The 54,097-nt window shown below is 67.1% G+C and carries 60 protein-coding genes (2 of these 60 only partly in view); 16 read left to right on the top strand and 44 right to left on the bottom strand.

Annotated elements, in window-relative coordinates:
* Positions 1-670 carry the 3' portion of a CBS domain-containing protein gene (locus IEY28_RS13765; protein WP_166971620.1) on the top strand. The gene continues 473 nt to the left of window position 1, outside the view, so only the last 670 of its 1,143 coding nucleotides appear in the window; the start codon falls outside the window, past its left edge; the stop codon is at positions 668-670.
* A 364-nt stretch (positions 671-1,034) separates the two neighbouring features.
* Here IEY28_RS13765 and IEY28_RS13760 read toward each other — a convergent pair whose 3' ends face one another.
* Positions 1,035-3,260, bottom strand: coding sequence for a CDC48 family AAA ATPase (locus IEY28_RS13760; protein ID WP_166971618.1), 2,226 nt, complete (start codon positions 3,258-3,260; stop codon positions 1,035-1,037).
* Between the two features lie 107 nt (positions 3,261-3,367).
* A complete protein-coding gene (locus tag IEY28_RS13755; RefSeq protein ID WP_188998728.1) occupies positions 3,368-4,021 on the bottom strand; it encodes an L-threonylcarbamoyladenylate synthase in 654 nt (217 codons plus the stop codon).
* A 134-nt stretch (positions 4,022-4,155) separates the two neighbouring features.
* Here IEY28_RS13755 and IEY28_RS13750 point away from each other — a divergent pair, with 134 nt between their 5' ends.
* Both IEY28_RS13750 and larC read left to right on the top strand, forming a co-directional pair.
* The gene (locus IEY28_RS13750) at positions 4,156-4,572 is read left to right on the top strand and encodes a universal stress protein (RefSeq protein ID WP_188998726.1); all 417 of its coding nucleotides are present in this window, start codon (positions 4,156-4,158) and stop codon (positions 4,570-4,572) included.
* A gap of 45 nt (positions 4,573-4,617) precedes the next feature.
* Positions 4,618-5,934 (top strand): nickel pincer cofactor biosynthesis protein LarC, encoded by a 1,317-nt coding sequence (larC, locus tag IEY28_RS13745; RefSeq protein ID WP_188998724.1) that lies wholly within the window; start codon positions 4,618-4,620, stop codon positions 5,932-5,934.
* Here the strand turns inward: larC and IEY28_RS13740 are convergent.
* Positions 5,931-6,698, bottom strand: coding sequence for a hypothetical protein (locus IEY28_RS13740; protein WP_188998721.1), 768 nt, complete (start codon positions 6,696-6,698; stop codon positions 5,931-5,933). The genes larC and IEY28_RS13740 overlap by 4 nt on opposite strands.
* A gap of 25 nt (positions 6,699-6,723) precedes the next feature.
* Complete coding sequence (locus IEY28_RS20785) at positions 6,724-6,858, bottom strand: hypothetical protein (RefSeq protein ID WP_268239446.1); 135 nt, start codon at positions 6,856-6,858, stop codon at positions 6,724-6,726.
* A gap of 251 nt (positions 6,859-7,109) precedes the next feature.
* On the opposite strand from IEY28_RS20785, the gene IEY28_RS13735 reads away from it, so the two are divergent.
* Positions 7,110-7,934, top strand: a complete 825-nt coding sequence (locus IEY28_RS13735; protein WP_188998718.1) for a hypothetical protein — start codon at positions 7,110-7,112, stop codon at positions 7,932-7,934.
* A 46-nt stretch (positions 7,935-7,980) separates the two neighbouring features.
* On the top strand, positions 7,981-8,694 hold the full coding sequence (radB, locus tag IEY28_RS13730) for a DNA repair and recombination protein RadB (protein ID WP_188998715.1): 714 nt from the start codon (positions 7,981-7,983) through the stop codon (positions 8,692-8,694).
* A 253-nt stretch (positions 8,695-8,947) separates the two neighbouring features.
* Here radB and phoU (IEY28_RS13725) read toward each other — a convergent pair whose 3' ends face one another.
* The 10 genes from phoU (IEY28_RS13725) to phnG all read right to left on the bottom strand — a co-directional run bounded on the left by phoU (IEY28_RS13725) (position 8,948) and on the right by phnG (position 17,336).
* Positions 8,948-9,628 (bottom strand): phosphate signaling complex protein PhoU, encoded by a 681-nt coding sequence (gene phoU / locus IEY28_RS13725; protein WP_188998712.1) that lies wholly within the window; start codon positions 9,626-9,628, stop codon positions 8,948-8,950.
* Between the two features lie 98 nt (positions 9,629-9,726).
* Positions 9,727-10,395 carry a phosphate signaling complex protein PhoU gene (gene phoU, locus IEY28_RS13720; RefSeq protein WP_188998709.1) on the bottom strand — a complete coding sequence of 223 codons (669 nt, stop codon included), beginning with the start codon at positions 10,393-10,395 and terminating at the stop codon, positions 9,727-9,729.
* 82 nt (positions 10,396-10,477) lie between these two features.
* Complete coding sequence (locus tag IEY28_RS13715) at positions 10,478-11,296, bottom strand: sugar phosphate isomerase/epimerase family protein (protein WP_229783141.1); 819 nt, start codon at positions 11,294-11,296, stop codon at positions 10,478-10,480.
* Positions 11,293-12,477, bottom strand: a complete 1,185-nt coding sequence (locus tag IEY28_RS13710; protein WP_188998706.1) for an alpha-D-ribose 1-methylphosphonate 5-triphosphate diphosphatase — start codon at positions 12,475-12,477, stop codon at positions 11,293-11,295. The genes IEY28_RS13715 and IEY28_RS13710 overlap by 4 nt, the downstream gene beginning before the upstream one ends.
* Positions 12,474-13,232, bottom strand: a complete 759-nt coding sequence (locus IEY28_RS13705; RefSeq protein ID WP_188998703.1) for a phosphonate C-P lyase system protein PhnL — start codon at positions 13,230-13,232, stop codon at positions 12,474-12,476. Before IEY28_RS13705 ends, IEY28_RS13710 begins: the two co-directional genes overlap by 4 nt.
* Positions 13,229-14,059, bottom strand: coding sequence for an ATP-binding cassette domain-containing protein (locus tag IEY28_RS13700; protein ID WP_188998700.1), 831 nt, complete (start codon positions 14,057-14,059; stop codon positions 13,229-13,231). The genes IEY28_RS13705 and IEY28_RS13700 overlap by 4 nt, the downstream gene beginning before the upstream one ends.
* Complete coding sequence (locus IEY28_RS13695) at positions 14,056-15,144, bottom strand: alpha-D-ribose 1-methylphosphonate 5-phosphate C-P-lyase PhnJ (RefSeq protein ID WP_188998697.1); 1,089 nt, start codon at positions 15,142-15,144, stop codon at positions 14,056-14,058. Before IEY28_RS13695 ends, IEY28_RS13700 begins: the two co-directional genes overlap by 4 nt.
* Positions 15,137-16,309: a carbon-phosphorus lyase complex subunit PhnI gene (locus IEY28_RS13690; RefSeq protein ID WP_188998694.1), complete on the bottom strand. Its 1,173-nt coding sequence runs from the start codon at positions 16,307-16,309 to the stop codon at positions 15,137-15,139. Before IEY28_RS13690 ends, IEY28_RS13695 begins: the two co-directional genes overlap by 8 nt.
* Positions 16,309-16,896 (bottom strand): phosphonate C-P lyase system protein PhnH, encoded by a 588-nt coding sequence (gene phnH, locus IEY28_RS13685; RefSeq protein WP_188998691.1) that lies wholly within the window; start codon positions 16,894-16,896, stop codon positions 16,309-16,311. The genes IEY28_RS13690 and phnH overlap by 1 nt, the downstream gene beginning before the upstream one ends.
* The gene (gene phnG, locus IEY28_RS13680) at positions 16,893-17,336 is read right to left on the bottom strand and encodes a phosphonate C-P lyase system protein PhnG (protein ID WP_188998688.1); all 444 of its coding nucleotides are present in this window, start codon (positions 17,334-17,336) and stop codon (positions 16,893-16,895) included. The genes phnH and phnG overlap by 4 nt, the downstream gene beginning before the upstream one ends.
* Before the next feature lie 226 nt (positions 17,337-17,562).
* On the opposite strand from phnG, the gene IEY28_RS13675 reads away from it, so the two are divergent.
* The 4 genes from IEY28_RS13675 to IEY28_RS13660 are packed head-to-tail and all read left to right on the top strand — an operon-like array spanning position 17,563 to position 21,033.
* Positions 17,563-18,564 (top strand): substrate-binding domain-containing protein, encoded by a 1,002-nt coding sequence (locus IEY28_RS13675; RefSeq protein WP_188998685.1) that lies wholly within the window; start codon positions 17,563-17,565, stop codon positions 18,562-18,564.
* 21 nt (positions 18,565-18,585) lie between these two features.
* Positions 18,586-19,380, top strand: coding sequence for a phosphonate ABC transporter ATP-binding protein (locus tag IEY28_RS13670; protein ID WP_188998682.1), 795 nt, complete (start codon positions 18,586-18,588; stop codon positions 19,378-19,380).
* Complete coding sequence (gene phnE, locus IEY28_RS13665) at positions 19,377-20,372, top strand: phosphonate ABC transporter, permease protein PhnE (protein ID WP_229783140.1); 996 nt, start codon at positions 19,377-19,379, stop codon at positions 20,370-20,372. Before IEY28_RS13670 ends, phnE begins: the two co-directional genes overlap by 4 nt.
* A gap of 1 nt (position 20,373) precedes the next feature.
* Positions 20,374-21,033, top strand: coding sequence for an LbetaH domain-containing protein (locus IEY28_RS13660; protein ID WP_188998679.1), 660 nt, complete (start codon positions 20,374-20,376; stop codon positions 21,031-21,033).
* Positions 21,034-21,073: 40 nt separating this feature from the next.
* Here IEY28_RS13660 and IEY28_RS13655 read toward each other — a convergent pair whose 3' ends face one another.
* Both IEY28_RS13655 and IEY28_RS13650 read right to left on the bottom strand, forming a co-directional pair.
* Positions 21,074-21,241: a hypothetical protein gene (locus tag IEY28_RS13655; RefSeq protein ID WP_188998676.1), complete on the bottom strand. Its 168-nt coding sequence runs from the start codon at positions 21,239-21,241 to the stop codon at positions 21,074-21,076.
* Between the two features lie 28 nt (positions 21,242-21,269).
* The gene (locus tag IEY28_RS13650; RefSeq protein ID WP_188998674.1) at positions 21,270-22,178 is read right to left on the bottom strand and encodes a helix-turn-helix domain-containing protein; all 909 of its coding nucleotides are present in this window, start codon (positions 22,176-22,178) and stop codon (positions 21,270-21,272) included.
* Between the two features lie 192 nt (positions 22,179-22,370).
* Here IEY28_RS13650 and IEY28_RS13645 point away from each other — a divergent pair, with 192 nt between their 5' ends.
* Positions 22,371-23,384, top strand: coding sequence for a phosphate signaling complex PhoU family protein (locus tag IEY28_RS13645; protein WP_188998669.1), 1,014 nt, complete (start codon positions 22,371-22,373; stop codon positions 23,382-23,384).
* 287 nt (positions 23,385-23,671) lie between these two features.
* Positions 23,672-25,207: a TrkH family potassium uptake protein gene (locus IEY28_RS13640; protein ID WP_188998666.1), complete on the top strand. Its 1,536-nt coding sequence runs from the start codon at positions 23,672-23,674 to the stop codon at positions 25,205-25,207.
* A gap of 5 nt (positions 25,208-25,212) precedes the next feature.
* Here IEY28_RS13640 and IEY28_RS21010 read toward each other — a convergent pair whose 3' ends face one another.
* Genes IEY28_RS21010 through trkA form a run of 3 tightly spaced genes read right to left on the bottom strand, consistent with a single transcriptional unit; the run spans position 25,213 to position 28,507 of the window.
* Positions 25,213-25,557, bottom strand: a complete 345-nt coding sequence (locus tag IEY28_RS21010) for a DUF7344 domain-containing protein (protein WP_420842324.1) — start codon at positions 25,555-25,557, stop codon at positions 25,213-25,215.
* A 44-nt stretch (positions 25,558-25,601) separates the two neighbouring features.
* Positions 25,602-27,173, bottom strand: coding sequence for a TrkH family potassium uptake protein (locus IEY28_RS13630; RefSeq protein WP_188998660.1), 1,572 nt, complete (start codon positions 27,171-27,173; stop codon positions 25,602-25,604).
* Positions 27,174-27,175: 2 nt separating this feature from the next.
* On the bottom strand, positions 27,176-28,507 hold the full coding sequence (gene trkA, locus IEY28_RS13625; protein ID WP_188998658.1) for a Trk system potassium transporter TrkA: 1,332 nt from the start codon (positions 28,505-28,507) through the stop codon (positions 27,176-27,178).
* A gap of 189 nt (positions 28,508-28,696) precedes the next feature.
* Here trkA and IEY28_RS13620 point away from each other — a divergent pair, with 189 nt between their 5' ends.
* Both IEY28_RS13620 and IEY28_RS13615 read left to right on the top strand, forming a co-directional pair.
* Positions 28,697-29,131, top strand: coding sequence for a universal stress protein (locus tag IEY28_RS13620; RefSeq protein WP_188998656.1), 435 nt, complete (start codon positions 28,697-28,699; stop codon positions 29,129-29,131).
* Positions 29,128-31,377, top strand: a complete 2,250-nt coding sequence (locus IEY28_RS13615; RefSeq protein ID WP_188998652.1) for an amino acid permease — start codon at positions 29,128-29,130, stop codon at positions 31,375-31,377. The genes IEY28_RS13620 and IEY28_RS13615 overlap by 4 nt, the downstream gene beginning before the upstream one ends.
* Here the strand turns inward: IEY28_RS13615 and IEY28_RS13610 are convergent.
* On the bottom strand, positions 31,374-32,813 hold the full coding sequence (locus IEY28_RS13610) for a polysaccharide deacetylase family protein (RefSeq protein WP_188998650.1): 1,440 nt from the start codon (positions 32,811-32,813) through the stop codon (positions 31,374-31,376). The two genes, IEY28_RS13615 and IEY28_RS13610, sit on opposite strands and share 4 nt — an antisense overlap.
* A 230-nt stretch (positions 32,814-33,043) precedes the next feature.
* Here IEY28_RS13610 and IEY28_RS13605 point away from each other — a divergent pair, with 230 nt between their 5' ends.
* Genes IEY28_RS13605 through IEY28_RS13595 form a run of 3 tightly spaced genes read left to right on the top strand, consistent with a single transcriptional unit; the run spans position 33,044 to position 37,305 of the window.
* On the top strand, positions 33,044-35,275 hold the full coding sequence (locus IEY28_RS13605) for a PKD domain-containing protein (RefSeq protein ID WP_188998647.1): 2,232 nt from the start codon (positions 33,044-33,046) through the stop codon (positions 35,273-35,275).
* A 52-nt stretch (positions 35,276-35,327) separates the two neighbouring features.
* On the top strand, positions 35,328-36,272 hold the full coding sequence (locus IEY28_RS13600; RefSeq protein WP_188998643.1) for a S49 family peptidase: 945 nt from the start codon (positions 35,328-35,330) through the stop codon (positions 36,270-36,272).
* Positions 36,265-37,305 carry a DUF4350 domain-containing protein gene (locus tag IEY28_RS13595; RefSeq protein ID WP_188998640.1) on the top strand — a complete coding sequence of 347 codons (1,041 nt, stop codon included), beginning with the start codon at positions 36,265-36,267 and terminating at the stop codon, positions 37,303-37,305. Before IEY28_RS13600 ends, IEY28_RS13595 begins: the two co-directional genes overlap by 8 nt.
* Before the next feature lie 47 nt (positions 37,306-37,352).
* On the opposite strand, the gene IEY28_RS13590 is transcribed toward IEY28_RS13595, so the two are convergent.
* The 24 genes from IEY28_RS13590 to IEY28_RS13475 form a co-directional block, all read right to left on the bottom strand.
* Positions 37,353-40,862 (bottom strand): UvrD-helicase domain-containing protein, encoded by a 3,510-nt coding sequence (locus IEY28_RS13590; protein ID WP_188998636.1) that lies wholly within the window; start codon positions 40,860-40,862, stop codon positions 37,353-37,355.
* Positions 40,855-42,090, bottom strand: coding sequence for a PD-(D/E)XK nuclease family protein (locus IEY28_RS13585; RefSeq protein ID WP_188998632.1), 1,236 nt, complete (start codon positions 42,088-42,090; stop codon positions 40,855-40,857). The genes IEY28_RS13590 and IEY28_RS13585 overlap by 8 nt, the downstream gene beginning before the upstream one ends.
* The gene (locus tag IEY28_RS13580; protein WP_188998629.1) at positions 42,087-42,899 is read right to left on the bottom strand and encodes a hypothetical protein; all 813 of its coding nucleotides are present in this window, start codon (positions 42,897-42,899) and stop codon (positions 42,087-42,089) included. Before IEY28_RS13580 ends, IEY28_RS13585 begins: the two co-directional genes overlap by 4 nt.
* A 241-nt stretch (positions 42,900-43,140) precedes the next feature.
* Positions 43,141-44,607 carry a preprotein translocase subunit SecY gene (gene secY / locus IEY28_RS13575; RefSeq protein WP_188998626.1) on the bottom strand — a complete coding sequence of 489 codons (1,467 nt, stop codon included), beginning with the start codon at positions 44,605-44,607 and terminating at the stop codon, positions 43,141-43,143.
* Positions 44,608-44,613: 6 nt separating this feature from the next.
* Positions 44,614-45,114 carry an uL15m family ribosomal protein gene (locus tag IEY28_RS13570; RefSeq protein WP_188998623.1) on the bottom strand — a complete coding sequence of 167 codons (501 nt, stop codon included), beginning with the start codon at positions 45,112-45,114 and terminating at the stop codon, positions 44,614-44,616.
* Complete coding sequence (gene rpmD, locus IEY28_RS13565) at positions 45,114-45,578, bottom strand: 50S ribosomal protein L30 (protein ID WP_188998620.1); 465 nt, start codon at positions 45,576-45,578, stop codon at positions 45,114-45,116. Before rpmD ends, IEY28_RS13570 begins: the two co-directional genes overlap by 1 nt.
* The gene (locus IEY28_RS13560; protein WP_166971568.1) at positions 45,578-46,216 is read right to left on the bottom strand and encodes a 30S ribosomal protein S5; all 639 of its coding nucleotides are present in this window, start codon (positions 46,214-46,216) and stop codon (positions 45,578-45,580) included. The genes rpmD and IEY28_RS13560 overlap by 1 nt, the downstream gene beginning before the upstream one ends.
* On the bottom strand, positions 46,213-46,776 hold the full coding sequence (locus IEY28_RS13555) for a 50S ribosomal protein L18 (protein WP_188998617.1): 564 nt from the start codon (positions 46,774-46,776) through the stop codon (positions 46,213-46,215). Before IEY28_RS13555 ends, IEY28_RS13560 begins: the two co-directional genes overlap by 4 nt.
* A complete protein-coding gene (locus tag IEY28_RS13550) occupies positions 46,776-47,225 on the bottom strand; it encodes a 50S ribosomal protein L19e (protein ID WP_166971566.1) in 450 nt (149 codons plus the stop codon). The genes IEY28_RS13555 and IEY28_RS13550 overlap by 1 nt, the downstream gene beginning before the upstream one ends.
* On the bottom strand, positions 47,225-48,076 hold the full coding sequence (locus IEY28_RS13545; RefSeq protein WP_188998615.1) for a 50S ribosomal protein L32e: 852 nt from the start codon (positions 48,074-48,076) through the stop codon (positions 47,225-47,227). The genes IEY28_RS13550 and IEY28_RS13545 overlap by 1 nt, the downstream gene beginning before the upstream one ends.
* Positions 48,076-48,612 (bottom strand): 50S ribosomal protein L6, encoded by a 537-nt coding sequence (locus tag IEY28_RS13540; protein WP_188998611.1) that lies wholly within the window; start codon positions 48,610-48,612, stop codon positions 48,076-48,078. The genes IEY28_RS13545 and IEY28_RS13540 overlap by 1 nt, the downstream gene beginning before the upstream one ends.
* A 2-nt stretch (positions 48,613-48,614) precedes the next feature.
* A complete protein-coding gene (locus IEY28_RS13535; RefSeq protein ID WP_166971560.1) occupies positions 48,615-49,007 on the bottom strand; it encodes a 30S ribosomal protein S8 in 393 nt (130 codons plus the stop codon).
* Positions 49,008-49,009: 2 nt separating this feature from the next.
* Entirely contained in the window at positions 49,010-49,189 is a 180-nt protein-coding gene (locus IEY28_RS13530; RefSeq protein WP_166971557.1) for a 30S ribosomal protein S14, read from the bottom strand.
* A complete protein-coding gene (locus IEY28_RS13525) occupies positions 49,186-49,716 on the bottom strand; it encodes a 50S ribosomal protein L5 (RefSeq protein WP_188998607.1) in 531 nt (176 codons plus the stop codon). The genes IEY28_RS13530 and IEY28_RS13525 overlap by 4 nt, the downstream gene beginning before the upstream one ends.
* The gene (locus IEY28_RS13520; protein WP_188998604.1) at positions 49,713-50,453 is read right to left on the bottom strand and encodes a 30S ribosomal protein S4e; all 741 of its coding nucleotides are present in this window, start codon (positions 50,451-50,453) and stop codon (positions 49,713-49,715) included. Before IEY28_RS13520 ends, IEY28_RS13525 begins: the two co-directional genes overlap by 4 nt.
* A complete protein-coding gene (gene rplX, locus IEY28_RS13515; RefSeq protein WP_166971551.1) occupies positions 50,450-50,812 on the bottom strand; it encodes a 50S ribosomal protein L24 in 363 nt (120 codons plus the stop codon). Before rplX ends, IEY28_RS13520 begins: the two co-directional genes overlap by 4 nt.
* A 4-nt stretch (positions 50,813-50,816) precedes the next feature.
* A complete protein-coding gene (locus IEY28_RS13510; protein ID WP_188998599.1) occupies positions 50,817-51,215 on the bottom strand; it encodes a 50S ribosomal protein L14 in 399 nt (132 codons plus the stop codon).
* Positions 51,215-51,541 (bottom strand): 30S ribosomal protein S17, encoded by a 327-nt coding sequence (locus tag IEY28_RS13505; protein WP_166971548.1) that lies wholly within the window; start codon positions 51,539-51,541, stop codon positions 51,215-51,217. Before IEY28_RS13505 ends, IEY28_RS13510 begins: the two co-directional genes overlap by 1 nt.
* Complete coding sequence (locus tag IEY28_RS13500; RefSeq protein WP_166971546.1) at positions 51,532-51,819, bottom strand: ribonuclease P protein component 1; 288 nt, start codon at positions 51,817-51,819, stop codon at positions 51,532-51,534. The genes IEY28_RS13505 and IEY28_RS13500 overlap by 10 nt, the downstream gene beginning before the upstream one ends.
* On the bottom strand, positions 51,819-52,037 hold the full coding sequence (gene rpmC / locus IEY28_RS13495) for a 50S ribosomal protein L29 (protein WP_166971544.1): 219 nt from the start codon (positions 52,035-52,037) through the stop codon (positions 51,819-51,821). The genes IEY28_RS13500 and rpmC overlap by 1 nt, the downstream gene beginning before the upstream one ends.
* Positions 52,034-52,945 (bottom strand): 30S ribosomal protein S3, encoded by a 912-nt coding sequence (locus IEY28_RS13490; RefSeq protein ID WP_188998596.1) that lies wholly within the window; start codon positions 52,943-52,945, stop codon positions 52,034-52,036. The genes rpmC and IEY28_RS13490 overlap by 4 nt, the downstream gene beginning before the upstream one ends.
* Positions 52,945-53,406 (bottom strand): 50S ribosomal protein L22, encoded by a 462-nt coding sequence (locus IEY28_RS13485; RefSeq protein WP_188998591.1) that lies wholly within the window; start codon positions 53,404-53,406, stop codon positions 52,945-52,947. The genes IEY28_RS13490 and IEY28_RS13485 overlap by 1 nt, the downstream gene beginning before the upstream one ends.
* Positions 53,407-53,408: 2 nt before the next feature.
* A complete protein-coding gene (locus IEY28_RS13480) occupies positions 53,409-53,831 on the bottom strand; it encodes a 30S ribosomal protein S19 (protein WP_188998587.1) in 423 nt (140 codons plus the stop codon).
* Positions 53,828-54,097: the final stretch of a 50S ribosomal protein L2 gene (locus IEY28_RS13475; RefSeq protein ID WP_188998581.1), read on the bottom strand. Its footprint extends 453 nt past the window's final position; the window shows 270 of its 723 coding nt (coding positions 454-723); its start codon lies beyond the right edge, outside the window — the gene reads right to left on this strand; its stop codon occupies positions 53,828-53,830. The genes IEY28_RS13480 and IEY28_RS13475 overlap by 4 nt, the downstream gene beginning before the upstream one ends.

Genomic DNA, 54,097 nt, shown 5'->3' with positions numbered 1-54,097 from the left:
CCTCGACGACGCCGAGTCGCTCACGGGGATGGTCACCCGACACGACATCGTCGACGTCGTCGTCCGGGACATGAACAAAGCCACTCGGGGCGACCGCGCGGGCGAGATCGAGCGAGTCCTCGATCTACCGGTCTACGACGTGATGAACAGCCCCGTCGAGACGGCGAACCTCGACGACTCCGTCCGTGACGCTGTCGAGCGGATGCTGGAGAACGACTTCGCCGGGTTGGCGGTGACGGCGGACGACGACGACAGCCACGTCGTCGGCATCGTCACGAAGACGGACGTGCTCCGAGCGCTGACCTACACGGAGGAAGACCACATGGACGTCCAGATCACCAACATCTCCCTGCTGGATACCATCAGCCGCGAGGACATCCGCGCCGACATCAGCGACGTCGCGGACAAGTACCAGGCGATGCAGGTCCAACACGCCCACGTCCGCTTCCACGAACACAAGGAGAAACTCCGCGGCACGCCGCTCATCCAGTGTCAGATTCGCCTGCGGACCAACAAGGGGCAGGCCGCCGGCTCCGGTGAGGGCTACGGCGCAGCGACGGCGTTCAACGTCGCACTCGACAAACTCGAACGGAACGTCCTCGAACTGAAAGGCGTGCAGGCCGACGAGGAGTACCGCGGCCAGCTCCTCCGGAAACTCGGCGAACTGTAGCGGCCCTCGCCAGTCCGCCTTTTTCGTAGCCGACGGCTCGATAGCGACTGCTCCCGCGACCCCCCGCCGTGTCACTCACGGCTGAAGCCGTCGCTGGCATCTCTCTGCTGTACCGACGACCGACACGGTTGGGCGACCGCGCGTCCCTGTCGCTGTCAGCGCGTCCCGCTGGTGAGCGAGTGCTGTTGCTCGTGAATGTTAGAGAGACGGGTTAGGACAGACAGCGGTAACCGCACGTGGAATCCACGCGGGTTGAAAGGTAGCCGTCCGACCGTGCCGTCTACCTCTACCTCTCTCGGTACAGCGTAAAACCCCTCCGGTACGCCGGTCGACTGGTACTCGTCCGGAACTAAAACCGAGGTCGCTACTGGAAGCCGATGCGGCCGCCGCTGCCGGCCTGTCGCTGCGGGCTGGACCCGCCTTTGAACTCCTCTTGCATCTGCTCGTAGTACTCGCGGATGTCGTCGGTAATCGTCGGGCGGACGCTGTCCATTGCCTGCCGGAAGTGGCGCATCTCCACCTCGTCGGCGTCGTCGGCCTCGCGCAGGGCCTCGATGGCGGCCTCGCGGGCGATGGACTCGAGGTCCGAGCCGACGAACCCGTCGGAGCGTTCGGCGAGTTCACGCAGGCTGACGTCGGGGGCCAGCGGCGTGTCGTCGGTGTGAATCTTCAGTATCTGCTCGCGGCCCTCGACGTCGGGTTCGCCGATCATGACCAGTCGGTCGAAGCGACCCGAGCGGATGAGCGCCGGGTCGATCATGTCCGGGCGATTGGTCGCGCCGATGACCATCACGTCCTCCATCTCTTCGAGGCCGTCGAGCTCGGTCAGCAGTTGGTTGACGACGCGCTCTGAGACGTTCGAGCCCATGTCGCCGCCCCGCCCCGGCGCGAGCGAGTCGAGTTCGTCGAAGAAGATGACCGTCGGGGCCACCTGTCGGGCCTTCCGGAACGTCTGGCGGATGGCCTTCTCCGATTCACCGACCCACTTACTGAGCAGTTGCGGACCGCGGACGCTGATGAAGTTCGCGTCGGTCTCGTTGGCGACGGCCTTCGCCATCAGCGTCTTCCCGGTGCCGGGTGGGCCGTACAGCAACACGCCCGAGGGCGGGGTGACGCCCATGCGCTCGAACTTCTCGGGGGAGTTCATCGGCCACTCGACGGCCTCCTGTACCTGCTCTTTGGCGGATTCGAGGCCGCCGACGCTGTCCCAGGAGACCTTGGGCAATTCGACGAGGACCTCCCGCATCGCGCTGGGGCTGACCTCGTTGAGCGCCCCTTTGAAGTCCTCGCGCTTGATTATCATCCGGTCGATGAGGCTCGGCGGGATGTCCTCCTCGTCTAAGTCGATCTCGGGGAGGTACCGGCGCAGGGCCTTCATCGCGGCCTCTTTCGTGAGGCTCTCGATGTCGGCGCCGACGAAGCCGTGGGTGTCGGTCGCCATCTTCGCGAGATTGACGTCGTCAGAGAGGGGCATCCCGCGGGTGTGAATCTGGAGAATCTCCTCGCGGCCCACCTCGTCGGGGACGCCGATTTCGATTTCGCGGTCGAAGCGGCCCGGGCGGCGGAGCGCCGGGTCGACCGAGTCGACGCGGTTGGTCGCGGCGATGACGATGACCTGGCCCCGGGATTCGAGGCCGTCCATCATCGTCAGCAGCTGGGCGACGACCCGGCGCTCGACCTCGCCGGTGACGTCCTCGCGCTTGGGCGCGATAGAGTCCAGTTCGTCGATAAAGATGATAGCGGGCGACTCTTCGCTGGCGTCCTCGAATATCTCCCTGAGTTGCTGTTCGGACTCGCCGTAGTACTTCGAGATGATCTCCGGCCCGGCGATAGAGAAGAAACTGGCAGAGGTCTCGTTGGCGACGGCTTTCGCGAGCAGGGTCTTCCCCGTGCCCGGCGGGCCGTGGAGCAGGACCCCCTGCGGTGGCTCGATGCCTAGTTTCTTGAATATCTGGGGGTGTTTCATCGGCAGTTCGACCATCTCGCGGACCCGCTGAATCTCGTTCTGGAGGCCGCCGATGTCCTCGTAGGTGATGCCGCCACCGGTCTTCTCGAAGCCCGAGATGGGCTCCTCGCGGAGTTCGACCTCGGTGTCCTCGGTGATGAGACAGACGCCTTCGGGTTCCGTCTCGACGGCGATGAGCGGGATGGCCTGCCCCGGCGAGCGCATGAACGGGTGGTTCGTCGAGGACATCACGGGGACGATGTCGCGCTCGACGACCGGGCGCTTCAGAATCTGGCGCTTGACCATGCCGGCGGCGTCGGACCCGAACTGCACGGACGCCTCCTCCGGCGGCGCGAGTACCAGTTTGTCGGCCTTCTCGGCCTCGGCCTTGCGGATGGTCACGCGCTCGCCGATGCCCACGTCAGCGTTCTGCCGCGTGAACCCGTCGATGCGCACCGTGTCGGTGTTCCAGTCCTGCCGGTCGGCACGCCACACCTTCGCGGCCGTCGTGTCGCTACCCTCGATTTCGATGATGTCTCCGGGCGAGAGTTTGAGATGCAGCAACGTGTCGGGGTCGAGGCGGGCGATACCGCGTCCCGAGTCGTTCGGGTACGCCTTCGCCACTTCCAGTTGCACTTCGTTCATAGTAGAGTCGAGCTACAGAGAACTCGGGTAGCACGAGAGATATGCTTTATGCTACCGGCGGGCAGGACGCGGCAGCGACGGGTTTATATGTGAACTGCTACCACACGTCAGTCGACGCGCAACGGCGCGGCGTTCTCGACGCGTTCGACCGTCACGTCGCCCTGCCGGAGAACCGTCGCTTCGGCGGCGTCCCCGGCCGCGAGCGAGAGGATGGTCGACGCTCGCGTGGTGCCGTCCGGTTCGCCGCCGAGGACGTAGTCCGCCCCGTCACCGACGTGGGCGACGGCCGTCTCGACGTCGACCAGCTCGTCGTCCGGAACGGTCCCGGACCGGTTGGCCGAGGTCATCGCGACGGGACCGCCCACTGCGTCGGCGAACGACCGCCACACCGGGTTCGACAGGCAGCCGACACTGACGGTGCCGTTCATCCGGAGACGCTCGTGGAGCGAATCGTCGGCTACCTCGAGGACGAGGTTCAGCGGTCCCGGCCAGAACGCGTCGACGAGTGCGTCGACGACGGCGGGGTCGTCGTGGCGGCCGAACCGCCGCCAGTCGCCGGGGTCACGGACGAACAGCGTCAGCGGCTTGTGAGCCGGCCGGTCTTTGAGTTCGTAGACGCGCTCGATAGCGGCGTCGTGGTCCGGCGCAACGGTCAGCGCCATGTTCGTATCGCTCGGCGCGACGACGACGCCGCCGTTGCGGACACAGTCGGCCGCCGTCGCGACGTTCTCTGCGGACGGTTCGAGGACCGACACAGTCATAGCTTCCGTTGCTTTCGGTGTGGAAAAAGCGCTGCGGTCGCGCGACCGACGTCGAGATTCCCGCAGTCGGCAGAGACGCCGCACCGACTGCCGCCACCGCCGCGTTTGATAAGGCTGGGCGCGATAGCGCCGGTATGGTATTTCTCGTTCCCTTCGACGGATCGTCGCTCGCCGAGGCCGCACTCGACCGTGCGGTCACGTACGCCGCCGCGATGGACGTCGACGTCGTCGCCGTCAGTCTCGTCCCGACCGGGTCGGACTACGCCCAGCGCCGTCGCCGCGTCGACCCACACGAGGACTTCGCCGCCGAGACGGCCGCCGCCGACCTCCGACGGAAGATAGAGGAAGCGACCGACGACGCCGAACTCAACTACGAGGACGTCAGCGCGTACTCGGCGAACAGCCTCTCGGAGACGGTCCGGCAGGTGGCCCGAGACGTCGACGCGACGGTTGTCTTCCTCGGGAGCGCCGACACTGAGGACGTCGTCGTTCCCATCGCGGAACTGAACGAGGAGGACGCCTACGACGTACACATCGTCCGGCGCTCGTGAGACCGTTGTAGTAGGCTTTTATTCGACGGGTACGAGGGTCCGACCATGCGAACACTCGCCTTCGACGGTCGGATGGGCGCCGCCGGCGACATGGTGCTCGGTGCGTTGATCGCCGCTGGTGCCGACCGGTCCGTCCTACACCCCGTCGAAGACGCGCTCGCCGTCGACTACGCCGTCTCGACGGTCGACCGCAACGGCATCAGTGCCACGCGCGTCGAGGTACTGCTGGCCGGGGCGGACGACGACGGACACTCCGACGGTCACGACGCACACCACAGCGATGACGACGCACACGACAGTTCTGACGAACATAGCCACGACCACGGCCACACGCACGACCACGACGGCCACACGCACGCCGAAGGCCACGGCCCCACCCGAAGCTACGCCCAAGTCGTCGACGTCGTCGAGGCGATGGACCTCCCGGCGGCCGTCGAGACGGACGCGCTCGCCATCGTCGAGATTCTCGGCGCGGCCGAGGCGTCGGTCCACGGCACCGACATCGACGACACGCACTTCCACGAGGTCGGGGCCGACGACGCCATCGCGGACGTCGTCGGCGCGGCGCTGCTGCTGGACGACCTCGACGTCGACCGCGTGGTGACGACGCCGCTGGCGACCGGTGGCGGGACCGTCGAGATGAGTCACGGGACCTACCCGGTTCCGACGCCGGCCGTCGTCGAAATCGCCGAACGGGCCGACTGGTCGCTGCAGGGCGGCCCGGTCGACGCCGAACTCCTCACCCCGACCGGCGCGGCCATCCTCGCCCACGTCGCCGAGGGCGTGGACCGACTGCCGACGCTGACCGTCGACAGTGCGGGATACGGTGCGGGTGGCTGGGCGTTCGAGGACCGACCGAACGTCCTCCGGGCGATGGTCGGGCAAAGCGAAGGCCCGCTCCGTCGGGACGACATCACCGTGCTGGAGACGAATCTCGACGACGCGCCGCCCGAACTCCTCGGCGACCTCCAGCGCTCGCTCGCGGCCGTGGGCGCACGCGACGTCTCTGTGCTGCCGGCGACGATGAAGAAGTCTCGACCGGGCCACCTCGTGAAGGTCGTCTGCAAGCCCGAGGACGCCGACCGTGTCGCCCGCCGACTCGCCGAGGAGACCGGGACACTCGGGGTGCGCGAACACGGCGCGGGCCACCGCTGGGTCGCAGACCGGACCTTCGAGACGGCCACGCTGACCGTCGACGGCGAGGCGTACGAGGTGACGGTGAAAGTCGCGAGCGACAGCGACGGCGAGGTGTACGACGTGAGTGCGGAGTTCGACGACGCGGCGGCCGTCGCCGACGCCACGGACCGGCCGGTCCGCGAGATACTCCGGCGGGCAGAACAGCAGGTCCAGCAGTCGGACTAACGCTCGGTCGGGTCCGGGCCGCCGCGGTCGGTGTCCTCGCCCCGGTGTTCGGCCAGCGCGTCCTCGATAGTGAGGTCGCCGTCCGCGACCCGGCGGGCGAGTTCGGCGTCGATGGCCCGATTGGTGTCGCTCGCCTCGCGCGAGCGGTCCTTGATGCGCTGGAGTTCCCCGGGCGTCGGTTCGACGTCGCGACTGACGATTTCTTCACCCTCCAGCCGAGCGATGTTGACCGCCGCGAGGACGTCGCCCATCCCGCGGACGCCGCTACCCAGATACGGCGTCGTCCCCGTCTCGTCGACCAGTTCGACGGTCACGTCCTCGATGTCGTCGATGACGCGCGACCCGACTAGTCGTGCCCCGTCGCCGATGCGGACGAGGGGATTCACGGCGTCCTCGACCTCTCGGCGGACCACCTCGGCGGCGTCCGCGGCCGGCACCTGAAAGGCGGCGACGACCATCTCGCCGTGCAACACCGCGATGCCGGGCCTCTCGCCGGGGTCGATGCCCACGACGGTCCGTCCCGTCTCGCCGCGGAGCGTCGCGATAGCGGCCTCGACGGCCCGTCTCGGTCGGTCGGGGTCGGCCTGCACCACGTCCACGTCCTCCGGGACGTCGATGGCTTCGCCGGCGGCGACGATGGCGAGGGTCGTGTCTTCGGGCCAGTCGTCGCCGGGTTCGATGGTGGTGAACGTCACGCCGCGGTCCCGTAGCTCCGTGACCACGCCGTGGTACACCTCGAAGTCACCCGTCGCGACGACTATCACGCACCGGACTTGGGTGGGTATCCACTTACGATTGCTGGGTCGACGTCTCGCCGGGGCCGGTGGTGTCCGGTCGTGCTTCGAGGGCCACCTTTCGGAGAATCGCCACGACGCCGACGAGGTCCGCGACCGTGCACACCGCGTTCAGTACGCCTGCCAGCACCCGCGGGCCGAGGCCGTAGACCAGAGGGCGTATCCGTCCCGGCCCGACGTCCGCGCCGAGGAGGACGGCCCCGAGGAGGACGACGCCGGACAGTCGGAGAAACGTCGACCCCGTCGCGTACGAGAGCAGGCTTCGCAGTTCGCTGGAGCACAGATCTGCCGGCTTCGATCAGTACTCGAAAAAACATGTCTGCCGGCAACTACGGTCGTCGAGTGTCAATCGTTTTCAGTCCCCTCTGTGAAGCGCCAGCGATGTCACCCTCCACAGACAGCGACGCACCTCGGCGAGACGCCGACCCGCTGTTCGGCGTGGTTTCCGGGGCGTACCTCGCGCTCCTCTGCGTCCCGCCCGTCGTTCTCGTGGTCTCCCGTCTGGTCACCGGGTCGCCCGCCGCGCTGTACGGGACGGCCCTCGTCACGTTCGCCGCGGTGACCGGTGCGGGATGGTTGGGTATCGCCCGCTGGGACGGCCTCGCCGTCCGACTCGGCCGGACCGCCGTCCGATGGCTCCCGGCGGTGGTTCCCGTCGGCTACGCGCTCGGCGGGTTCGCCTCGCTCGGACAGACCGGCGTCGTCGGCGTCCTCGCCTTCTTCTTCGGCCTAGTGGCGATGCTGTTCGGCTTCGCGCTGGGCGTGATGGCTCGGACGCGGTACGCCGACGCAGTCACGGCCGACGCGACGACGGACTGTGAGTTCACCGCTGGATGGCCCGAACGGGCACGCCGGCGACTGCTCGTGGTCGCCGGGTCGCTGGTCACCGTCACCGCCGTCGGCTTCGTCGCCGGTCTACTCACGGACCGCTTCTGGCTCCAACTCGCCTCGCAGGTGCTGTTCCCGGTCGGTCTCGTCCTCGTCACCGGCAGTGAAGAGCGAACGTACACCGTCTCCGAGGCCGGCCTCGAACACCGCCTTCCCGTGGCGCGCCGCCTGTTCCCGTGGTCGGCTTTCGACGGCTACACCAGAACCGATGACGCGCTCGTCCTCCACCGTTCGTGGCGCGTCGACACCAGAATCGCACTCGCGGACCTGTCGGACCCGGACGCCGTCGACGCCGCGTTCGCTCGTTATCTCGGCTGAACCGCAGGTGCGAGCGTTTTTATCCGGACACGTCTAACCCGTTGCCGTGAGCGACCACGTCTCGACCGGCTGTGACCCGCTGGACGAGTTGTTGGGAGGGGGACTGGAGCGCGGGGCCGTCACGCAGGTCTACGGGCCGCCGGCGGCCGGCAAGACGAACCTCGCCCTCTCGGCGGCGCTCGACGTCGCCGCGGGTGGCGACGCCGCCCTCTACATCGATACCGAGGGCCTCTCGCCCGACCGGATGGAGCAGATAGCCCGCGGCCGCGCCGGGCCGAACCAGACGGTCGACGACCTCGCGGGCCGCCTCATCGTCTCGGAGGTGTTCGACTACGACGAGCAGACCGAGGCCGTCCAGGACACTGCGGAGTTCGCGGCCGAAATAGAACTCGTCGTGCTGGACAGCGCGACGGGTTTCTATCGACTCCGACGCGACGACGACGACGGCGGCGAGACGCTTCGCGACGTGGCCCGACAGATCACGCACCTCCTCTCGCTGGCCCGCAAACACGACCTCGCGGTCCTCTTTACGAATCAGGTGTTCACCGACCCGGACAGCGACCGGTCGACGGCGCTGGGCGGCCACACGCTGAACCACTGGTCGGGCGCTATCCTCAGACTCGACCGCTTTCGCGGGGGCAACCGACGGGCGACGCTGGAGAAACACCGCGCGAAGCCCGCCGGCGACACCGTCCAGTTCAGCATCACCGACGACGGACTCGTCGGTGACGACGGGCAGCAACCGCCGCGGCGCGACTGAGTTTCGGTGTGCGGTGGACGCGTCCTCGCGCTGTGAACCGCGAGAGACGAGTAGCACAACGCGAGCAACGCGGTCGGTTGGGGAGTGCTGTCGACCGTTGCTGTGCGGGAGTGCGTACCGCTCGCCGCTGGCGAGCGGTTTCACCGGACGCGCGCCGAAGATACGTCTTCCGGCCGTTTCAGCGTGGATTTTTGCACGCAGGGATGCCCGCAGGGTCGGGGGCCCGAGGACACCCGCGCCGCAAAAAGGACTCTCAGTAGATGAGGTCGTCGTCGTTCTCGACCATGTACAGCGTCCGGGCGGCGATGTTGACGGCGTGGTCGCCGACTCGCTCGATGTCCCGAATCGTCAGCAGCAGGCGCGAGACGTCGGCCATCAGTTGCTCTATCTCCGCGTCGCTGGAGTCGGCGTCTATCTCGCGCTCGATGAGGTCACGGACGACCGTCTCGGAGGCCGTCTCACAGCGACTGTCGACCTCGTCGTCGGTCTCGGCGATAGTGTAACAGAGGTCCGGGTCCTCGCGGTCGTAGGCGTCCATCGCGTTCTCGATCATCTCGATGACGACTTCGGCGACGTCCTGAATGTCGACTTCCGGATAGACGTCGCGTTCGGCCTCCAGCGAGTACTCGCCGAGATTGGTCGCGAGGTCACCGATGCGTTCGAGGTCGGTGATGATCTTGAACGACGCGGCGATAAAGCGGAGATCCGATGCGACGGGTTGTTGGAGCGCCAGCAGGTCGATACAGTCTTGTTCGAGGTCGAGATACAGCTGATTGACCTCGTCGTCGCCGTCGATGACCTGCCAGGCCATCTCTTCGTCTTTCTGTTCGAGGGCGGAAAGCCCCAGTCGCAACCGATCGAGGACGACTTCGGACATATAGAGGACGTCCTCGCGGAGCGATTCGAGAAGCTCCTGATACGATTCGCGTGGCATGGTCGGGACTCCCCCGGCCGGGCGTATCAGCCTTTCCCTTCTCCCAATATACACCGCTCTCGGTCCCTCTCACCGTAGCCGAGAGCGGCGCTCCGCGGTCAGTAGATGAGGTCGTCGCTGCTCTCGACCATGTACAGCGTGCGGGCGGCGACGTTGACGGCGTGGTCGCCCACCCGTTCGAGGTCACGTACCGTCAGGAGATATCGCTTCGTATCGGCCAACAGTGCCTCTGTGTCGTCTTCGGCGGGCGAGTGGTTCACCAGCGTCCGGACCAGGTCGTCGGTGGCGGCGCCACAGCGCTGGTCTACGTCGGTGTCGGCGGCGGCCACCTCGCGACACCGGTCGGCGTCGGCGTCCTCGTAGGCGGCCATCGCGCCGTCGAGTTGAGCCAGCACCATGTCGGCGATATCGGCGATGGGGACGTTCGGGATGGTGTCTGACTCCATCGCGTCGACGTACCCGCCGAGGTTGGCCGCGAGGTCGGCGATGCGTTCGAGGTCCGTGAGTATCTTGAACGAGGCGGCGATGAAACGGAGGTCCGAGGCCACCGGCTGCTGAAGCGCGATGAGGTCGATGCAGTCCTGCTCTAAGTCGAGGTACGACTGGTTTATCTCGTCGTCGGCCTCGGCGACGGCGCGGCCCATCCCCGGGTCGCGCCGCTCGTAGGCGGTGACCGCGCGGTCGAGGCGGTCGGTGACGTCTGCCCCCATCGCGCAGACGTCGGCCCGCAGGGCGTCGAGTTCCGACTCGAAAGTGTCACGCGTCATCCGTTCGAAGTGTGTGTCCGTTGATGTATGAGTGTGGCGGCCGCGTCAGTGGTCGTGCTCGCACGCCCGGTCGGTGGGTGTCTCAGGTATCGCTGGTGAGTCGGCTGTCTATCGGGGTCGGTTCCGCACCGACGCACCGGGCGACGTCAGCGACGGATTTCGTCTCGAAGACGAAGTAGTCGGCGGGGACGGCTTCGACGACCGGTTCGTAGTCGGTCAGCGGTTCGTGCAGGTCCGCCGTTCCGTCGTTGTCGTGGAGGTGGCAGACTCGGATGCGGTCGCCGAAGCGTTCGACGAACGCGCCCCAGTCGCAGTCGTTGACCGTCGCGTGGCCGACGTCCAGCGTGACGCCGAAGTACTCCGGGGTCACGTCTACCTCGGCGAGCACCGCTTCGAGGTCGGACGGCGTCGTCGTGTAGCGGCACTCCGACTCGTCTCTCGGCTGGTTCTCCAGGCAGAGCGGGACGCCGACGAGGTGGGCGTACTCGGCGCATTCGGCGAGCGAGTGACGCGCGTTCTCGCGGGCGGTCGAGCGGACCCACTCGGGGTAGCGGCGAGGGACGGATCCGCCGTGGACGACGACGGCCCCGGCCCCGGCGGTAGCGGCGTCGTCGATGGTCCGCTTGACCTGTCGGACCGACGCCCGCCGGGATTCCTCGTTGAAACTGCCGAGGTTCCAGTCGCGGAACGGCGCGTGATAGGTGACCGAGACGCCGTAGCGGTCGGCCAGTTCCCGTACGTCCTCGGGCGTCGGCGCGTCGGGGTGGCCGTGGAGGTACTCCCGCTTGAACTCGACGTGGTCCAATCCGAGGTCCGTGAGGTAGTCGAGGAACGCCTCGGCGGTCGCGCCGAAGCGGACGTCCATCGCCGCGCCCAGACGCGCGTCGGTCGTCGCCGTCATCGTCGCCCCTCCGCGGTCCCGTCGGCGCGATACACCCGTCTGCCGCCGACGAGCGCTCGCGTGACGGTCGGCGTCGGGTCGCGCTCTACGACGACGAGGTCGGCGCGCTTGCCCGCTTCCAGTCGCCCCCGGTCGTCGAAGCCGACGGCCTCGGCCGGGTTCGCGGTGACGCGCCGGACGCGGTCGGGCAGGGGTTCGCCGGTGTCGACGAACGCGCCGGCCAGCAGCGACGGCGGGTGGTAGTCGGCGACCAGCGTATCGACGACGCCGGCCTCGATGGCGTCGGCCGTCGAGAGGTTCCCCCACTGGCTCTCGCCCCGGACGAGGTTCGGCGCGCCCATCGCGGTAGTCATCCCGCGCTCTGTGGCGCGTTCGGCCGTTTCGAGCGTGATGGGGTACTCGGTGATGTCGACCCCGGCCGCGGCGAGGCGGTCGACTTCCGCGGGGTCCTCGTCGTCGTGGGAGGCCGTCGTCGCGCCCACCTCGTGTGCCGCCTCGACGACGCGGCCGACCCGTTCGCGGATAGTCGCCATGGAGACGCCGCTTCGCTGCTCTATCATCGCTTCGGCCTCCTCGACGGAGTGGTTCTCCGACTCCTCGTAGAACTCCAGGAACGCCTCGACGTCCTGGAACTGCCCCTTGCCGGGGACGTGATTCATCACCGAGACGAGGTCGGCGTCGCCGTTCTCGACGACCGTCGAGACGGCATCGACGCAGGCCTCCTGCGTGACCTCACACCGGGCGTGAAGTCGGTGGTCGACGAGCAGTCGGTCGGCGTCGGTGATGGCGTCGGTGAGGTCGGTCGCCAGTTCCGGCGAGCGGTTCGCCGAGCTGTCCCGTTCGAAGGAGACGGCGTGGAACTTCGTCGTGATGCCGGCGGCGACGTTGCTCCGGTCGGCCGAGGACAGCGCCATCGAGATGTCCATCCGCGCGCCCGACCGGGGGAAGAGGTGGCTCTCGATGTCGTCGCCGTGGAGGTCGACGAGGCCCGGCAGGACGTACCGCCCGGCGGCGTCGACCACGCTCTCGGCGGCGTCGGCGTCCACGTCGCCGACGGCGGCGATGCGGTCGCCTTCGACGCGGACGCCACCTTCGATCACCGCCTCGGGCGTGACGACGCGGCCGTTCACGACCGCGACGCTCCCGTTGGCGGCCGTCTCGTCGGGCACTGCGGTCGTCATCCGACCACCTCCCCTTCGAAATCGGCGACCGGGACGACGCGCTGGAGCTTCCCGTCGTCCAGCACCACCACGCGGTCGGCGACGGCTTCGATGACCGCGGTGTTGTGGAAGACGCCGACGACGGTGGTGTCTTCCCCGACGTACTCCCGCAGGAGGTCGATGGCGGCCTGCCGCGTCTCCGGGTCGAGCGCGCTGGTCGGTTCGTCCAGCAGGAGGAGGGTCGGTCTCGGCGAGAGCGCCTGCGCGAGATTGACGCGCTGGCGCTCCCCGCCGGAGAACGTCGCCGGGTACGCCTCCCAGAGTGCTTCGGGAAGGTCGAGTCGGGAGAGCAATTCGCGGGCCTCCCCGCGTGCGTCCTCGGCCGGAACGCCCTGCTCGCGGAGCGGGCGAGCGACCACGTCGACGGCCGGGACGCGCGGAATCTCGTCTAGAAACTGCGACGTGTAGCCGATGGTCGCATCGCGCAGGGCGATGACCTCGCGGTCGTCGCAGGCGGCGAGGTCGATGCCGTCGCCGGCGTCGCCGTCAGCGAGTTCGTCCGCCCCGTGGTAGACGATGCGGCCGCCGGTCGGGTCGTAGGTCCGGTAGAGGCACTTCAACAGCGAGGACTTGCCGCTGCCGGATTCTCCGACGACCGCGAGGAACTCTCCCTCGCGGACGTCGAACGAGACGTCGTCGAGTCCGACGACCTGCGTGTCGCCGAGGACGTGCATGTCGAAGGTCTTCGAGAGCCCTTCGACGGACAGTACTGTCATATTACTGAATTGATGAGGGTCTGCGTGTACTCGTGGTGCGGGTCTTCCATTACGCGGTCGGTGAGGCCCGATTCGACGACGCGGCCGTGACGCATCACCAGCGTCCGGTCGGCGAGCAGCCGGACGACGCCGAGGTCGTGAGAGACGACGACGGCGGCCACGCCCTTCTCTCGCTGGACGCGCCGGAACATGTCGAGGACGCGGGCCTGCACGCTCACGTCGAGCCCAGTCGTCGGTTCGTCCAGCACGACGAGTTCGGGGTCGTTCGCCAGCGCGCGGGCAATCTGGACGCGGCGCTGCATCCCACCGGAGTAGGTGCTGGTCGGATCGTCCATCCGGTCGACCGGAATCTCCGTGGCTTCGAACAGCTCTCGTACGCGAGCGCGAACGTCCTCGAAGGAACGCCACCCGGCCGAGAGCAGTTTCTCGGCGACGTTGCCGCCGCCCGTGAATTCGGGGTTGAGGCCGTCGCGGATGTGCTGGTGGACCAAGGCGATGTCGCCGGTCCGCAGGTCGTGGCGCGTCTCGTAGTCAACGTCCAGTAAGTTCCCCTCGTGGCCGGCGTAGCGGACTACACCGTCCGTCTCCGCGTCGGGGTCGCGCTCTAGAGCCAGTTGCTCGGCGAGGCTGGACTTGCCGGACCCGGACTCGCCGACGATTCCCAGCACCTCGCCCGCCCGCACCGTCAGGTCGGCCTCGGCGCAGGCGACGACGCTCCCGCAGTGGGGACACTGGTTCGTCCCCGCCCGGTCGCCCGTCGCGTCGAGACACCGGTCGCAGCCATCGCCGTAGACGGTCCGGAGGCCCTCGGCGTCGAGCAGCGTCATTCGCCGGCACCCCCCGAACTGGCTTCCTCGTTGTCCGGCGTCCCCGGTCCCCAGTCCACGCCCTCGCGGTCGAGGTGGTGATCTTTCGGGATATCGGAGTCCTCACGGCGCTTCTCACAGAAACTCGAATCGTTACAGGCGTAGCGCGTCTCGAAGGAGCTATCGGCGGCTTCGCCGCCCCCTTCCTCCCGCGTCGTCTGGGGTGACTCGCTCTCCTCCGAGACCTCCACGAGGTAGGTGTCGGTGGACCCGCAGGCGTGGCAGGCCGCGTCGGGAAACCGCTCGACGGTGAACTCGCGGTCCTCGAAGGCCAGCGGTTCGACGTCGGTGTGTGGCGGGACCGCGTAGATGCGGGCCTCGCGACCGGCCGCGAAGACGTACAGATTCTCGGCGTCGTCGAGTTTGGGCACGTCCCAGCGCGGGATTGGCGAGGGGTCCATCAGGTAGCGCTCGGCGACCATCGTCGGGTACCGGGAGGCGATGTTAATCTCGCCCCACTCGACGACGTTCTCGTAGAGGTGGACCCACATCTTCCCGTAGTTCTTGTGGGCGTGGCGGCGGCGGTTAGCGGCGTCCGAGGAATCGACCTTCCGAAGCGGGTCCGTGATGGGCACCTGCAACACCAGAATCTGCTCGTCGGTCAGCACCTCCTCTGGAATGCGGTGGCGAGTCTGGACGACGCCGGCCTCGGTGGTGTCCGTCGTCGTCTCGACGTCGGCGGTGTTCTCGGCCAGTCGGCGGATGTTGGCCGCGTTGACGCTCTCGTCGGCCCCCTGGTCGACGACCTTGAACGTCTCGTCGGGACCGAGTAAGGACAGTGAAGCCTGTATCCCACCGGTCCCCCACCCGCGGGCCAGCGGCATCGGCCGGGAGGCGTAGGGCACCTGATGGCCCGGGACGGCGACGGCTTTCAGCGTCGCCCGGCGCACCTCGCGCTTGGTGTGTTCGTCGAGGTACGCGTAGTTGTACCCCGACAGCCCGTCGCCGTCCAAGGAATCGAGGACGGCGTCGACGGAGTCGGTCGGGACGGTGGTACCGCCGTCGGTCGATGCAACCGGGTCGTCCGCTGTGCGTTCGTCAGTCATCGTCGCTCACCTCCGCGACCGGCGGCTCAGCCGCCGGGGTCCGGTCGTCGCTATCGCGTTCGCTGTCCTCGTCGTCGGCCTCCGTGGACACGCGCCCGTCCTCGTTCAGCCCCTTCCGTTCGCGGATGGCGCGGATGCGGTCGAGGATGGACTGGAAGGTGACGTAGTGGGGCAGTTTGAGGTGTTCGATGAAGCCGAAGGAGTCCATCCCGTCGACGGTGTCCAGCACGAACTCGGGGTTCTCGGCGGGTTCGTCCTCGCCGTCGAGTTGGATGGATGCGTCCAAGATGGTCATCCCGATGGCCTTGCGCTCGTTGCGCCCGAAGGTCAGGCCGTAGCCGAAGGCGAACTGCGGGTCCTCGCGCTTGGCGTAGACGGGGACGACGGCCTCGGACTCGCTGACTTCCGCGTGAGCGACCGTCACCTCGTCGCCGGTGTAGGGATGCTCGATTCGCACGGGGAGTTCGCCGATGCGGACCTCCGCCAGCGTCGGGTGGACCTGTCCGTAGCCCCGGAGCGCGGAGTAAGCGAGCGCCGTGACCGCGCCCGTCTCGCCGCGGGCGAGTTCCTGCAGGACCGCGTCGCGCTCCGGCGGATGCGTCACCGGCTCTCGCGTGGTGTCGGTCGGCTCCTCGACGCCGGCCTCGTCGGGTTCGGCGACCAGTCCCTCCTCGCGGAGGAGTTCCATCACGTTGGTCAGGTCCTCGGGGTCGCCCGCGTCCTCGATGTCCCACTCCTCGGTGGGGTCCTCGGCGTCGCCCTCCAGGAGGTCGAAGTCGAGCAGTCGCTGGGTGTAGTCCTTCGTCGGCCCGAGAATCTGCCCGCCGGGGACGTCCTTGAACGCCGGGGAGACGCGCCGACTGGCGACCATCTCGCTGGGCGCTATCGGCTCGGTCTCGTCGTACCGCTCCAGCGTCGAGCGGTAGGCCCGAAGCAGGAACGCCGCCTCGACGGTGTCGCCCTGCGCCTGCTTGACCGCGAGCGCCGCGAGTCGGGGGGCGTACAATCCCGCCTCGCTCATCGCCTGCGAGGTGAGTCGGCCCAACTGCTCGTCTATCTGTTCGACGGCGACGTCCTCGCCATCGCCCGCCGTTCGCTGTTTCTCGAACAGTTCTTCGGCGCGCTCGATTAGCTCCTCGCCCGCGGTGACGGCGACGTACCCCATCAGGCCACCTCCTCGGCGGCCGTCTCGTCGGCAGTCGTCTCGTCGCTCACGGTCAGCGTCACCGAGCGGGGAATCGCCGCGACGCGGTCGCCCGCCGCGAAGACGGCGTCGACGCCGCGCGGATACTCGGATTGGGCGGTTGCGAGGGCGTCGAGTTCGCTCGGCGGCACTCCGACGGAGAGCGTCGCCGTCCCGTCTACGCCCGGGCCGAAGAGCGTCACCGGTGTCAGGTCCTCGCTCCGACCGCTCGCACACTCGGCCTCGTACACGACGGTCGCGCCGCCGCTGGGTTCGACGAGCGTGCCGCGTGTACACTCTCTGACGTCGAACGCGTGGGACTCGCGTGCGTGGACGATGTCCGCCACCTCGGGCGGGGCCGCGTCGAGACGGCCCTGACTCGACAGCGCCTCGCGTAGCGTCTCGTCGTCGGTGGCGACGGTCACCTCGTGGTCTACGAGCGTCGCCACGACGGCGTAGTCGGCCGGTTCGGGGACCGACTCGACCGTTCCCGGACGACTCATCGCGTCCAGCAGCGCCCGGAACGTCTCGCGCGTCTCGTGGACCGGGTCGATGCCGAGCGCCCTCATTCCTCGTCCTCCATCGTCTCGAAGTCGACGGTCGTGTGCTTGCTCTCGGCCCACGCCCGTGCGCGCTCTCGCTCGTGCCGGTCGGCGACGCGGCGGAGTTCCGCGACGATGTCCTCGGTCAGCGGGTGGCCCCCGGCGACGGCGGCGTCTACGATGGCCCCCGAGAGCGCGGCGCGTTCGGCTTTCCCGGGAACCATCGCAAAGCCGCGGTGGCCGTCGAGCGTCACTTCCGCCGGCGTGACGACGACTTCGCCGAGGTTGAACGGACGGCGCTCGACCGGTTCGACCACCCGTTGCATCAGCAGTTGCGGCTTCGGGTCCTGTCGCACCGACAGCGGCGGGTCGTCTTCCAGAACGTCGTCGGCGAACCGGGCGAGCGTCGCGCCCTCGCAGGCGGCTACCAACTCGAATCGGTCCGAACGGTCGTGTGGGTCAACCATGCACTCGGTCGAAAGCAAGCGACAACCGCTGCATAAGGGTTCGCTGGGTACTCTCTATCGTTCGTGTTCTCCCCGTGCTCGAACCCGCCCTCGTCGTTTTCGGTACGGACTAGTCTGTACTCGGTAGCGTCTGCTGCCTCTCAGTGCGTGGTCCAGACGCGAAATACGGACCGCCCGGACTCTACGCAGGCAACTGTTATTCGACCCCTTTGCTACGCACCGAGTGATGACAGACAGCGTGTCAGCGACGGGCGGTACGGGGTCGAAAACGAGCCGACGCGGGTTCCTCGTGAAATCCGGGGTCGCCGCTGGGGCCCTGACCGGCCTCGCCGGGTGTTCGAGCGTGATGGGGTCCTCCGACGGAGCCGAGACGGTGACGATGCTCCTCACGCCGGACAACCCGTCCGACGTCCGTCGGCGTTACGAGCCGATGCACAACCTCATCGAGGGCGAGGTGGACGGCGTCGAAGTCGAGACGCAGGTCCCGCAGGACTACTCCGCGATTCGCCCGGCGCTGAAGAGCGAGCAGGCCGAAATCGGGATGGACGACATCACGCTCATCTCGAACCCGGACCTCATGGACGTCTACGGCACGGCCGTCACGGGCGGGTCCGCGTTCTACTTCTCGGTGATGCTGACCAACCCCGACTCGAACATCCAGCAGCGAACCGACGTCGAGGGCGAGACGATGGCCTTCGCCGACCGCCTCTCGACGAGCGGGTCCATCTTCGCCGTCTACGCGCTCAAGCAGGCCGGACTGGACGTCGGCGAGGCCCCCGACGGCGACCCGGTCGACTTCGAGGGTAGCTGGTCGAACCACGAGGTCGCGCTGGAGAAACTCGGCAACGGCGAGGCCGACGCCGCGACCACTTGGGGCGGCAACGGCATCGCGCACATCCCGAGCGGAACGGAAGTTCCCGACCGCGTCGACCAGAAGAGCTCGTTCCTCGACACCATCGGCTCCGAGTCGCCGAAGTTCCGCCCCTTCTGGTGGTCCTTCCCCATCCCGAAACAGCCGGTCTACGCCCGGAAAACGTGGAAATCCGACAAGAAAGACGAGATCGGGACCGTGCTGCGCAACTCCGATAAGGGACTCATCCAGCAGTACTACCCCGAGGACTACGACGAGGAGGAACTGCCCTTCACGACGCTGGCTCAGACCTCGATGAAGGAGTACCAACCCGTCATCAAGCGCCTCGACGCCCTCGGCATCGAACTGGGCGAGTAACCACGCGAAGATTTCAGTCCCATGAGCACACTCACAGTCGAGAACCTCACCAAGGAGTACGGCGACGTGACCGCCGTCGAGGACGTCTCCTTCGAGATAGAGGACGAGTTCGTCGTCCTACTGGGCGAGTCCGGGGCCGGGAAGTCGACGATGCTTCGCTGCATCAACGGCCTGACCGAACCGACCAGCGGCGGCGTCTACCTCGACGGGGACCCCCTCGTCGGATCACAGCCCGAAGTGGGAATGATATTCCAGCAGCACAACCTCGTCGAGGGCGTCTCGGCGTACCTGAACGCGCTCAACGGCTCGCTGGAGCGGACCGGCCTACTGGAGAGCCTCTTCCAGTGGCAACACCGCGAGGACAAGGAACGGGCGCTCGACGCCCTCCAGACGGTCGGGCTACTGGACGAGGCCCACCAGCGCGTCTCCCAGATGAGCGGGGGGCAGCAACAGCGCGTCGGCATCGCCCGCGCGCTCGTTCAGGACCCCTCGCTCCTGCTGGCCGACGAACCAGTCGCCAGCCTCGACCCGGCTAGCGCCGAGACGGTGATGGGCTACTTGAAGAAAGCCGCCGGCGTCCACGAGGTGACGGCGCTGGTGAGCCTCCACCAGGTCAACATCGCGGCCCACTTCGGCGAGCGGTTCATTGGCCTGCGGGACGGCCACCTCCTGTTCGACGTCGAACCGGACGAGTTGACCCCGGCGCTCATCGACGACCTCTACGGCAGCGTCGAGACGGTCGGCCTGGCCGAACAGCGCGACGGCGCGGAGAAGAGCGACGAGAACGATACCCCCGGTCAGAGGGTCGAAGCGTGAGTTCGAAGTCCGCTGACGGCGGCGGCCTCAGGGAGTATCTGGGTTTCGCCTCGCTGGGCGAGTCCCCGACGGAGCAGAAGCTCCGGGAGATGAAACGCCGGACGACGCTCCGGCGACTCTACACGCTCGTCGGCCTCGTCTTCGGCGTGCTGTTCTTCTTCCTCAGCCTCTACATGGTCGGCTTCTCGATAGTCGAACTGGTCACGCAGATTCCCCAGTTCCTCGAAGCCCTGACCGAGTACTTCCCGCCGACCACGTACTACGGGATTCCGTTCGTCGACGTCGGGCAGTACTGGCAGTTCATCGTCGCCGAGAACCTCTTTCGGGCCTCGCTCGTCACCGTCTCCATCGCCTTCGCCGGGTCCGTCCTCGGGTTGCCGGGCGCGCTCTTCTTCGGCGTGATGGCGAGCGAGCGGGTCGTTCCCTACCCCTTCAACTTCCTCTTTCGCGCGACGATGAGCTTCATCCGCGCCATCCCGGCGCTGGTGTGGGTACTCATCCTCATCCCGCTGGGCGGCGTCAGTCCGTTCACGGCGACGCTGGCCATTATGATAGACACCACCGGCTACCTCGGTCGCCTGTTCACCGACGAACTCGAAGAGATAGCCGACGGCCCCATCGAGGGTATCCGCTCGACCGGCGCGAACAAGCCGCAGGTCATCTCCTTCGGAATGCTGAGTCAGGTGTTCCGCCAGTTCATCGCGTGGATAGCGTTCGACTTAGAACACAACGTCCGGGTCGCCATCAGCCTCGGCCTCATCGGGGCTGGCGGCCTCGGTCTGGAACTGGACATCCAGCGCAAGACGTTCAACTACACGGAGATGATGGCCTGCATCATCCTCATCCTCCTGCTCGCCGGGTCCGTCGAACTGCTGAGCCAGCGGATTCGGTCGTACCTCCGCGACGACGAGGCAGTCGAACAGAGCGGCGTGCTGGAGGCGTTCCTGAACGCGCCGAAGAAGATACTCGAATCCACCGCGGGGCGGCGGTAGGATGGTCTACGTCGAAGACCACGGTCCCGACCGCATCCGCGAGTTGGGCCCCGAACCCACGCTGCACGACCCCGTCACCATCTCCGAGAGCGAACTCGGCGAGTGGACCGAAGTGAGGCGGGGCACGCGCATGCACGCCTCGGCCATCGGCGACTACACCTACTTGATGGAGCGGGTGCAACTGGACTACGCGACGGTCGGGAAGTTCGGCAACGTCGCCGCCAGCGCCCGTCTCGGCCCGACCAACCACCCCATCGACCGCCCGACGGCCCATCACTTCACCTACCGCGCCGGGATGTACGACATGGGCGAGGACGACGACTCTATCTTCGAGTGGCGGGCCGGCCAAGAAGTGGCGGTCGGTCACGACGTGTGGATAGGCCACGGCGCTATCGTCCTGCCCGGCGTCACCGTCGGCAACGGGGCCGTCGTCGCTGCCGGCGCGGTCGTCGCTCACGACGTGCCCGCCTACACCGTCGTCGCGGGCGTGCCAGCCGAACCCATCCGCAGGCGGTTCCCCGAGGACGTGGCTCGGCGCGTCGAGGCGACAGAGTGGTGGGAGTGGGACCACGAGACGCTCGCCGACCGACTGCCAGCGTTCCGTGACCTCGACCGGTTTCTCGACACCTACGCGCCCGAGTCAGTCGAAGCGGCGGACTGACGGCGCGGCCTTTCACCACGTCCGCGAGAACGCCGAACAGTCACTCCTCGTTCAGCGTGAGCGTGTGCTCTCTGACGGCACCGCACGACGGGCACTCGTGTTCGTAGTGAATCTCGTGGCCGTCCGTCTCGCTGGACCACCTCCCGCTCTCGCTCCGGTGTTCTCGCCGGATACGTTCCCCGATCAGTTGGTCGAAGCGTTCGAACACGGCGAGATAGAGCCCTGAGGCCGCGGCGCTATATCATTACGTGGTCGGGCTCGACGCCGGAGTGGAGCGTCACCGCCAGTTCGGCGGCGTCCACCCAGTAGTAGATGGCCCGCTCCAGCGCTCGGGTCACCGTCACGAGGTAGCCGTACAGTTCCATGTCGTAGGCCGTGACGAGTTCGAACAGTTCGTCTAAGTCCCGGTGGACCGCCTCCTCGGCCACTCGCAGGTCCTCGTGGGCCGTGAGGTCACAGTCGAAGAGGATGGCCGAGAGGTGGTCGTTGATTCGGTCCCCCGCCTCGAAGATGTCCGCGAGTCGCTCCCCGACGACGCCCGTCGCGGGCGGCGACCGGTCGCCCACCACGTCGGCGACGAAGCAGGCGCGGTCCCCGACGATCTCGAGGTTGGTGGCGATGGTTGCGAGGTCCGCAGCCACTCGGTTTCCCGGCCAGTCCGTCGTCAGGGTGTACGACTTCAGTTCCGCGATGACGGCGAAGTACCGCTCGTTGGTCAGCGATTCCAGGGTGTCGGCCGAGCGCTCCGGCTCCTCGCCTTCGAAGGCCGCGCGGGCGGCTTCGTACTGCGTGGTCGTGACGTCTTCGAGGCGTTCGAGTAGGTCGAGGACCGCCGGCCCGCGGTCGTTGGGCGGCGTCTCACCGTTCTCTCGCTTGGCGTCGGTGTCGCCGTGGAGACGGGAGATGCCCGTCGCGTCGGCGTACACCGCGGCGTCGTCGACGACGTACCCCTTCTGGACGACGCCTTCGCTCTTCAGTTCCTGTAGAATCTCGGAGAGATACTGTTCGGAGATTCCCACCGTCGCCGCGAGATCGGCCTTCGTCTCCGGCGCGGTTCGGTCTATCGCTTCGACGACTTGCACGCGCGTCGCGTCGCGTCCTTGCTGGGTCGCGGCCAGCGGTCGCTGCCACGGTTGGCGGGACATACTCGGCGATTCGAGAGGCGGCCAATAGGGGTATCCCACAGACTGTCTGGACGGCTATATAGCAGTCCGGCTTCCCGGACGAGAGTTTACCCGAACCCGTCACTGTTCGGGGCCGTACCGATATATGCCGATCAACACCGGAACGTACCACTCATATAAAACCTAACACGGGATGTGTGGGGAGTGACTCCCATGGAGACGCGAAAGGTCCAGCTCTCGGGGGGGACGACCTACACCGTTTCGCTGCCGAAGACGTGGGCGAACGAACACGGGATAGAGTCCGGGTCGGTACTCACGCTACATCCGAACGGCGACGGCTCGCTGCTGGTCGAGGCGAGCAGGGACCGCTCGGCCACGGAGCGTTCGACCACTGTCGACGTGGCGACCGACTCGGAGAACGCCCTCCGGCAGCGCATCCGCGCACTGCACGCCGTCGGCTTCGATTCGGTGACGCTGCTGGACACCTCCGGCCACGGGAAAGCCCGGCGCGCCCTCGTCGAAGAGACCGTCGCGGAACTGTCCGGCTTCGAACTGCTGGAGGCCGGCGACACCCGCATCCGCCTGACGAACCTCATCGACGCCCAGAACGTCGACGTCCGGAAGTCGGCCCTGCGTCTCCGATTGGTGATGCTCTCGATGCACCGGGACGCCGTCGACTCCGTTATCGACGCCGACGAGAGCCTCGCTCGGCGCGTCGTCGACCGGGACGGCGAGGCGGACAAACTGTTCGCCATGGTGACCCGGCACTTCCGCCGGGCGCTGACCGACCTCCACGAAGTGGAGAAACTCGACCACGGCCGGGACGAACTGTTCGAGTACTACTACGCCAGTCGGCAGTTCGAACGCGTCGCCGACCACGCGGTGAAGATGGCGAAGTTCGTCATCGACCCCGAGGCCGCCGTCCCCGCGGCGTTCGCCGACCGCCTCTCGACGCTCGCGGCCAGTTCCCGGCAGGTGGTGGACGACGCCGCCGACGTCATCCTCGCCGACGCCGGTATCGACGCCGCCCACTCGGCCCTCGCCGAGCGGGACCGACTGGCCGACGGCCTCACGGAACTGGACCGCGAGTTGTACAGCCACGACGACCCGGCCGAAGCGTACGTCGTCGGCCTCCTGCTGGACAGCATCCGACGAACAGCCGAGTACGGGATGAACATCGCCGGGGTCGCCATCCAGCAGACGGTTCGTGAGGGGATGGACGACTGATACGGACTGCTGTAGCTATCTTCCAAGTCGACCGCACGGCGCGTGCGCTCGGTCCGGTAACGAACTAGGTGCCCGTATGACCGGTTCCGACGACGACACACCGGGAGTCGAGACACCGATCCCATCGGGCACTCGAGTCTGACGGTTTTAATACCGTCGCCCCGCCAGCCAACGGTAGCAAGGATGCCCGGACACCGCTACGCCGACGTCCTCGCGGGCTACCCGGTGGAATCGGCGGCCCCGAGTGACGCGGTGAGAAGACGTATCGCTGCCCGAAAGACGACAGCATGAACACCGTCGTCGACTGGCGCAAGAGCGTCGCGCTCACCGGGACTGTCGTGAAGTTCCTCTCGGTGGCGATGCTCGTTCCCCTCGTCGTTGCGCTCGTCTACGGCGAGGACGTCGGCGTCTTCGGCGTCTCCATCGTCGGCACCGTCCTCCTCGGACTGGCCGTCGAGCAACTGGACCCCGGAACGGAACTCCGCGAGCGCGAAGCCCTCCTCTTCGTCGCACTCACGTGGTTCGTCGTCGCCGTCGTCGGGGCGGTGCCGTACGTGCTGGCCGGGTGGGGAACCGCTTCGACGCTCGCCGACCCCGTCAACGCCCTGTTCGAGTCCATGTCCGGCTTCTCGACGACGGGGGCGACCGTGATGGGCGAGATAGGGACCGACCGGCACTCACACGCCATCATGATGTGGCGGCAGGTGACCCAGTGGCTGGGCGGGATGGGTATCATCGTCCTGATGGTCGCCATCCTTCCCGAACTGGCGGTCAACGGCGCCCAACTCATCAGCGAGGAGGCACCCGGGCCGACGCTGGAGAAACTCACGCCACGCATCAGCGAAACGGCCCGAATCCTCTGGCAGGCGTACTTCGCGTTCACCGTCCTGCTGGCAGTCCTCCTCTACGGCCTCCATCTGGCCGGCTACGCGCCGAACATGGACCTGTACAACTCGGTCGCGCACGCGTTCTCGACGCTCCCCACCGGTGGCTTCTCGACGAAGCCGGCGAGCATCGCCGCGTTCTCGGCGGCGGTGCAGTGGGTCATCATCCCGTTCATGGTCGTCGCCGGCACCAACTTCGCGCTGTTCTGGTACCTGTTCGACGGCGAGGTACGCACCGTCTTCGAGGACACCGAGTTCCGCGCGTACGCCGGTGCGACGGCCGTCTTCACCGCCGTCCTCTTCGGCCTCCTGTTCTCCGGTGCGGCCCCGGCGCTCGCAAACGGTGGCACCACGGAGGGCGCGTTCGCCAACGCCCTGCGGCAGGCGGCGTTTCAGGTCGGGTCGCTGATGAACTCGACCGGGTACGCTACCAGCGACTTCGCTCAGTGGGAGGCCCACAGCCAACTCGTCTTGCTACTGGTGATGTTCGTCGGCGGGTCCGCCGGGTCCACGGGCGGGGGCATCAAGGTGGTCCGTTGGCTCATCGTCCTGAAGACGCTCCGTCGGGAACTGTTCCACGCGAGCCACCCCGACGCGGTCCGGCCGGTCAGACTCGGCGACGTCGTCGTCGACGAGGAGGCGATTCGGGGCGTCGTCGGGTTCACGCTCCTCTATCTGCTGGTGTTCGGCTTTGCGGCGGTGTTCATCGCGCTGGACGCCACTCGCGTCGGCATCCCGCTCACGCCGATGGAGGCAGTCGGTGCGAGTCTGGCTGCCATCGGCAACATCGGACCGGCCTTCGGCCGACTGGGGCCGTTCGGGTCGTACCTGATGTTGCCCGATACGACGAAAGTAGTGATGATTCTCCTGATGTGGGCCGGGCGACTCGAAATCATCACGGTACTGGTCGTGTTCACGCGGTCGTTCTGGCAGCGCTGATCCGCTCAGACCAGGTCGCCGGGGACGCACTCTTCGTTCTCGGCGAGGAGGCAGATCATGGGTCGTATCTGTTCGAACTCCGGCCCTCGCGAGACGACGCCGGCGTCACGGTCCCACTCTATGAGTCCTGCTTGTGCCAGTTTCGGGAGGTGGGTGTGATACAGTTCGATGGTCACTGTCGAGTCCGCCGTCGTTCCACTGGTGGCCATCGCGGGTGATTGGCCGTGACGGGCTCCCCGCATCAATATCGCATCAGGGACCTCGATATGCTCCGAATCACAGAGGGTGAGGAGTATCTGTCGCCGGTAATCCGCGGCTAACAGTTCGAAGACCGACGATGCCCCGAGCACAACGTCATGATTAAACTACATTCCTAATAAGTATTGTCTAGGAATCAGGAACGCCAGTAGGCCCGAGTCAGGAGGACGAACACGGGGAGAATCTCCAGGCGACCGGCCCACATCAGGAATATCATGTACGCCTTACTGGTCCACGCGAAGTCCGTGTACCCGTTCATCGGGCCGACGGCACCGAACCCGGGACCGACGTTGCCGAGCGTCGCGGCGACGGCGGACATCACTTCGAGGACGGACAGCGAGTAGCCGACCCGGGCGCAGTCGAAGAAGACGACTGCGACGCTGACGAAGAAGAGGACCAGATACAGCAGCGTGAAGGCGTAGATGCCACGGACCGCGCGCTCGTCGATTACGCGACCGCCCAACCGGACCGGCGAGACGGCCTCGGGGTGAATCGTCGTGAATAGCTCCCGACGGAGCGACTTCAGGATGACGAGCCAGCGGATCATCTTGACCGCCCCGCCCGTCGACCCGGCGGACCCGCCGACGAACATCCCGAACAGGAGGAGGTACTTGGTGGCGTCACTCCACGTGTTGAAGTCCATCGAGGCGTACCCCGTCGTCGTGACGATGGAGGTGACCTGAAACGTCGCGTGCCGGAGCGAGCGCTCAGCACTCCCGTCGATGGGGAGGACCTGCTCCGGAATCGATGCGAGGCCCGGACCGAGACCAGCGAACAGCAGGCCCGCGATGACGGCCGATAGCGTGGCCATCACGCCCGCGTAGAACCTGAACTCGCTGTCCTCGTGGAACACGTCGAGGTTCCCCTGCGTGGCCCGCCAGATGAGCGCGAAGTTGGTACCGGCGACGACCATGAACGGGATGACGACCCACTGCACCGCCGCAGAGAACGCCTCGATGGACCGGGCGGCCGGCGAGAACCCGCCGGTCGGCATCGTCGTCAGCGGGTGGGCGACGGCGTTGTACAGCCCCATGTTCGGGGCGAACCCGGCCAGATGGAGGCCGTAGAGGAGCACGAACTCGAGGACGGTGAACCCGAGGTACGCCAGCCACAGCGCTCGCGCCGTCTCGGCGATACGGGGCGTGAGCTTTTCGATGCCGGGACCGGGCGCCTCGGCGTCCATCAACTGCGCGCCCCCGACGGAGAGTTCCGGGAGGATGGCGACAGCGAGGACGACGATACCCATGCCGCCCAGCCACTGGGTCAACTGCCGCCAGAGCAACAGCGCGTGCGAGTGCCGTTCGAACCCGATACTGCCCATGACCGTCGCTCCCGTCGTCGTGAAGCCGGACATGGACTCGAACAAGGCGTTGACGGGGTTCGCGAGCGTCGACTCGGTGCCCATCCCCGCCAGCACGTACGGCACCGCCCCGACGACGGTCACGGCGAGCCACGTCAGCGACACCATCAGGAACGCCTCGCGAGCCCCGAGGTCGGGGTCGGTATCGAGACGTTCGAGAGCGATGCCCGCGAAAACCGTCAGCACGATAGTGATGCCGAAGACCCCGACGTCCTCGCCGTAGTACAGCGCCAGCAGCATCGGTGCGAGCATCGCCACCGAGAGGTACTTCACGACGCTCCCGACCAGCGAGACCGCTGCTCGCCAGTCGACGCGGAGGGAGCGGGACTGCGCCGTCGCCCCGAGCATGGTCAGAGGACGGTGCTGGCGGCGTCGAGTGACTCGGCGTCGACGAACAGGACGACGTGGTCGCCCTGCTGGATGACAGTGTCACCGCGCGGGATGACGAGTTCGCCGTCTCTGGTGATGGCGCCGATGACGACGCCCTCGGGGAGGTCGTCGACGGACTCTCGGATGGGGCGGTCCGCGAGGACGCTCTCTGGTCCCACTTCTATCTCCAGTACTTCGGCGCGGTCGGACTCGATGATGGCGACGTTCTCGGCCTGATGCTCGCGGGTGAACCGCGTTATCTCCTCTGCGGTCGCCTCGCGCGGGTTGACCGCTACGTCGACGCCGACCGCCTCGAACAGCGGGACGTACGCCCCGGAGTCGACGACGGCGACGGCACGGTTCGCTCCGAGGCGCTTCGCCAGCAAACTCGCGAGCAGGTTCTTCTCGTCGTTGTCCAGCGCCGCGACGACGATGTCTACGTCGGCGACGTGTTCGCGTTCGAGGAACTCCCGGTCGGTCGCGTCGCTCTCTAAGACCGTGGTCCCCTCCAGTTCCTCCGCGAGTTCGCGGGCGCGCTCGTGGTTCTGTTCGACGAGTCGGGGTTTCAGGCCGCGGTCCTGTAGTAGTCGGGCGGTGTGGTATCCGACGTCGCTCCCGCCGACGACGAGGACGTTCCGGGCGCCGTCGACGTCGGGGGCTATCTCGTGGGCGAAGGTGTGGACGCTCTCCTGACTGCCGATGACGATGACGTCGTCGCCGGGTTCGAGTACGGTCTCTCCTCGCGGGATGACGACGTCGTCGTCGCGCAGAATCGCCGCGAACGTCAGCGACTCGTAGCGGTCGGCCTCCTCTACGGTCTGGTCGGCGACGGGGCTCGTCTCGGCTATCTCGAACTCGGCCATCTGGACGAGGCCGTCGGCGAACGTCTCCACGTCCTGTGCGGCAGGCAGTCCGACGACTCGCGTAATCGCCTCTGCGGTCAGCAGGTTCGTCGCGACCATGTGGTCGACGCCGAAGGCGCGCTCCGATTGCTCCCACGTCCGGAGGAACTTCGCGCTCTTGACCCGGGAGATGGTGAACGTGTCCGTCACCGTCATGGCGGTGCCACAGGTGACGATGTTCGTCTCGTCGTCGTCCGTGCTGGCGATGAGGATGTCGGCCCGTTCGATGTTCGCGTCCGCCAGCGTCTCGAGGTCTGCGCCGTCCCCCTCGACGCCCAGTACGTCGACGTCGTAGACGAGTTCCTCGACCCGGTCGCCGTCGATGTCGACGACCGCGACGTCGTGCGTGTCGGCCAGACTCCCGGCGATGGCGGACCCGACCTCACCGGCGCCGACGATTACGACGTACATCTGCGACCCTCCGCGTCGTGCATACCCGACCCGTTCAGCCGGCCGCGTGAAGTGTATTTCCATCTCTCGAACTGCCGGCAGACGTGAGGGTTAAGGGTTGTGCGCGACTGTAACCGGATATGTATTGGCCAGCCACGGTTACGTCGTCAGACCGCCGACAGCACGGGGGAGCCACGGGGGGACGGTGCCATGGCTGACCTGCTCGAACGGGTCGTCGTCCCCGTCGCGAGCGAGGACGACGCCGAGACGTCCGCTCGCGCGCTCGCCCGACAGTCCTACGGCGAGGCCGTCTTCGTCCACGTCGTCGAGAAGGCCGGCGGCGCGCCGGACAAGGCAGGGGTCGAACAGCGAGAGCTAGAGGCCGAGGAGATGTTCGAGGCGGCACGGGCCGTCCTCGGCGACGTCGAGACGGACATCTACTACGGCACCGACGTCGTCGAGACGATATTCGACGCCGCCGAGGACGTCGACGCCTCCGCCGTCGTCGTCGTCCCGCGCGGTGGGAACCGACTCGTCCAGATGGTGACGGGCGACGTCGCACTGCGGCTGGTGACGAGGAACGACCGACCGGTCGTCGTCCTCCCGGCCGACGAAGACGGCGAGGACAGCGAGGACGTGACATGAGCGACGAGGAACTCGCGAAGGACCTCGGACCACTGGCCGCGCTGACCATCGGCGTGGGGACGATGATCGGAGCGGGCATCTTCGTCCTCCCCGGCGACGCCATCATCAAGGCCGGGTCGATGGCCTCCGTCGCGTTCGTGCTGGGTGGCGTCATCGCGATGTTTACGGCGTTGTCGGCCAGCGAACTCGGAACTGCGATGCCGAAGTCGGGCGGGGCGTACTACTACGTCAACCACGCGCTCGGGCCGCTCTTTGGCTCGGTCGCCGGGTGGGCCAACTGGCTGGGACTGGCCTTCGCGAGCGCGTTCTACATGGTCGGGTTCGGCCGCTACATCGCCCGTATCTTCGGCCTCTCCGGGACCGTCGGCGTCGGCCCGGTGTCGATGTCCGCCGTCAAACTCGTGGCGTTGGCCGGCGCGGCGCTGTTCGTCTTCATCAACTACGTCGGCGCCAAGGAGACGGGGCGCCTGCAGAACGCCATCGTCGTCCTGCTGGTGGCTATCCTCGCCGTGTTCACGTTGCTCGGCACGCTTCGGGCCGCCCCCGAGAACCTCCCGGAGGCTCGGAGCGTCGTGACGACGCTGGAGACGACGGGACTCATCTTCGTCTCCTATCTGGGCTTCGTCCAGATTACGAGCGTCGCCGAGGAGATACAGGACCCCGGAAAGAACCTCCCGCGGGCCGTCATCGGGAGCGTCGTCCTCGTGACGGTCATCTACGCGCTGGTGCTTGTCATCATGAGCGCCGCCGTCCCGCAGGGGTTCATCGCGGGGCTCTACGAGAACCTCGCACCCGGCGAGACGGCCCCCATCGCCGTCGTCGAGGTGGGCCAGTACCTGCAGGGGGCCGCCATGGGCGGCGCGCTCCTGTTCGGCGGTCTCCTCGCCACGGCCTCCTCGGCGAACGCCTCCATCCTCGCGTCCTCGCGCATCAACTTCGCGATGGGCCGTGACCGCATCGTCACGCCGGCACTCAACGAGATTCATCCCCGGTTCGGCACACCTTACCGGGCTATCGGCATCACGGGCGGCCTCATCCTGCTGTTCATCGTCGTCGGGGACCTGACGTTGCTCTCCGGGGCTGCCTCGGGCCTCCACCTCATCATCTACGGCCTGCTCAACGGGGCGCTCCTCGTGATGCGCTACGTCAACCCAAAGGAGTACGCCCCCGACTTCACCGTCCCGCTGTTCCCGCTGCTCCCGATTCTCGGCGGCCTGCTCTCGTTCGCCCTGCTGGCGTTCGTCGCCACGGACGCGCTGTTTCTCTCGTTCGGTATCGCTGGCGCGGCGATACTGTGGTACGTCCTGTACGCCCGCACCCGCACCGAGAAACAGGGCATCCTCTCGGAACACGTCCTCTCGCGCTCGGAGGAACTGCCCGACGCGGCCGTCAGCGCCGCCGCCGGCGTCCAACCGGACGGCGGGCAGTACCGCGTGATGGTGCCGCTTGCCAACCCCGAACACGAGAAGGACCTCATCACGCTGGCCAGCGCGCTGGCCAAACAGCGCGGCGGCACCGTCGTTGCCACGCACATCGTCACCGTGCCCGACCAGACGGCGCTGGCCGGCGCCGCCGAACGGGCCGACGAGATAGACGAGACCTCCGAGCAGCTCTTAGACCGCGCCCGCGAGGACGCGGAGACGTTCGGCGTCGACGTCGAGACGCACACCATCATCTCGCACAAGTCCTTCGAGGCCATCTTCGACGCGGCCCGGACCCACACGGCAAACCTCGTCGTGATGGGGTGGGGGCCCGACGCGCACGGGTCGCCCGGCCGCGCCGAGTCCGCGATGGACGAACTCACCGAGGCGGTCCCCTGTGACTTCCTCGTCCTGCGTGACCGCGGGTTCGACCCCTCGCGCATCCTCCTCCCGACCGCCGGGGGCCCGGACTCGGACCTCTCGGCGTCGGTGGCACAGATGCTCCAAGCCGAGTACGACTCCGAGGTGACCGTGCTCAACGTCACCGACGACGGCCGCGAGGAGGCCGAGGCGTTCCTCGAAGAGTGGACGGCGGACCACGGCCTCGCCGACGCCGAGATACGCGTAGAGGAGGGCGACGTCGAGTCGGCTATCGCGGCGGCCGCCGAGGACGCCACGCTGTTGCTCGTCGGGGCGACCGAGGAGGGCCTGTTACGCCGCCTCGTCTCCGGGTCGGTGGTCATGGACCTCGTCGACGACGTGGACTGTTCCGTGTTGATGGCGGAGAAACACCGCAAACGTGGCCTGCTGGAACGGCTGTTCTAACGACCGTTCTCCCACATCTCGAGTATCTCTGCCAGCGTCTCGTCGTCCATCTTCTCCCCGTTCGTCCGGGGGACGTAGGCGTCCTGCTCGTTCCAGTGGACGGCCCGCTGGACGTCGGCGAGTTCGATGTCGCCGTCGCGGGCGACGACCCGGGGGACCGATAGCGGTTCGATTTCGGTCACCGGCGGGTCGAGCAACTCCGTCAGCAGCGTCGACGGTTTGATGACGTCGAGCCCTCGTTCGGCGATGCCGTTCATCGTCTCCCGGAAGGCCGACTCCGATATCCAGCCGCCCGCCCCGACCTGATGGTAGGCCAGTACGACCGTCTGCCCGTACTTCTCGGCGAGGTCCAACGTCGTCTCGACCCGGTCGCGGTTCTCGCCGAACACGCGACCCACGGTGAGCGGCCCGGTCAACCGGGCGCCGTGTGGCATACTGCCGTCGGTGAACGCCAGATAGTGGTGGTCGCTGACGATGCTACGGATTCGCGGCGAGGTGCCGCTCCACGGGTACGTGAATATCGCCGACCCGACCTCGAATCCGCGGTCGAGGAGCCACTGCTTGGCGTCGGCGACCTGTCGCCTCGCTTCGTCGTTCGAGAGTTCCGGGAGGTCTCGGTGGTCGACGGTGTGGCTCCCGATTTCCCAGCCAGCGGCCCGCATCTCGCGCATCTCGGACTCGCCGAGGTAGTCGTCTCTGTCGGCTCGCCCCGTGTTGACACACGTGACTGCGGGGAACCCGAACGACTCCAGAACCGGGAGCGCACGCGTATACTGTGTGATGCCACCGTCGTCGAACGTGAGGACGACACGGCCGCCGTCGACCCGCGGCGTCGTCCCGAGGTCGTCCAGCCAGACGAGCATCGGGTCGTCGGAGTCCCGGTTGAAGCGAATCCGTATCTCCTCGACCGAGGAGAGGTCCGGGTCGCCGGTCTCGTCGGTGACGCCGAGGTCGATGCGGAACCAGCCGTACGTCGGCGAGATGGTCCGGCGGTTCATCTCGACGTAGTCGCCCTCGTCGTCTTCCACCTCGACGACGAGTTGCTCGGTGTCCGGGTCCCCGAGACGGAGCGCGAGAGAGAGGTCGCGGTCCGAGAGGTCCAACTCGTCGAACTCTCTGCTGATGGCGAGCGCGTCCGCGTCGCTGTTCGCGGGCGTCGAGAGCCTCGCGGACTGTGACCCGCGGTACACTTCGTTCGTGTCCGCGCTCAGCGACCCCTCGTCCTCGCTCCACGCGTCTACGTCCTCGAAGTCGTCGAGGCGTTCGTCGGGGTCGGCATAGCGGCTCGGACTCTCGAAGTCGGTCGTGAGCAACGGGTGGCGCTGCTGGGCGCGTGCCCGCCCGAGGGCGCGACCACCGGTCGCGAGCGCGAGGGCCACGGCCCCGTGTTTTAGTACTGCTCGGCGAGAAACCGGCGGGATGTCGGTCATTCGCATCCGACTAGTGGCGAGTCAGCTATTGTTATAGCGAGCTTTGTCGGCCGCCCGATAATACAAGGTGTATACAACGGAAACGGGAAAGCGGGCCTTACCGACACAACGCGGCCATAACAAACCACTGGGGGGCCCCGACTACGGACATCGATGGTTCCGTCCCGCCTTGCAGCCGTTTTCACCGTGTCGACGCGCTACCGCTCCGTGAGCTTTGACAGGGAGGTGTGACGTAGATGTCACGACGACACGTCGTCGCGGCCTGTCTCGCGCTCCTCGCCGTCGTCGCCGTTCCAACGGCGGTCGCTGCACCCGACGGCACCGTCGTCGTGGCGCAGTCACTCGACACCGACAGCGTCGCACCGGGTGGGTCGATAGACGTCACTGTGACCGTCGAGGTAACGGACGCCGACGCGCCCGGAATCGACGTCTCGGTGCCGGCGAACTGGACTGTCACGGTCGAGGACGACGGCGATAGTGCCGCGAGTTACGACGACCGGGCGTGGGTCTGGCGTGGCGGAGACGAACACACCGTCGTGTTGACGCTCGGGGCCCCAGAGACTGCCGAGCGGGGCGCATACGACCTCGTCGCGACCGGGTCGGCCATCTATCGGGACACCGGCGAACGTGTCACCGACCGAACGGTCGACGAGGTCGACGTGAGCGGGGAGTTGCCGCTGACGGCCGACGCGGGCGAGAACCGGACGGTCACGCCAGGGGCCAGCGTCGAACTCGACGGCAGCGAGTCCGCCGACCCCGTCGGTGACGGACTTACGTACCGCTGGACGCAAGTGAGTGGGCCGACCGCCACGCTGGCAGCCAACGAGACGGCGACGCCGACGTTCGAGGCACCCGACGTGACCGACGCGGCGACGCTCGCCTTCGAGTTGACCGTCACCGACGCGAACGGGACCACGGACACCGACAGCGTCGCCGTGACCGTCGAGCGACCGAACCGACCGCCGACTGCGAGGGCCGGTGGGGACCGCTCAGTCACGCCGGAGACGACCGTCGAACTCGACGCGACCGGATCCTCTGACCCCGACGGCGACGACCTCGGGTACGCGTGGACGCAGGTCGAGGGCCCATCCGTCGACCTCGACGACGACGAGACGGCGACGCCCGAGTTCGAATCGCCCGACGTGAACGAGCCACAGCGACTGGTCTTCGAGGTCGCCGTCACGGACGGCGAGCGAACGAGTACAGATACGGTCGTCGTCACCGCGGCCGAGACCCCGCCTCCCGTCGCTACTGTCGGCGAGAACCAGTCGGTGACCGAAGGTGACACCGTGACCCTCGACGGCCGGGCCTCGGAGGCCGCCGGAAACGCGTCGTACGCGTGGACGCAGGTCGAGGGGCCATCCGTCGACCTCGACGACGCGTCCGGTCCCGCTCCCTCGTTCGACGTCCCGTCGATGAACGGCCAGACGACGATGGTGTTCCGACTCACCGTCACCGATCGGTTGGGACGAGAAGCCACGGACGCCACGACGGTGATGGTCCGACCCCGGTCCGGCGGCGGTGATTCGGGCGGTGGCGGCGGTGGTGGCGGTGGTGGCGGCGGCGGCGGTCCGGTCGCGTCCGAACCGAGCGGACCGATCATCGCAATCGACCGGCCGGACGGTCGGAGCGCCATCGTCAACGTCGCCGCACCGTCTGCCGACGGCCCCGTCGGCGTTACGCCCGACGTCGCCGACGGCGTGCTGACCTACGACCGACTCAGCCTCTCTCCGAGTGCGACGCCCGCTATCCTCCGCGTAGCCGGGCCGACCAATACGACGCGGGACGTCACTGGGGTCAGGTCGGTCGGCACGCTGGCGACCGATACGGCCGCGAACGCCACGGTGACGACGACGTTCAGCGTCGCCGGAGCCCACCTCGCGGGCGTCGACCCCGACGCAGTGACGGCCTACCGCGTCGACGACGGGTCGGTGACCGCGCTGAACACGACGTTCGTCGACACCGCTGGCGGGCGGCACGTCTACAACGTCACGACCGCGGCACCGCTCGAACTCACGGTCGGCGTGCCGGTCCCCGCGCTCTCGGTGACGGACGTACGCTCCAACGTCTCCGAGACGACGGTCGGTGACCCGGTCGAAGTCACAGTCACCGTGACTAACGAGGGCCGACGGGCGGGCACCGAGACGATCAGTCTCGCCGGGGCCGGCACGCCGACGAACCGGACTGTCTCGGTGCCGGCCGGCGACACCGCGACGACGACGTTCGTCCGCCGCTTCGACTCGGCCGGTGCCCACATGGTCCGCGTCGGTGAGGCGAACACCACGGTCAGCGCCGTCGCGGCATCGACGCCGTCGGACGGCGGGTCCGGCGCGCCGTCGTCGGGCACCGAGACGGACGCCGAGAGTGGCACGACCGAACGGACGACCGGGCTGGCGGGGCCCGGATTCGGCGTCGCGATCACGCTCGTGGCCGTCCTCGTCGCCGCCCTGCTGGCCCGTCGCCGCTGACTCCCCAAAGCTATTCGTCCGGTGGCACCTACCGCAGATAGTGTCAATGTAAATGAAATTGTCACCAACTACCACGGCCGCGTACGTGGTCGTCGTCACCGCCGCCGTCGTGACGGCGGTCGTTCTGGGGCCGGTCGTCTGGGACGTGACCGCCAGCGCGGGCGGCGACCGCCAGAGCGTCGCCGTCGTCACGCTTCGCGGCGGCACCACCGACGCCAACGTGGCCGCCGTCACGCAGCGACTCAGACAGATACGGGACAACGACTCCATCGGTGCGGTCGTCCTCCGCGTCGACAGTCCCGGTGGTCCCGTCGACGCGAGCGAGGAGTTGTATCTGGCGGTCAACCGGACCGCAAGCGAGATGCCGGTGGTCGCCTACGTCGAGGGGACCGCCGCGTCCGGCGGGTACTTCGGTATCTCGCCGGCCGACGAGATCGTCGTCAAGCCGAGTTCGAACGTCGGCAGCATCGGCGTCATCGTGCAGGTACCCCGAAGCGTCATCGAGGACACCGCACGACAGCAAGAGCAGTTCGTCCGCTCGGGCCCCGACAAGGCCCAGATAAGCCTCGACAGTCTCCGGCGGGACATCGAGACGCTCCAACGAGCGTTCGTCGGCACGGTGATGCGCCACCGCGGCGACGAACTCACGCTGGGCCGGGACGACGTCGCCAACGGCCGAACCTATCTCGGTACCCGCGCGGTCCAGAACGGCTTTGCCGACCGCATCGGTGACATCGGGGTGGCCATCGAACGGGCCGCCGCGCTCTCCCCGGACATCGAAGACGACCAGTACGACGTGGTCTACGCAGATACCCAGCGCCCCGTGCAGGTCCTCGTTCTAGACGGGACCGTCGAACGGGTCGAGGGCGACGTCGTCTACGTCGACCGGCCCGAGGACACGCCGGAGCAGGCGTTCCAGCAGCCAGTCGAGTACTACGCCGTCTGGGGCGTCCCGGCGGGGAACGCCACCGACGGAGAGGTGTACGTCTATGACTGAGGGGCGCGTCGTCACGCTGGTCGCGACGTACATCGTGGTCGCCGTCCTGCTCGTCGGCGGGACCGCGCTACTGGGTCTCGTCGTCGGCGGGACGGTCGGGACACCGGACGGCGTCGGCATCGAGGGGCAGTCCCCGGCGCAGTTCCAACCTGACCGTGTCAACCCCGACGTCGACCCCGAGACGGGGCGGATAGCCGTCGAGCGCGGGGACGCTCGCATCCTCGTCGACGCCGACCACGGCAACCAGTTCGAGCGGTCGGATCTGGAACCCGCCGTCGAAGCCGCGTTCCGTGCCGGGCACACGGTGACGTTCTCCGACGACGTGGACAGCGACCAGCCGTACAACCGGACGCTCGCGGGCCGGTCGGGCCTGCTGGTCGTCCAACCGACGGAGGGATTCTCCGCCGGCGAACGGGCGGTAATCCGCAACTTCACGGCCGCGGGCGGTCACGTGGTCGTCCTCGCCGAACCGACCCAGTCGCGCGTCTCGACGGGCCTGTTCGGCGGGGGAGCCACCACCGTCTCCTTCGGTGCGAACAACTTGACCGAGTCCTACGGCGTCCGCATCGGCGCCGAACCGCTGTTCAACGTCGACGATACGGCCACCGACAACAATTTCAAGAGCATCTACAGTTCGCCGCGGGGCGACGACCCGCTGACCGACGGCGCCGAGACGGTCACGTTCGACGCCGGCGGCTACGTCGCCGTCCGCCGAACCAGCGACGCCGAGGTGGTGTACCAGTCCGTCCCGGGGACGCGGACGCTCGACTCCCGTCGGGCCGGCCAGTACCCCACCGTCGCCCGCACGGAGAACCTCGTGTTCGTCGCCGACACGACCCTGCTCGAACGGTCGGAGGTGTACGACGCCGACAACGAGGCGTTCGTCGGCAACCTCCTCTCGTTTCTCGCGGCGGGAGACGCGCCCGAACACCTCCCCGGGCCACCCGTGACTGACGGCGAGTCTGACGAGGACGACGAACCGACTAACGAGACGGCCACGCCCACCAACGAGACGCCGACGCCGTCGACCTGAGCGGGCCGGGTCGAGAGCGGCCCCCGCGCCCGTCCCGTGGAACCCCGTCACTCCAGCAGCGACTGCACTCGTCGTTCGACGACCTCCGGCGGCCACGACGGTGTGACCGTCTCGCGTGTGACACCGAACGTTTCGATGGTCGGCCGGACAGCGCCACTCGACCCGTTTTCCCGTTCGAAGAGGTACGCGTACGCCGACACCTGCAGGTCGTATCGCCGTCGCGTCTCCGCTGTCGGCTCCGCGAGCGCGATCTTCACGTCGGTCACGTACCGCTCGCCCGAGGGCAGGTCGACCACGAAGTCCGGTTTGCCGTGGACCTCGACCTCGACGTCGGCGACGCTAACGAGCCCGTCGACGGGGTGCTCTACGCGAACGCTCTCGGCACGCTGGAGTCTCTCCCAGAGGCTCGACGCGAGGAGGTCCTCGACCACGTCGCCAAAGAACGTCCACAGTGCGGCCAGTTCGTCCTCGCCGATTCCCGACGCGGTGTCGTGAACGACCTCGTCGAACACTCGACGGACGCCGGCGTCCATCGCCCGGAGGTCGGCTTCCGGAACACCGCGGGTGACGAGCCGCGTCACGACTTCGTGTAGGCACGTCCCGACCGACTCTGGCCCCAGTGCGTCGAAGTGAAGGGGCAGGTCGTCGGGTACCTCGTTCGCCGCGGTGTGGAGCGGGTCCCCGAGTAGGTGGGCGAGGACGTGCGCGTCGGGGTCCGCCGTGAGCGGGTACATCGTGCTGGGGTTGCAGAACCGTGGGACCCACGGGTCGAGGCACGAACGGCGGGGCGGCGTCACGGCGACGTCTGGATCCGGCGGCGACCCCGAGTCACGCTCCCGGGTCGCGAGCGCGTCCACGTCGTTGACGCCGACCGCCACCTCCCCACTCGGCGTCGAGAGCGTGTACGAGTCGATGCCACCGTCGAAGCCGAGTCCGTCCCGGAGCGTCTCTATCCACCGGTCGCGAGGGCAATCGCCGGGCAGCGACCGCGGGAGCGGGACGACGAGGTGGTCCCGTGGCCGAGTCAGCGCGACGTACAGCAGGCGCCACGCCTCGGCCAGTTCGTTCTCGACCACTCGCTGCAACCGGTCGGGGCCAACGAGTCCGCCGCTGTCTGCCGCCCCCGTCACCGTATTGCGCCACCGGGCCGTCGCCCACCGGAGCCCGACGTCCCGCGTCCGGCCGCTGTCGGGTGTGTACAGGCCGCCGACGAACGGCGGAACGTCGATATCGGTCGGCACCTCGGTGTTCGTCGGGGGCGCGAGTCCAGCGACCGGTCCCTGTGTGACGAACCGCCGATGAACCGGCCCCTGCGACCAGATGTCGAACCCGGGGTCGGCGACGGCGACGACGTCGGCTTCGTCGCCCTTCGCCCGGTGTATCGTTCGAAACGCCACGTCGTACGTCGACCCGGACGCGCTCGGCTGTGCGGGCCCGTCGCTCGGCGTCTCTCGGAACGGCGCCACGAGGTCGGTGAGTTCCTGCGGGCCGTAGTACTCGTCTGTCTCCCACTCCGCGACCGTCTCGACGAGCGCGTCGAGAGCCGCGATACGCTGCCGCGTGTCGGTGTCGGGGAGACACTCGTTCGAATCGGAGCGGAGCGCGAGCCGTTCGGCGACGTCTTCGAGGTAGGTCGACGCCGGCCGCATCTCGGCGGCGTCACGACGGTCACGGAGTTGCTGCAACCCGGTGAGCGTCCGCTCCTGTGACGCTTCGAGTTCGTCGGCGGCGTCGAGCACCGCATCGACGTCCCAGCCGTGCGTCTCGAAGACGTCGGCGAGCGAGGCCAGTCCGAGGCCGGAACCGGTCACGAGTTCTCGGGTCCGCTCCGGTGATCCGGGCCCTGCGAGCCAGTCGCACACGTCGAGGACGGCCTCGACCGCGGGATGGTCGAACAGGGGCTCGCTGGCGTTGCGGACCCGCAGTCCGGCCGCCTCGAACGCGGCCTCGTAGTCGCCCATTCGCGTCCCCCGGCGGAACAGGACGGTGATGTCCAGCGGGTCGCCGCCGTCGTCGGTGAACGTGCCGTCGGCGAGCCCCTTCGCGAGGTGGGTCGCCAGCACGTCCGCCTCGCCACCCCCGTCCTCGGGGTGGACCCACTCGGCGGAGCCCGGACGGTGGTTGCTCGAGAACGACGCGACGTGGACCGCTGTCTCGTCCGTTCCGTCCCGCGCCGGGTCGAGCGACGGGAACGCCGTTTCGAGGTCGCCGACGTCGCCGCGTGACTCGTCACCGAACATCGGGGCCGCGACGGCGTCGACGGCGGCGGCGACGTCCGGGACACACCGGTACGTCGTCGTCGCGGTCTCGTTGCGATGGGTGGGCCAGTCGACGCCGAGGTACTCGCCGTCTCTCGCCGCCGACTGGAACAGCGTCGGGTCGGCGTGTCGCCACCGGTAGATAGACTGGCGCACGTCGCCACAGGCGAAGACGCGCATCTCCGGGCCGACGAGATGTGACAGTGCCGCGTGCTGAATCGCCGAGACGTCCTGTGCCTCGTCGATGATCACGCTCCGCAACCGACCGCGATAGCGCTTGCGCACGCGCTGTCTGTGGGCGTCGTCGACGCGACCCACGCAATCGGCGTCGGCGATGGTCTCGTCGAAGTACGACGCGACGAGATAGGCCACGTCCGTGTGCGACACCACGCCGTACTCGCGGGTCAGTTCTCGATACGCCGCCCGGTAGGCCGAGAAGAGCGCGGTGAAGTCCTCGATACGCACACCCCACTCGTCGTAGAGGTGCTGGTCAGCGGCGACGAGTCTGTCCCGGTCCGTTCCGTCGACGGCCGCTCTCACGCTTTCGCCGACGTCGACCGCTCCGACGACCCGCTCTACGGCCGCGACGATGTCCTCGAAGGACTCGGGTCGACCGTCGTAGACGGACGCCCGGGTCCGTTCGAGTTCCCGCTCGAACGCCGCCGTCGAGAGCCGGCGGTCGCGGCAGTACGTCACGGCGCGTTCCAGCATATCCGCGATACCGTCTACGTATTCACCCGACTCGTAGGCCGCATCGAGCGCTTCGAGGCGGGCCGCGTGTGACGGGTCGGTCGCGAGGCGCTCGTAGCAGTCCGCGTGCACCCGCTTCAGCAGTGCCTCGTTGCCCACGGACGGCATCCCATCGAAGCCGACGGCGTAGACGAACTCCTGTAGCACTCCCCGGAGGAGACTGTCGATAGTCCCGACGAACGGGGCGCGCTGGACGCGCTGGACCAGCGACTCCACCTCGGCCCCAGACACCTCGGACGCGACCGGCGTGAGGTCGTGTTCGACGATGGTTCGAAGCTGTTTACAGACCTCCGGGACGATGTCTGCCGCCTCGTCGCGGTTGAACGAGACGACGGCGATGTGCTGTTCGGGCGTGGGGTCGCCAGCGACGTATCGCCGGAGGATGTCGTCCGGCGCGATGCGATACGCGACCGTCGACTTGCCGGCCCCGGGCACGCAGGAGAGCGTGAAGAGCCCGCTCTCGTGGTCGAAGTATGCGTCCCGGATATCCGCCTGTGCGTTCTGCAGGCGGATCGGGCTGTCCGTTTCGCCCGTTCGCTTCTCAGTCATCCGTCTCGCCCCCCGCCTCGGACAGCATCGCCCGAATCGGCGCCGGGAGCGCTCGCTCGGCGCTCCGCAGCCGCTCCATCGCGCCAGCCGAAACGGAGTCCGTATCGAGGGCCGTCAGGAACGGTGATGGGTGGACGGTGTCACCGCCGCCGGTCTCGGTGTGTCGTGTCAGGACCACGCCGCTCGCTGCCGCACAGAGCGTGTCCGCGAAGTGGTCTCTGTCTCGCCCGTCGGTCCACGCGGGACTCGGCGCGAGCGTCGATGCCGACCCGGCGCCTCGCAGCACCGCCTCCTGAAACTCCGGCGGTAGCGTCGACTCGGTCTCCTGTGGCCACTCGGTGGCCGTCAGGCCGACGGCGACGACGTAGGGGACGTCGAGTGCCCACACGTCGTTCGCCTCCAGAACGTCCACGGCACGGGCGTTCGAGTGTTCGCGGCGCCCCGGTCGCTGTGTCGCGATGACGGACGACAGTTCGGCGACGTCGGCCCACGACCGCTCGAGGCTCCCGTCGTCTACCCTCTCCGCGAACTTGTGCCGGAGTTGCTGGACGAGGGTCCGGACGCGAACGACTGCCCGAGCGTCCGTTTCGGTCGCCAGCAGTGCCGGCGCGTCGGCGGCTTTGGTCTCCGGGAGCCCGTGGTCGGCGTACGCCTCTACGACCGCCCCGAGGACGGAGGCGACAGTCTCCGGGCGCGGTTCCGGTACGTCGCTGAGCCACTGGACGAACGCCCCGATCCGAGCGTCGACGTCGTCGGTCGTCGCCACTACCTCGACCCACTCCTCGACTGGCCGAGCGCCGTCGGGCAGACCGGCTATCGCTCGCTGAACGACCCCCGGTTCCACGGGCCACGAGTGACCTGCCGCCGAAGCCGGTGCCCAGCGGTGTTCCAGCGGTCGGAGCAGCGTCCGTCTGTCGACCCGCTCGCCAGCGAGCGCATCGCAAACCGACTCGACGAGTGCGTACGGACGCGTTCGCGTCACTCGGAGCTGTGTCCAGAACACGGGCGTGACGCCGTACTGCATCGCCGCTCTGAACAGCGGTTCCTCGTACGCGTCTAGGTCGCGGACGACGAGAGCGATATCACGGACCGGGACGCCCCCCGATCTGAGCGCGGCGACCAGTGCCATCACACTCCGCGCTTCCGCACGCCGCGTCGTCGACGCCATCTCCACGACGGGGACGTCGGGTGGCTCAAGCGGACGCGCGAGCCGGTTCGGCGACGTCACTCGAACACCTCCACACCGGGCTCTGCGATGTCGAACAGCGACGGGAACCGCTGTTCGAGATATTCGCCCGTGACTTCTCGGAAGTAGACGTGTACGTCCAGCGTCGTCGCCGCGACCAGCGCGTGGAGGAAGTCGGCGACGGTCGCGGAGATACTGCTCAGCCCCATCAGCGAGAGTCGCTCCGTCTCGGGGTAGGCGCCCGTCCACGCGGTCCCGTCTGTTGCCGTAAGCTCCCGCGTCGCCCGGCGCACGAGTTCGGTCTCGGAGACGGCCTTCGCCGTCTGCGCTCTGAGGGCGCGTTCGACGTCGAGCGCCGTATCGAGCAGTGCCGCTGTGTCGGCGTCGATCGGCGCGTACAGGTCCCCGGCCGCGTCCTCCCACGCAGCGATGCGCTCGGGGTGGTAGTTGGTTATCGTCTCTACCTCCGTCCGAATCTGCTCTACGTGCTGTGGGTCGTGCGACCCCGTCCCCACGGGCAGCGAGACGGACGGCGCGGACGCCGACTCGCCGAGTATCTCCCGAACGAGCGTGAGTCGGTCGATACGGTCGATAGCCGTCGTCGACGCGTCGCTCGCACGGAGAACGCTGCGGCTCACCCCGACGACGTCGTCGAACTCGAACGCGTCTTTCGGCTCCCTCGCCTCGCGGAGCCGTCGCTGTACGTTTCGCTGGTGCAGTTCGACCGGTGCGACGACGAGTTCGGTCGGCCGTGGTGTGTGACGGGCTCGGTCTAGCAGCTCCAGTTCCGCTCCGACGTGGAGCGTCACCTGCGCTGGGAGCGTGTCCGCACGTGTGTGTTCGCGTTGCATTGTCCCGTCCCCGAAAACCCGTCTCTCTCGGTTTCAGTTCGTACACGCCTCGCCGTTGAAGAACTGTCGGTCACTGTCGCACGCTGTCCGCTGTCATCTCGACGTGTCACCGACGCTGGTGACTGGCTGTCGTCGCTGTTAGCGAACCGTGACGGTAGCGACGCCTCTCACCGAGTACTGCCGTGACAGCATGCGAGTAGAGAATCGGGCCGGGCGACGCCCGGCCGCCGTTCGTTCGACGTCAGCCGAACATCTGGCGCATCATCGGGTGCATCTCCATGAGCTGCTCCTCTGCGATCTCCTCGTACAGTTTGTACGTGATGGAGACCGTCAGCAGCAGCCCCGTCCCGGAGACACCACCGATAGTGCCGAGCATGTTGGCCATGACGGCCAGCAACCCGACGAGGGCACCGCCGATGACAGTGACCTGCGGGATGTAGCGTTCGAGCACCTTCTCGATGACGCCGACGTTCTGTCGGAAGCCGGGAATCTGCATCCCGGAGTTGTGGATCTGCTTTGCGGTCGCTTCCGGCCCCATGTCGGTCGTCTCGACCCAGAAGACGGCGAAGATGGCGCCGCCGACCAGCATGAAGGTCAGGTCGATACCGACACGAATGAGTATCTGCCAGGCCGGCTGGCCCGTCGTCTCCAGCCACCACATCCAGTCACCGGGTGACTGGATGGGTGCCAGATAGTAGAACAGGCCACCAGTGGCCTGCCCGCTGTCGTAGGTCCCCAGCCACGCCGGGAGCGAGCCCAGCTGGGACTGGAGGATGCGCCCGAGGAACTGGATGTTCGCCTGCAGCGCCCGGACGAGGATCATCGGCAGGACGCTCGCGTAGATGAGCTTCACGGGGAAGCGACCACGAGCACCCTTGACCCGCGCGTTCGAGAGCGGAATCTCGACGCGCACGGACTCGGCGTAGACGACGACCGAGAAGATGAGGATGGTCGTGACGAGCGCCAGCAGTCGACCCTGTCCCATGAAGATGGTCTGGAGACCGGACGCACCGAGCACCTGTCCGATGGGCTCCTGTCCGACGGCAAACAGGTACCAGGTGTGCAGGATACCGCTCTGGCCACCGATGAAGGGCGTCGAGAGCAGGCCACCCAGCAGTCGCTGGCTCACGCCGGCGACGATGAACAGCCCGATACCGGAGCCGACGCCCCACTTCGAGATGACCTCGTCCATGAACAGGATGAGGACACCGCCGACGAATATCTGCGCGAAGATGAGCCACTGGACACCGGTCGTGCCGATACCCAGCGACTGCGCGACGGCCGTATCAGCCGGCAAGAAGCCGCCCGCAAAGACCATCGGGAGGCCCGTCAGACAGATCATCACCAGGACCAGCAGCTTCTGGAGGCCCTGATAGAGGATCTGATCGCGCGGGTCGTCCTGCGTGTTCAGCCCGAGCAGGTTCGCCCCACCGAGTAACTGCAACACGATGGACGCCGTGACGATAGGCCCGATACCCAACTGCAGGATGCTCCCCTGTCCCGATGCGAGAATCGACCCGAATCGGCCGAAGACGTCCTGACTGGCGTCGATGTCGAGGCCGAACAGCTTGACGTTCGTCAGGAAGAAGTACAGCATCAACACGCCGCCGGTCCACAGCAGCTTGCGCTTGAACGGGACGTGGCCCTCCGGACGCTGCACTGCCGGCATCCGGACGAGCAGCGGTTCGGCGGTGTCCTTCCAGCTCATTGGTCGTTATTCCTCGTCGTCCGCGTCGTCCTCGGCGGCTTCTTCGGCGGCTTCCTGCCGCTCTTCGCCGAGCTCGGTCAGTTCCGTCTCGCCACCGGCGTCCTCGATCTTCTCGACGGCACCGTCCGAGAAGTCGTCGGCGACGACGGTGAGTTCGTTCCGGACCTGTCCGGCGCCGAGCACCTTCACGACGTCGGCGTCGTCGGCGTCCTCGACGACCTCTCGGGCGTCGATGTGGTAGCCGTCGCCGTCCTCCTCCGCGAGGCCGTCGGCGACCAGCAGCGGCGCGTCCTCGTCCAGTTCGCGGACGTCGACCGTCGCGACCTCTTCCTGGACCTTCTGCGGGCGCTTGAAGCCGCTCTTGCCGAGCGGCTCGTAGTTGTGCATCTCGTGCTTGGCACGCCCGGCGGCCCCGCGGCCACCGCGGTGCCCGGCACCGCGTCGGTTCTTGTGCGAGCCGCCACCGTGCGTGCGCGAACCGCGCTGTCGTCGTTTCTTGCTCGTCATTATCGCATCGCCTCCAGAAGCGAATCGATGCCCTCGGTATCGTGTCGCCCGAGTTCACCGCCTTCCTTGGTGGGGTGCTTGATGCCGTCGTGGCCGCCACGCGGCGGGTGCAGACGGAGCGTCGGGGAGAGGCCCTGCTTTTGCAGCGTCGTCTCCTCGGAGACCAGCGCCCACGCCAGCCCCTCGATGTCGTCGTAGTCGGTGTGCTCGGCGACCCACTCGTCGTCGACGTCGGCGTCGCCCTCGGCGGGCTCTGCGCGCGTCTCCAGGAGCAGTTCGACCGTCTCCTGGCTGGGTTCGCCGAAGGCCACGAAGTCGTTGACCTTCGAGACCATCCCGTTGTACGTGTCCGTATCGGGGACGAACGTACAGTGGTTGACGTGGTGGATGTTCAGCATCTTCAGCGTGTCGTGGATGTCCGTATCCATGTTCACGTCGCCGCGGATCTGAACGAGCGCTCGCATCACTCGATCACCTCACGCTTTTCGAAGGTGCGTTCGGGGACGCGCGCCTCGGCGGTGTTCTTGAGGGCGTTGAACGTCGCCTTCGCGAAGTTGACCGTGGTGCGCGTGTTGCCCGACGAGCGGGTCCAGATGTCCTCGATGCCGGCCAGTTCGAGCACCTTGCGGACGGTCTCTCCGCCCGCGAGGCCCAGCCCGCGCGGGGCGGGCTGGAGCTCGACCTCGACGCTCCCGGCCTTGCCCTCGGTGCGCAGCGCGACCGTGTGGGGACGGCCACAGCCACACTCCCAGGACCCACAGCCACGGGAGACGTCGATGAGGTTCAGTTTGGCCACGTCGATGGCCTTCTGGATGGCACCGCCGACCTGGTCGTCACGCCCTTCGGCGTAGCCGACGAGGCCGTCGCGGTTGCCGACTGCGACGACACAGCGGAACTTCACCCGCCGGCCGGAGTCGGTCATCCGCTGGACCATGTTGATGTCCAGCACTTCGTCTTCCAGATCGGGAACGAGCTGGTCGACGACTTCCGATTCTTTCAGGGGAAGCCCCGAGTTCAGCGCCTCCTGCATGGAGTCGATGTCGCCCTCGGCAACCTGCTTGCCGAGGCGTGTCCGGGGTTCCCAGCCGTTGTCAGCACTCATAGTTCGATGTCACCTTCCAGTAGGGTCTCCCGGATTTCGTCGAAGTGTTCCGGGAGGTCTTCGGCGTCGAAGTCCCCGCTGTACAGCGGGTCGTCCAGCTGCTCGGCGTACTCGGCGATGTGGGCACCGCGCGTGCGCTGCCAGTCGGCGAGGACGTCGTCGTTGTGGGGGACGTCGAGCCCGGCGTCGATAGCGCCTTCCTGTATTGCGAATACTTTGCTTCCGGGGGTCGGGGAGTTGAGGCCGATGTCGAGCACCGCTTCCTCGACGCCCGCTTCCTGTGCGCGAAGGCCGGCCAGCAGGCCGGTGAGGTACGCCGAGGGCATGTTGCCCGTCGGGGCCTCCCAGCCGTAGTCGGCCAGGTCGCTAGAGTGAGCGGACGCCAGCGTGCGGTCGCCGTCGGGGCCGAGCGTCACCAGCTGCGCCCTGACGTGCTTGTTGCTCTTTCGAGCGACGAGGCGGGGCTTGCCGGATTTCAGCAGGCGCAACCGCTGATGGTAATCGGTACGGGCCTCGCGGCGTCGCCGCATCGGCACGTTGTATCGTGGTCCTGTCGCCATTATGCGTCACCGTGGTTTGCGTCGATGTATCGTTCGAGATCGGCGACACTGTCGAACTCGCCACCGCCTGCCTTGTCGTACAGGTCGCGGTACTGCGAACTCGAGAGTGTGCCGTCGTCGCGCAGTTCGCGCAGCTTCTTGCGCTGTGCGCGGATGCGCGACTCCCAATCCTTCTTGGGGTCCTGTCGCGCCCCGGCCTTGCCCTTCCGGGAACCGGCTCCCTTCTGGTGACCGTAGGCGCGCTTCTTCTGGCGTTCCCGGGCGCGGCCGCGGGAGTTGCCTTTCTTGTCTTTCGCCTGAATGGCGCCCTCATCTACCAGTTCGCGCACGTCCTCGCGGGTGATGGCGTCCGCGATGTCGCCCTGCCGGTCGGGGTTGAACCAGACGCGGTTCTTCCCGACGTCGAGGACGTCCGCTGCGAGTCGCTTCTGTGCGGAGAGGTCCGTCATTACTCGTTCACCTCGACTTCTTCGTAGGTGGGGTTGAGCACGCGGATGCCCGCGTCCTCGGCCTCCTCTTCGATACGCTCGCGCTTGCGAGCGCCGACCTTGGAGGCGATGCGGACCGCTTCGACGTCCCCGTCGACGCCTTCGAGGTCGTCCACGTTGTGGACGCGGACTTCCTCGAAGCCGGAGGGGTGCTTGCCACGGACCGCGGTCGGCGAGCGAAAGCCCGCCTCGACCGTGTCGCCCTTGCCCTTGATGCCACGGCGCTGCTTCGAGAGCTGGCCGCGCGGGCGGCGCCACGACGTCGAGACGCGCTTTTTCTTGTGGTGGTCCTGCCGGTTGAACTGCGGCTTGCCGACGCGGTGTCGCTGTGCCAGCAGTCGAGCCTCCTCGTCGTCGAGGTCGGGCGTCTTATCGGCGAGCCCGCGAGGCTGGAGTTCCGTCTCCACGTCCTCGTCGGCCGCTTCCTCGGCGCCTTCCTCTTCGACTTCGGCCTCGGTCTCGGTGTCGACTTCGAGCCCACCGACGTCGGCCTTGATCCGGGCCGCGAGCGCGTTCCCGACGCCGCTGACCTCCGCGAGTGCGGACTGGTCTGCGGCGCGGACGTCGTCGACCGTCTCGAAGCCGGCCTCGCGGAGCGAGTCGGCCTTCGCGTCGCCGACGCCGCTGATGTCGGTCAGCTCCATCTCTTCGGCCTCGGAGTCGGCCTCTTCGGCTCGCTGGTCGGCGTCCTCGGCGGGTTCGCCGTCGAGTGGCTGCTCCGACTCGACGTCGTCCTCGGGGGCGCCGCCCTGCGTGAGTGCCTCTTCGTTGGCGTCGGCGTCGCTGCTCTTGTTGTCGGGGTTGTCTGCCATTAGGCGTCACCTCGGTTCGGTTTCTGGGTGATGTACACCCCGTCCTGAAACACGCGCACGTCCTTGTCGTTGATGCGCGTGAGCTGTTCGATGTCCGCGGCGGTCTGGCCGACGGCTTCGATGTCGGGACCAGACAGCGTCAGTTCCTCGCCGTCGACCTGCACGTCGGTCTCACCGTGGACGGTGGTGCGACGGGCGGCCTTCTCGCCGAGGAAGTTCTCGATGACGACTTCGTCACCTTCGACGCCGACCTGCATCGGGAAGTGAGAGTAGAAGACTTCCATCTCGTACTCCCAGCCCTCGGTCACGCCGTGGAACATGTTCTCGATGTGGCTCTCGAAGGTACCGATAGTCGACATCGTCTTTGCGTCGTCTTCCTCGGACTCGATGACGACGGTGTCGTCCTCGACCGAGACGTCGATGTCGGGGTACCAGAGCCGACGTGTGACGCTGCCGTTGGGCCCCTCGACGGTGATGTCGAGATGGTCCTGTTCGGCGGTCACGTCTTCCGGAATTTCCAGTTCTACTCGTGGCATTGTCAGTATACGTACGCGATGACCTGACCACCGACGCCCGCCTCGCGGGCGTCGTAGTGGCTCATGATGCCGTGGCTGGTCGAGACGACGAGTGTCCCGTAGTCTCGGGCGGGGAGGAACCGCTTCTCCCACTTCTCGAACTCGTCGGCACCCGCAGAGTAGCGGGGCTTGACCGGGCCACACTCGTTGATGGCACCTTTCAGTTCGACCTCGAACTCACCGGCTTTGCCGTCGTCGACGAAGGTGAACCCGTCTATGTACCCGCGGTCGTAGAAGACCTCGAGGACGGAGCCGATTTCGTTCGAAGCGGGCGATACCGTCTGCTCCAGATGCCCGACGCTCTCGGCGTTATCGATGGCCGACAGCGCGTTGGCGAATGGGTCGTTTCCTGTCATGGTTAGCTGTACTTCTTGAAGCCCATTCCCCGCGAGATCTCGCGGAAGCACTGGCGACACAGCCAGATGTCGTACTTGCCGACGAGTCCCTGTTCGCGACCGCAGCGCTGACAGGACTCGAGCTGGCCGGTCCGCTCTGCCTCGGCGGCGTCGGGCTCGTCTGTGGTTTCACTTTCGCTCATTCACTGACCTCCACGTCGAATGTCGACTCGACGAACGCGGTCGCGTCTTCCGGGTTGAGTCGGTGGTTCGACGGAATCGAGCGCGACGCCTTGTCGCGCTTGGCGACGCGGTACCCCGGGCGGACGAGGTTGACGGTGACGTCCAGCCCGTAGATTCCGATGCTCGGGTCGTACTCCTGGCTCGGGAACTCCGTGTGTTCCTCGACGCCGAAGCTGAAGTTGCCGGTGTCGTCGAACTGAGTGGCCGACAGGTCGGCAAGCGGCAGCGCCGTCTCGAGGAACTCCTCTGCGACTTCGTCGCGGAGGGTGACCTTCGCACCGATGGGGTCGCCCTCGCGGATGTCGAACTCGCCGACGGTCCGCTTTGCCTTCGTCCGGACGGGGCTCTGGCCGGTGATCTCGCCGAGGATGTCCTCGGCGTTGGCCAGGTCACGGCCACCGTGGCCGATGCCCATGTGGACGACGACTTTCTCGACGCTCGGCTCCCGCATCTCGTGGAAGTCGGCGGATTCGCTCTCCGAGCTCATTCGTCATCACCCTCGCTCGCGTTTTCCGATGCCGTTCCGGCATCGCCAGTGAAGTTCTCGTCGATGACGACGACGTACTCTTCGACCGTCTCGAAGCCAGCGTCGTCGTCCTGTGAGACGATGACGTTGTTCTGGGCCGAGCCGGGGGTGACCTGAATCTCGTCGATGGTGCCGATTTCGCCGGCGTGTGCGCCGTCGACGGCCGTGACGAGTGCGCCCTCTTCGTACTCGAAGTGGGCGATGACCTCGCTCGACTCGTTGTCGACGACGATGGAGTCACCGCCGTCGTAGGTCTGGTCGTCCTCGACGATGAGCGTCTCGCCGTCGTGGAGGCCCAACTGGACGCGGCCACCGTCGACGTGAGTCTTGGTGACGATCTTGCCCAGTTTGGACTCCGCGGCGTCCGCTTCGATGGCGGTCAGCGCGAGCCGACCACCCTCGCCGGGGAACACGCGGTAGTACTCTTCGCGCTCGGTGAACGCGAGGATGTCGAACATCCCGACAGGGCGCTCCTCGTCGGAGACGGCCTTGCCGTTGATGAGGACGTTGTCCTCGTTGAGCGCGTAGCGTGCTTCTTTGCGGTTGTCGGCGTAGCCCAGCACGTCCCGCAGAACGATGAGCAGGGGGACCCCCGACTCACCGTGCGGGCCGGCGCCGGCCTTCACCGTGAACGTTGCCGTCTTGCGCTCTACGGGCCAACTGTTCGGGACCGAGAGACGCTTCTGGTGGTTACTCATGCGGAATCATCCTCCGATTCGAGACGCGACTCCCGCTTTTCGTCCTCGAGGTTCAGGTCCGTGACCCGAACGTTCGAGGCTTTCAGCGGGCGGGGGACCTCTTCGCCGTCCGTCTTCTCGAGGGTGACGTCCTCGACGTGGATGACGGCGTCTTTGAGGTCGACGTTGACGACTTCGCCTTCTTCGCCGGCGAAGTCACCGCGGAGCACCTCGACGGTGTCTCCGTTGTTGACGCGGACGTTGCGCTGGCCGTACTCCTCGCGGAGGTCGGCCGACAGCGTCGCCCGAACCTGCTTGTGTCGCTCGTGGAGCGGGGCGCGTCGTTGACTCGTTCGCTGTTTGTCTGGTTGCTCACTCATGGTTCTATACGATCATCGTCGCTGCGGAGGCGACACTCCCGAACCGCTCTGCGACTTCCCGCGAGATGGGGCCTTTCAGCTCGGTCCCGCGCGGGTCCTCGTTCTCGTCCACGATGACGGCCGCGTTGTCTTCGAACTTGACGCGGGTGCCGTCGGGACGGCGGATGGGTTTCTTCTGCCGAACGACCACGGCCTCGAGCACCTGACGACGCATCTCCGGCGTCCCCTTGGTGACCGAGACGGTGATCTTGTCGCCCAGACCGGCTTTCGGGTGTCGGCTCTTCGTCCCCGAGTAGCCGTGGACCGAGATGACCTTCAGCTCGCGTGCGCCCGTGTTGTCGGCACACGTGATGAGCGAGCCCTTCTCGAGTCCCTGGGTGACGTCTGCGTTCAGCGCCTCCATTATTGCTCACCGTCCTCGATTGCCACGACGACGTGGCTCTTCGTTTTCGAGAGCGGTCGACACTCTGCTATCGTGACCGTGTCACCGACCGCGAGGTCGAGACAGTCCGGTGCGTGAGCCGGAACGCGGCTCCGCCGCTTCATGAAGCGGTCGTATTTGGGCACCTTCACGTCGTACTCGCGCTCGACGACGACGGTCTTCTCCATGTCGGTGGAGGCGACCTCACCGTCCAGTGTCTGACCGCGCACGGAGAGCTCTCCGTGGAACGGGCAGTTCTGGTCGGTACAGGTCGTCTCCGGTTCCTGTACGTTCAGTCCTAGCGCCATTTGGAATCACCTGATTTCTCTGTGCGGCGAGCGGGACGGGCGACGAGTTTCGAACCGTCCACCCGGACTCGCTGTCCGGACGGCAGGTCGAAGGCGAACGTCGCGCTGTCCTTCGGCACGTGCCACACCCGGTCGGCTCCTTCGACGGCCAGCATCTGGGTCGTCTCCACGACGACCGTCCCGCTGATACCGACGGCGTCCGGGTTGGACGCGGCGACGACCTCTACGTCGAGGCCGACGAGTTCGTGACGTGGGAGCGTCTCGGGTGTCAGTGGCATTATTCGTCCTCCGGCTGGAGGTCGCCTTCTTCGCCCTGAATCGTCTTGATCCGGGCGATGGCCTTCTTCAGTTCTTTGATGCGACCCGGGTTCTCCGGGGCGCCACCCGCGGCCTGCACGGCCCGGGCGTTGAGCAGTTCCGTCTTCAGGTCGTCGAGTTCCGCCTCTCGCTCGGCGGGCGTCATGTCACGGATTTCCTGCACGTGGAGGACGGTCATTCTTCGTCAGCCTCCTCGTCGTCCATCTCGTCCATGAGCTCCTCCGCTTCGGCTTCGACGTCCTCGTCGAGTTCCTCGTCGACTGCGTCTTCGAGTTCGTCGACGTCGACGTCCTCGACGTCGTCGTCGGTCGGGACTTCGACGTCCTCTTCGACGATCTCCTCTTCGACGACCTCTTCGTCGACCTCGACGTCCTCAGGCTCGTCGTGGCCGACTTCGGTCGTCTCGGCTTCGCTCTCGTCTTCGGGTTCGCCTTCGAGGAGTTCCTCGACAGACTCGCCGTCGGTCTCGGCGACGTACTCCTCGACCTCGACGTCCTCGTAGATCTCGAAGTCGTCGGGGAGTTCGGCGTTCGGCGGGATGATCTTCACGCGCACGCCGATGGTACCGAGTTTCATCACTGCGACGCCGACGCCGCTGTCGACGATGTCCTCGGCGGGTTCGCCGTTGTGCTTGATGTAGCCGCGGTTGAACTTCTCGACGCGCGAGCGTGCACCGGTGACCTTCCCGGAGAGGACGATCTCGGCGCCCTTCGCGCCGGCTTCCATGATGCGGTCGATCGTCGTGTGACCGGCCTTGCGGAAGTACCAGCCGCGTTCGAGGGCGTTCCCCAGACGGTCTGCGACGATGCGGGCGTTGAGGTCCGGTTCCTCGACTTCCTGCACGTCGATCTGCGGGTCGTCGAGGTCGAATCGGTCCTCGAGTTCCGTCGTGATCTTCCGGATGTTCTTCCCGCCCTTGCCGATGACCATCCCTGGCTTCTCGGCTTTCAGGACGATCTGGGTCCCCATCGGGGTCTTAGCGACGTCCATGCCGCCGTAGCCCGCTCGACCGAGCTCTTCTGCGAAGAACTCGTCGATCTGGGTCCGCTGGAGGCCGTCCTCGATGAACTGCTGTTCGTCAGCCATTATTCGCTGACCTCCTCGAGGATGAGTTCGACGTCGACCTGCGGTGTGTTCCAGGCGGAGGCACGCCCCATCGCGCGGGGCTTGCGACCCTGCTGTTCGCCGACCTTGTGGGCGGCGACGTGCATGATCTCCATGGCTTCACCGTCGAAGCCCTGGTGGTCGGCGTTGCCGATGGCGTTCTCCAGCAGGTCGATGAAGGCCTCCGAGGCCTTCTCGGGGTAGCGACCGGCGTCCCAGCCGTCGACCTTGCTCTTGTGGCCGACGCCCGAGTTGTGCTGCTTGAACGCGACAGGCTGGTCGCCCTCGATAACTGCTTCGAGGAACTCGACGGCGTCGCCCGCCGTCTTGCCCTTGATCTCTCGGGCGATGGCTTTGCTGTGCTTGTGGCTCATCTGCCGCTCACGGAGCATCGCTTTCGCGGTCGTGTCCGGATCGGCGTCGACTGAGTAGCTGATTCCCATGATTACTTGAGCGGTACGAACTTCGAGGAGCGTGTCGCTCCGATACCGGCCTGACCGTGTTCGACCGAGGTACGGGTGAGCTGGAACTCACCGAGGTAGTGCCCGAGCATCTCGGGCTCGACCTTCACGCGCTCGAAGCTCTGGCCGTTGTGGACAGCGAAGGTGATGTCGACCATCTCCGGAAGCACCGGCATGTCGCGCAGGTGCGTCCGGATGGGGTCGTTCGCCGTCGCCTCCTCTTCGGCCTCGCGGGCCTTCTCGAGGAGTTTCTGCTTTTCCTCGGTCAGACCGCGCTTGATACTTCGCCGCTGGCGTGCGGGGAGCAGTTCCGCGACTTCCTCGAGCTCCAGATCCTGCAGCTCGTCGAGCGTGTGGCCTCGGAAGGAGAACTCTCCTTCGTGGCCGATTTGATATTCCGAACTCATTCGTCACCACCCCGGCCGGTTCGTTTCGAGGCGATGTCCCCGACTTTCCGGCCTGGCGGAGCGTTGCGGGAGATCGATTTGGGCTTGCCGGGGTGCTGTCGGCCGCCACCACCGAACGGGTGGTCGACGGCGTTCATCGCGACACCACGGACGTTTGGCCACTTCGTCCCGCGGGCTTTCATCTTGTGATACTTGTTGCCGGCCTTGACCATCGGCTTGTCAGTGCGGCCGCCACCGGCGACGACGCCGATGGTGGCACGACACTG

Origin of the sequence: Haloarcula pellucida (assembly GCF_014647235.1) — an archaeon.
Lineage (GTDB): Archaea > Halobacteriota > Halobacteria > Halobacteriales > Haloarculaceae > Haloarcula > Haloarcula pellucida.
The sequence above is the reverse complement of the archived record's forward strand: the minus strand, read 5'-3'. Positions and strand labels throughout refer to the sequence as shown.

What these genes read in the sequence shown, in the direction of transcription:
- IEY28_RS13700 (WP_188998700.1), bottom strand. Translation starts at nt 14,059, where the DNA reads ATGACGCTGCTCGACGCCGAGGGCCTCCGGACCGTCTACGGCGATGGC.
- IEY28_RS13650 (WP_188998674.1), bottom strand. Translation starts at nt 22,178, where the DNA reads ATGTCCCGCCAACCGTGGCAGCGACCGCTGGCCGCGACCCAGCAAGGA.
- IEY28_RS13760 (WP_166971618.1), bottom strand. Translation starts at nt 3,260, where the DNA reads ATGAACGAAGTGCAACTGGAAGTGGCGAAGGCGTACCCGAACGACTCG.
- IEY28_RS13520 (WP_188998604.1), bottom strand. Translation starts at nt 50,453, where the DNA reads ATGAGTAACCACCAGAAGCGTCTCTCGGTCCCGAACAGTTGGCCCGTA.
- phoU (WP_188998709.1), bottom strand. Translation starts at nt 10,395, where the DNA reads ATGACGCGTGACACTTTCGAGTCGGAACTCGACGCCCTGCGGGCCGAC.
- IEY28_RS13690 (WP_188998694.1), bottom strand. Translation starts at nt 16,309, where the DNA reads ATGGGGTACGTCGCCGTCACCGCGGGCGAGGAGCTAATCGAGCGCGCC.
- IEY28_RS13645 (WP_188998669.1), top strand. Translation starts at nt 22,371, where the DNA reads ATGGAGACGCGAAAGGTCCAGCTCTCGGGGGGGACGACCTACACCGTT.
- IEY28_RS13600 (WP_188998643.1), top strand. Translation starts at nt 35,328, where the DNA reads ATGAAATTGTCACCAACTACCACGGCCGCGTACGTGGTCGTCGTCACC.
- IEY28_RS13480 (WP_188998587.1), bottom strand. Translation starts at nt 53,831, where the DNA reads ATGAGTTCGGAATATCAAATCGGCCACGAAGGAGAGTTCTCCTTCCGA.
- secY (WP_188998626.1), bottom strand. Translation starts at nt 44,607, where the DNA reads ATGAGCTGGAAGGACACCGCCGAACCGCTGCTCGTCCGGATGCCGGCA.
- IEY28_RS13660 (WP_188998679.1), top strand. Translation starts at nt 20,374, where the DNA reads ATGGTCTACGTCGAAGACCACGGTCCCGACCGCATCCGCGAGTTGGGC.
- IEY28_RS13620 (WP_188998656.1), top strand. Translation starts at nt 28,697, where the DNA reads ATGGCTGACCTGCTCGAACGGGTCGTCGTCCCCGTCGCGAGCGAGGAC.
- rpmC (WP_166971544.1), bottom strand. Translation starts at nt 52,037, where the DNA reads ATGACCGTCCTCCACGTGCAGGAAATCCGTGACATGACGCCCGCCGAG.
- IEY28_RS13675 (WP_188998685.1), top strand. Translation starts at nt 17,563, where the DNA reads ATGACAGACAGCGTGTCAGCGACGGGCGGTACGGGGTCGAAAACGAGC.
- IEY28_RS13610 (WP_188998650.1), bottom strand. Translation starts at nt 32,813, where the DNA reads ATGCGAATGACCGACATCCCGCCGGTTTCTCGCCGAGCAGTACTAAAA.
- IEY28_RS13750 (WP_188998726.1), top strand. Translation starts at nt 4,156, where the DNA reads ATGGTATTTCTCGTTCCCTTCGACGGATCGTCGCTCGCCGAGGCCGCA.
- larC (WP_188998724.1), top strand. Translation starts at nt 4,618, where the DNA reads ATGCGAACACTCGCCTTCGACGGTCGGATGGGCGCCGCCGGCGACATG.
- phoU (WP_188998712.1), bottom strand. Translation starts at nt 9,628, where the DNA reads ATGCCACGCGAATCGTATCAGGAGCTTCTCGAATCGCTCCGCGAGGAC.
- IEY28_RS13695 (WP_188998697.1), bottom strand. Translation starts at nt 15,144, where the DNA reads ATGACTGACGAACGCACAGCGGACGACCCGGTTGCATCGACCGACGGC.
- IEY28_RS13545 (WP_188998615.1), bottom strand. Translation starts at nt 48,076, where the DNA reads ATGGCAGACAACCCCGACAACAAGAGCAGCGACGCCGACGCCAACGAA.
- phnH (WP_188998691.1), bottom strand. Translation starts at nt 16,896, where the DNA reads ATGAGGGCGCTCGGCATCGACCCGGTCCACGAGACGCGCGAGACGTTC.
- IEY28_RS13590 (WP_188998636.1), bottom strand. Translation starts at nt 40,862, where the DNA reads ATGACTGAGAAGCGAACGGGCGAAACGGACAGCCCGATCCGCCTGCAG.
- IEY28_RS13485 (WP_188998591.1), bottom strand. Translation starts at nt 53,406, where the DNA reads ATGGGAATCAGCTACTCAGTCGACGCCGATCCGGACACGACCGCGAAA.
- IEY28_RS13755 (WP_188998728.1), bottom strand. Translation starts at nt 4,021, where the DNA reads ATGACTGTGTCGGTCCTCGAACCGTCCGCAGAGAACGTCGCGACGGCG.
- IEY28_RS13615 (WP_188998652.1), top strand. Translation starts at nt 29,128, where the DNA reads ATGAGCGACGAGGAACTCGCGAAGGACCTCGGACCACTGGCCGCGCTG.
- IEY28_RS13710 (WP_188998706.1), bottom strand. Translation starts at nt 12,477, where the DNA reads ATGACGACCGCAGTGCCCGACGAGACGGCCGCCAACGGGAGCGTCGCG.
- IEY28_RS13570 (WP_188998623.1), bottom strand. Translation starts at nt 45,114, where the DNA reads ATGACGAGCAAGAAACGACGACAGCGCGGTTCGCGCACGCACGGTGGC.
- trkA (WP_188998658.1), bottom strand. Translation starts at nt 28,507, where the DNA reads ATGTACGTCGTAATCGTCGGCGCCGGTGAGGTCGGGTCCGCCATCGCC.
- IEY28_RS13490 (WP_188998596.1), bottom strand. Translation starts at nt 52,945, where the DNA reads ATGGCTGACGAACAGCAGTTCATCGAGGACGGCCTCCAGCGGACCCAG.
- IEY28_RS13510 (WP_188998599.1), bottom strand. Translation starts at nt 51,215, where the DNA reads ATGGAGGCGCTGAACGCAGACGTCACCCAGGGACTCGAGAAGGGCTCG.
- IEY28_RS13550 (WP_166971566.1), bottom strand. Translation starts at nt 47,225, where the DNA reads ATGACGGACCTCTCCGCACAGAAGCGACTCGCAGCGGACGTCCTCGAC.
- IEY28_RS13530 (WP_166971557.1), bottom strand. Translation starts at nt 49,189, where the DNA reads ATGAGCGAAAGTGAAACCACAGACGAGCCCGACGCCGCCGAGGCAGAG.
- IEY28_RS13715 (WP_229783141.1), bottom strand. Translation starts at nt 11,296, where the DNA reads ATGACGGCGACGACCGACGCGCGTCTGGGCGCGGCGATGGACGTCCGC.
- IEY28_RS13605 (WP_188998647.1), top strand. Translation starts at nt 33,044, where the DNA reads ATGTCACGACGACACGTCGTCGCGGCCTGTCTCGCGCTCCTCGCCGTC.
- IEY28_RS13705 (WP_188998703.1), bottom strand. Translation starts at nt 13,232, where the DNA reads ATGACAGTACTGTCCGTCGAAGGGCTCTCGAAGACCTTCGACATGCAC.
- IEY28_RS13630 (WP_188998660.1), bottom strand. Translation starts at nt 27,173, where the DNA reads ATGCTCGGGGCGACGGCGCAGTCCCGCTCCCTCCGCGTCGACTGGCGA.
- IEY28_RS13735 (WP_188998718.1), top strand. Translation starts at nt 7,110, where the DNA reads ATGTCACCCTCCACAGACAGCGACGCACCTCGGCGAGACGCCGACCCG.
- IEY28_RS13595 (WP_188998640.1), top strand. Translation starts at nt 36,265, where the DNA reads ATGACTGAGGGGCGCGTCGTCACGCTGGTCGCGACGTACATCGTGGTC.
- IEY28_RS13560 (WP_166971568.1), bottom strand. Translation starts at nt 46,216, where the DNA reads ATGAGTGCTGACAACGGCTGGGAACCCCGGACACGCCTCGGCAAGCAG.
- IEY28_RS13640 (WP_188998666.1), top strand. Translation starts at nt 23,672, where the DNA reads ATGAACACCGTCGTCGACTGGCGCAAGAGCGTCGCGCTCACCGGGACT.
- IEY28_RS13670 (WP_188998682.1), top strand. Translation starts at nt 18,586, where the DNA reads ATGAGCACACTCACAGTCGAGAACCTCACCAAGGAGTACGGCGACGTG.
- IEY28_RS13580 (WP_188998629.1), bottom strand. Translation starts at nt 42,899, where the DNA reads ATGCAACGCGAACACACACGTGCGGACACGCTCCCAGCGCAGGTGACG.
- IEY28_RS13505 (WP_166971548.1), bottom strand. Translation starts at nt 51,541, where the DNA reads ATGGCGCTAGGACTGAACGTACAGGAACCGGAGACGACCTGTACCGAC.
- rpmD (WP_188998620.1), bottom strand. Translation starts at nt 45,578, where the DNA reads ATGCGAGCGCTCGTTCAGATCCGCGGCGACGTGAACATGGATACGGAC.
- phnG (WP_188998688.1), bottom strand. Translation starts at nt 17,336, where the DNA reads ATGGTTGACCCACACGACCGTTCGGACCGATTCGAGTTGGTAGCCGCC.
- IEY28_RS13535 (WP_166971560.1), bottom strand. Translation starts at nt 49,007, where the DNA reads ATGACAGGAAACGACCCATTCGCCAACGCGCTGTCGGCCATCGATAAC.
- IEY28_RS13555 (WP_188998617.1), bottom strand. Translation starts at nt 46,776, where the DNA reads ATGGCGACAGGACCACGATACAACGTGCCGATGCGGCGACGCCGCGAG.
- rplX (WP_166971551.1), bottom strand. Translation starts at nt 50,812, where the DNA reads ATGAGTGAGCAACCAGACAAACAGCGAACGAGTCAACGACGCGCCCCG.
- IEY28_RS13500 (WP_166971546.1), bottom strand. Translation starts at nt 51,819, where the DNA reads ATGCCACTGACACCCGAGACGCTCCCACGTCACGAACTCGTCGGCCTC.
- IEY28_RS13525 (WP_188998607.1), bottom strand. Translation starts at nt 49,716, where the DNA reads ATGAGCTCGGAGAGCGAATCCGCCGACTTCCACGAGATGCGGGAGCCG.
- IEY28_RS13540 (WP_188998611.1), bottom strand. Translation starts at nt 48,612, where the DNA reads ATGCCACGAGTAGAACTGGAAATTCCGGAAGACGTGACCGCCGAACAG.